Source organism: Gehongia tenuis (assembly GCF_014384795.1).
GTDB lineage: Bacteria > Bacillota > Clostridia > Christensenellales > NSJ-53 > Gehongia > Gehongia tenuis.
In genome coordinates this window covers 227346-285016 of sequence record NZ_JACRSR010000002.1, presented here as the reverse complement: position 1 = coordinate 285016, position 57671 = coordinate 227346, and the positions used below count along the sequence as shown (strand labels likewise).

The 57671-nt window shown below is 54.2% G+C and carries 58 protein-coding genes, 1 tRNA gene, 2 pseudogenes and 2 riboswitches (2 of these 63 cut by a window edge); of the genes and pseudogenes, 26 read left to right on the top strand and 35 right to left on the bottom strand.

The window, feature by feature from the left end:
* Both H8696_RS07490 and H8696_RS07485 read left to right on the top strand, forming a co-directional pair.
* Window positions 1-81: the end of a TrkH family potassium uptake protein gene (locus tag H8696_RS07490; protein WP_249316299.1), read on the top strand. Its footprint begins 1323 nt before the window's first position; only the last 81 of its 1404 coding nucleotides appear in the window; its start codon lies off the left edge, out of view; the stop codon is at window positions 79-81.
* Window positions 82-100: 19 nt separating this feature from the next.
* Entirely contained in the window at window positions 101-754 is a 654-nt protein-coding gene (locus H8696_RS07485) for a potassium channel family protein (RefSeq protein WP_249316298.1), read from the top strand.
* A gap of 264 nt (window positions 755-1018) precedes the next feature.
* Here the strand turns inward: H8696_RS07485 and H8696_RS07480 are convergent, their stop codons facing one another.
* Window positions 1019-2056 (bottom strand): aldo/keto reductase, encoded by a 1038-nt coding sequence (locus tag H8696_RS07480; protein WP_249316297.1) that lies wholly within the window; start codon window positions 2054-2056, stop codon window positions 1019-1021.
* Between the two features lie 136 nt (window positions 2057-2192).
* Here H8696_RS07480 and dapF point away from each other — a divergent pair, with 136 nt between their 5' ends.
* Both dapF and H8696_RS07470 read left to right on the top strand, forming a co-directional pair.
* Entirely contained in the window at window positions 2193-3059 is an 867-nt protein-coding gene (dapF, locus tag H8696_RS07475) for a diaminopimelate epimerase (protein WP_249316296.1), read from the top strand.
* Window positions 3050-4528: a UDP-N-acetylmuramoyl-L-alanyl-D-glutamate--2,6-diaminopimelate ligase gene (locus H8696_RS07470; protein ID WP_249316295.1), complete on the top strand. Its 1479-nt coding sequence runs from the start codon at window positions 3050-3052 to the stop codon at window positions 4526-4528. Before dapF ends, H8696_RS07470 begins: the two co-directional genes overlap by 10 nt.
* 41 nt (window positions 4529-4569) lie before the next feature.
* Here the strand turns inward: H8696_RS07470 and H8696_RS07465 are convergent, their stop codons facing one another.
* From H8696_RS07465 to H8696_RS07450, 4 genes are read right to left on the bottom strand one after another with little or no spacing between them, the layout of a single operon-like run.
* Window positions 4570-6261, bottom strand: a complete 1692-nt coding sequence (locus H8696_RS07465) for an FAD-dependent oxidoreductase (RefSeq protein WP_249316294.1) — start codon at window positions 6259-6261, stop codon at window positions 4570-4572.
* Window positions 6262-6271: 10 nt separating this feature from the next.
* A complete protein-coding gene (locus H8696_RS07460; RefSeq protein WP_249316293.1) occupies window positions 6272-6721 on the bottom strand; it encodes a C-GCAxxG-C-C family protein in 450 nt (149 codons plus the stop codon).
* A 17-nt stretch (window positions 6722-6738) separates the two neighbouring features.
* Window positions 6739-7566, bottom strand: a complete 828-nt coding sequence (locus tag H8696_RS07455; protein ID WP_249316292.1) for an Mrp/NBP35 family ATP-binding protein — start codon at window positions 7564-7566, stop codon at window positions 6739-6741.
* Window positions 7567-7570: 4 nt separating this feature from the next.
* Entirely contained in the window at window positions 7571-7930 is a 360-nt protein-coding gene (locus tag H8696_RS07450; RefSeq protein ID WP_249316291.1) for a DUF134 domain-containing protein, read from the bottom strand.
* Window positions 7931-8089: 159 nt separating this feature from the next.
* Window positions 8090-8269: riboswitch (cobalamin riboswitch) on the top strand.
* Window positions 8270-8368: 99 nt separating this feature from the next.
* Between H8696_RS07450 and H8696_RS07445 the strand changes: the two genes are divergently transcribed.
* The 5 genes from H8696_RS07445 (at window position 8369) to H8696_RS07425 (ending at window position 14272) form a co-directional block, all read left to right on the top strand.
* On the top strand, window positions 8369-10468 hold the full coding sequence (locus tag H8696_RS07445) for a ribonucleoside triphosphate reductase (RefSeq protein WP_249316290.1): 2100 nt from the start codon (window positions 8369-8371) through the stop codon (window positions 10466-10468).
* Window positions 10465-11154, top strand: a complete 690-nt coding sequence (locus tag H8696_RS07440) for an anaerobic ribonucleoside-triphosphate reductase activating protein (protein ID WP_249316289.1) — start codon at window positions 10465-10467, stop codon at window positions 11152-11154. The genes H8696_RS07445 and H8696_RS07440 overlap by 4 nt, the downstream gene beginning before the upstream one ends.
* Window positions 11151-11681, top strand: coding sequence for a GNAT family N-acetyltransferase (locus H8696_RS07435; protein WP_249316288.1), 531 nt, complete (start codon window positions 11151-11153; stop codon window positions 11679-11681). Before H8696_RS07440 ends, H8696_RS07435 begins: the two co-directional genes overlap by 4 nt.
* A 198-nt stretch (window positions 11682-11879) precedes the next feature.
* A complete protein-coding gene (locus H8696_RS07430; RefSeq protein ID WP_249316287.1) occupies window positions 11880-13010 on the top strand; it encodes an AI-2E family transporter in 1131 nt (376 codons plus the stop codon).
* 20 nt (window positions 13011-13030) lie between these two features.
* On the top strand, window positions 13031-14272 hold the full coding sequence (locus H8696_RS07425) for an HlyC/CorC family transporter (RefSeq protein ID WP_249316286.1): 1242 nt from the start codon (window positions 13031-13033) through the stop codon (window positions 14270-14272).
* A 41-nt stretch (window positions 14273-14313) separates the two neighbouring features.
* On the opposite strand, the gene H8696_RS07420 is transcribed toward H8696_RS07425, so the two are convergent.
* Genes H8696_RS07420 through H8696_RS07410 form a run of 3 tightly spaced genes read right to left on the bottom strand, consistent with a single transcriptional unit; the run spans window position 14314 to window position 16165 of the window.
* Window positions 14314-14934 carry an ABC-2 transporter permease gene (locus H8696_RS07420; protein ID WP_249316285.1) on the bottom strand — a complete coding sequence of 207 codons (621 nt, stop codon included), beginning with the start codon at window positions 14932-14934 and terminating at the stop codon, window positions 14314-14316.
* A complete protein-coding gene (locus H8696_RS07415; RefSeq protein WP_249316284.1) occupies window positions 14931-15788 on the bottom strand; it encodes an ABC transporter ATP-binding protein in 858 nt (285 codons plus the stop codon). Before H8696_RS07415 ends, H8696_RS07420 begins: the two co-directional genes overlap by 4 nt.
* Before the next feature lie 2 nt (window positions 15789-15790).
* Complete coding sequence (locus tag H8696_RS07410) at window positions 15791-16165, bottom strand: GntR family transcriptional regulator (protein WP_249316283.1); 375 nt, start codon at window positions 16163-16165, stop codon at window positions 15791-15793.
* A 159-nt stretch (window positions 16166-16324) separates the two neighbouring features.
* On the opposite strand from H8696_RS07410, the gene H8696_RS11345 reads away from it, so the two are divergent.
* The 10 genes from H8696_RS11345 (at window position 16325) to H8696_RS07365 (ending at window position 28572) form a co-directional block, all read left to right on the top strand.
* The gene (locus H8696_RS11345) at window positions 16325-16612 is read left to right on the top strand and encodes a hypothetical protein (RefSeq protein ID WP_330605395.1); all 288 of its coding nucleotides are present in this window, start codon (window positions 16325-16327) and stop codon (window positions 16610-16612) included.
* Between the two features lie 12 nt (window positions 16613-16624).
* Window positions 16625-17464 (top strand): M20/M25/M40 family metallo-hydrolase, encoded by an 840-nt coding sequence (locus H8696_RS07405; RefSeq protein WP_330605402.1) that lies wholly within the window; start codon window positions 16625-16627, stop codon window positions 17462-17464.
* A gap of 126 nt (window positions 17465-17590) precedes the next feature.
* On the top strand, window positions 17591-20185 hold the full coding sequence (gene adhE, locus H8696_RS07400; protein WP_249316282.1) for a bifunctional acetaldehyde-CoA/alcohol dehydrogenase: 2595 nt from the start codon (window positions 17591-17593) through the stop codon (window positions 20183-20185).
* A 76-nt stretch (window positions 20186-20261) separates the two neighbouring features.
* Complete coding sequence (locus H8696_RS07395) at window positions 20262-20504, top strand: (2Fe-2S) ferredoxin domain-containing protein (protein ID WP_249316281.1); 243 nt, start codon at window positions 20262-20264, stop codon at window positions 20502-20504.
* A 3-nt stretch (window positions 20505-20507) separates the two neighbouring features.
* Window positions 20508-22202 (top strand): [Fe-Fe] hydrogenase large subunit C-terminal domain-containing protein, encoded by a 1695-nt coding sequence (locus H8696_RS07390; protein ID WP_249316280.1) that lies wholly within the window; start codon window positions 20508-20510, stop codon window positions 22200-22202.
* Entirely contained in the window at window positions 22199-23377 is a 1179-nt protein-coding gene (locus H8696_RS07385) for a SpoIIE family protein phosphatase (protein WP_249316279.1), read from the top strand. Before H8696_RS07390 ends, H8696_RS07385 begins: the two co-directional genes overlap by 4 nt.
* A gap of 17 nt (window positions 23378-23394) precedes the next feature.
* Window positions 23395-24846 (top strand): 4Fe-4S dicluster domain-containing protein, encoded by a 1452-nt coding sequence (locus tag H8696_RS07380; protein ID WP_249316278.1) that lies wholly within the window; start codon window positions 23395-23397, stop codon window positions 24844-24846.
* Between the two features lie 110 nt (window positions 24847-24956).
* A riboswitch (THF riboswitch) is annotated at window positions 24957-25057 on the top strand.
* 65 nt (window positions 25058-25122) lie between these two features.
* Complete coding sequence (locus H8696_RS07375) at window positions 25123-25674, top strand: folate family ECF transporter S component (protein WP_249316277.1); 552 nt, start codon at window positions 25123-25125, stop codon at window positions 25672-25674.
* A 30-nt stretch (window positions 25675-25704) separates the two neighbouring features.
* A complete protein-coding gene (locus H8696_RS07370) occupies window positions 25705-27426 on the top strand; it encodes an ABC transporter ATP-binding protein (protein ID WP_249316276.1) in 1722 nt (573 codons plus the stop codon).
* 63 nt (window positions 27427-27489) lie between these two features.
* Window positions 27490-28572, top strand: a complete 1083-nt coding sequence (locus tag H8696_RS07365; RefSeq protein WP_249316275.1) for an NAD(P)H-dependent amine dehydrogenase family protein — start codon at window positions 27490-27492, stop codon at window positions 28570-28572.
* A 35-nt stretch (window positions 28573-28607) separates the two neighbouring features.
* Here the strand turns inward: H8696_RS07365 and H8696_RS07360 are convergent, their stop codons facing one another.
* The 4 genes from H8696_RS07360 to H8696_RS07345 all read right to left on the bottom strand — a co-directional run bounded on the left by H8696_RS07360 (window position 28608) and on the right by H8696_RS07345 (window position 31393).
* Window positions 28608-29588, bottom strand: coding sequence for a Gfo/Idh/MocA family protein (locus tag H8696_RS07360; protein WP_249316274.1), 981 nt, complete (start codon window positions 29586-29588; stop codon window positions 28608-28610).
* Between the two features lie 89 nt (window positions 29589-29677).
* On the bottom strand, window positions 29678-30670 hold the full coding sequence (locus tag H8696_RS07355; protein ID WP_249316273.1) for a LacI family DNA-binding transcriptional regulator: 993 nt from the start codon (window positions 30668-30670) through the stop codon (window positions 29678-29680).
* Window positions 30671-30739: 69 nt separating this feature from the next.
* Window positions 30740-30830, bottom strand: a tRNA-Ser gene (locus H8696_RS07350).
* A gap of 65 nt (window positions 30831-30895) precedes the next feature.
* Window positions 30896-31393 (bottom strand): amidase domain-containing protein, encoded by a 498-nt coding sequence (locus H8696_RS07345; protein WP_249316272.1) that lies wholly within the window; start codon window positions 31391-31393, stop codon window positions 30896-30898.
* Between the two features lie 103 nt (window positions 31394-31496).
* Here H8696_RS07345 and H8696_RS07340 point away from each other — a divergent pair, with 103 nt between their 5' ends.
* On the top strand, window positions 31497-32438 hold the full coding sequence (locus H8696_RS07340) for a zinc dependent phospholipase C family protein (RefSeq protein ID WP_249316271.1): 942 nt from the start codon (window positions 31497-31499) through the stop codon (window positions 32436-32438).
* Between the two features lie 34 nt (window positions 32439-32472).
* Here H8696_RS07340 and H8696_RS07335 read toward each other — a convergent pair.
* The 4 genes and pseudogenes from H8696_RS07335 to H8696_RS07320 all read right to left on the bottom strand — a co-directional run.
* Window positions 32473-32724, bottom strand: a pseudogene (locus tag H8696_RS07335) (GNAT family N-acetyltransferase); the annotation flags it as partial.
* Between the two features lie 64 nt (window positions 32725-32788).
* Window positions 32789-33517, bottom strand: coding sequence for a hypothetical protein (locus tag H8696_RS07330; protein ID WP_249316269.1), 729 nt, complete (start codon window positions 33515-33517; stop codon window positions 32789-32791).
* 118 nt (window positions 33518-33635) lie between these two features.
* The gene (cls, locus tag H8696_RS07325; protein WP_249316268.1) at window positions 33636-35108 is read right to left on the bottom strand and encodes a cardiolipin synthase; all 1473 of its coding nucleotides are present in this window, start codon (window positions 35106-35108) and stop codon (window positions 33636-33638) included.
* 63 nt (window positions 35109-35171) lie between these two features.
* Complete coding sequence (locus tag H8696_RS07320; protein WP_249316267.1) at window positions 35172-35540, bottom strand: hypothetical protein; 369 nt, start codon at window positions 35538-35540, stop codon at window positions 35172-35174.
* A 250-nt stretch (window positions 35541-35790) separates the two neighbouring features.
* Between H8696_RS07320 and H8696_RS07315 the strand changes: the two genes are divergently transcribed.
* Window positions 35791-36282, top strand: a complete 492-nt coding sequence (locus H8696_RS07315) for a hypothetical protein (RefSeq protein WP_249316266.1) — start codon at window positions 35791-35793, stop codon at window positions 36280-36282.
* A 37-nt stretch (window positions 36283-36319) separates the two neighbouring features.
* On the opposite strand, the gene dcd is transcribed toward H8696_RS07315, so the two are convergent.
* The 14 genes from dcd to H8696_RS07245 all read right to left on the bottom strand — a co-directional run bounded on the left by dcd (window position 36320) and on the right by H8696_RS07245 (window position 49183).
* Window positions 36320-36841, bottom strand: a complete 522-nt coding sequence (gene dcd / locus H8696_RS07310) for a dCTP deaminase (protein WP_249316265.1) — start codon at window positions 36839-36841, stop codon at window positions 36320-36322.
* A 17-nt stretch (window positions 36842-36858) separates the two neighbouring features.
* Window positions 36859-38238 carry an alpha/beta fold hydrolase gene (locus tag H8696_RS07305; protein ID WP_249316264.1) on the bottom strand — a complete coding sequence of 460 codons (1380 nt, stop codon included), beginning with the start codon at window positions 38236-38238 and terminating at the stop codon, window positions 36859-36861.
* A gap of 97 nt (window positions 38239-38335) precedes the next feature.
* Window positions 38336-39205, bottom strand: a complete 870-nt coding sequence (locus H8696_RS07300) for a sugar phosphate isomerase/epimerase family protein (protein WP_249316357.1) — start codon at window positions 39203-39205, stop codon at window positions 38336-38338.
* A 39-nt stretch (window positions 39206-39244) separates the two neighbouring features.
* Complete coding sequence (locus tag H8696_RS07295; RefSeq protein ID WP_249316356.1) at window positions 39245-40117, bottom strand: sugar phosphate isomerase/epimerase family protein; 873 nt, start codon at window positions 40115-40117, stop codon at window positions 39245-39247.
* Between the two features lie 39 nt (window positions 40118-40156).
* Entirely contained in the window at window positions 40157-41032 is an 876-nt protein-coding gene (locus H8696_RS07290; protein ID WP_249316263.1) for a sugar phosphate isomerase/epimerase family protein, read from the bottom strand.
* A gap of 100 nt (window positions 41033-41132) precedes the next feature.
* On the bottom strand, window positions 41133-41978 hold the full coding sequence (locus H8696_RS07285; protein WP_249316262.1) for a sugar phosphate isomerase/epimerase family protein: 846 nt from the start codon (window positions 41976-41978) through the stop codon (window positions 41133-41135).
* Between the two features lie 99 nt (window positions 41979-42077).
* On the bottom strand, window positions 42078-42938 hold the full coding sequence (locus H8696_RS07280) for a sugar phosphate isomerase/epimerase family protein (protein ID WP_249316261.1): 861 nt from the start codon (window positions 42936-42938) through the stop codon (window positions 42078-42080).
* A gap of 25 nt (window positions 42939-42963) precedes the next feature.
* Window positions 42964-43818 carry a sugar phosphate isomerase/epimerase family protein gene (locus H8696_RS07275; RefSeq protein WP_249316260.1) on the bottom strand — a complete coding sequence of 285 codons (855 nt, stop codon included), beginning with the start codon at window positions 43816-43818 and terminating at the stop codon, window positions 42964-42966.
* 66 nt (window positions 43819-43884) lie between these two features.
* Entirely contained in the window at window positions 43885-44742 is an 858-nt protein-coding gene (locus tag H8696_RS07270) for a sugar phosphate isomerase/epimerase family protein (RefSeq protein ID WP_249316259.1), read from the bottom strand.
* Between the two features lie 27 nt (window positions 44743-44769).
* Complete coding sequence (locus H8696_RS07265) at window positions 44770-45627, bottom strand: sugar phosphate isomerase/epimerase family protein (RefSeq protein WP_249316258.1); 858 nt, start codon at window positions 45625-45627, stop codon at window positions 44770-44772.
* Window positions 45628-45647: 20 nt separating this feature from the next.
* Window positions 45648-46511 (bottom strand): sugar phosphate isomerase/epimerase family protein, encoded by an 864-nt coding sequence (locus tag H8696_RS07260; protein WP_249316257.1) that lies wholly within the window; start codon window positions 46509-46511, stop codon window positions 45648-45650.
* Window positions 46512-46524: 13 nt separating this feature from the next.
* Entirely contained in the window at window positions 46525-47391 is an 867-nt protein-coding gene (locus H8696_RS07255; RefSeq protein WP_249316256.1) for a sugar phosphate isomerase/epimerase family protein, read from the bottom strand.
* Between the two features lie 39 nt (window positions 47392-47430).
* Window positions 47431-48288, bottom strand: coding sequence for a sugar phosphate isomerase/epimerase family protein (locus H8696_RS07250; RefSeq protein WP_249316255.1), 858 nt, complete (start codon window positions 48286-48288; stop codon window positions 47431-47433).
* A gap of 415 nt (window positions 48289-48703) precedes the next feature.
* On the bottom strand, window positions 48704-49183 hold the full coding sequence (locus H8696_RS07245; RefSeq protein ID WP_249316254.1) for a superoxide dismutase family protein: 480 nt from the start codon (window positions 49181-49183) through the stop codon (window positions 48704-48706).
* A gap of 594 nt (window positions 49184-49777) precedes the next feature.
* Here H8696_RS07245 and H8696_RS07240 point away from each other — a divergent pair.
* Entirely contained in the window at window positions 49778-50803 is a 1026-nt protein-coding gene (locus tag H8696_RS07240) for a LacI family DNA-binding transcriptional regulator (protein WP_249316253.1), read from the top strand.
* A gap of 15 nt (window positions 50804-50818) precedes the next feature.
* Window positions 50819-51193, top strand: a complete 375-nt coding sequence (locus H8696_RS07235; protein WP_249316252.1) for a RidA family protein — start codon at window positions 50819-50821, stop codon at window positions 51191-51193.
* A 48-nt stretch (window positions 51194-51241) separates the two neighbouring features.
* Here the strand turns inward: H8696_RS07235 and H8696_RS07230 are convergent, their stop codons facing one another.
* Window positions 51242-52018, bottom strand: coding sequence for a hypothetical protein (locus H8696_RS07230; protein ID WP_249316251.1), 777 nt, complete (start codon window positions 52016-52018; stop codon window positions 51242-51244).
* A 400-nt stretch (window positions 52019-52418) separates the two neighbouring features.
* On the opposite strand from H8696_RS07230, the gene H8696_RS07225 reads away from it, so the two are divergent.
* From H8696_RS07225 to H8696_RS07215, 3 genes are all read left to right on the top strand, one after another.
* Entirely contained in the window at window positions 52419-53798 is a 1380-nt protein-coding gene (locus tag H8696_RS07225; RefSeq protein WP_249316250.1) for an MATE family efflux transporter, read from the top strand.
* A 46-nt stretch (window positions 53799-53844) separates the two neighbouring features.
* The gene (locus tag H8696_RS07220; RefSeq protein ID WP_249316355.1) at window positions 53845-54309 is read left to right on the top strand and encodes a CarD family transcriptional regulator; all 465 of its coding nucleotides are present in this window, start codon (window positions 53845-53847) and stop codon (window positions 54307-54309) included.
* Between the two features lie 817 nt (window positions 54310-55126).
* A complete protein-coding gene (locus tag H8696_RS07215; protein ID WP_249316249.1) occupies window positions 55127-55363 on the top strand; it encodes a hypothetical protein in 237 nt (78 codons plus the stop codon).
* Window positions 55364-55463: 100 nt separating this feature from the next.
* Here the strand turns inward: H8696_RS07215 and hcp are convergent, their stop codons facing one another.
* The 4 genes and pseudogenes from hcp to H8696_RS07195 all read right to left on the bottom strand — a co-directional run.
* On the bottom strand, window positions 55464-57116 hold the full coding sequence (gene hcp / locus H8696_RS07210) for a hydroxylamine reductase (RefSeq protein WP_050005377.1): 1653 nt from the start codon (window positions 57114-57116) through the stop codon (window positions 55464-55466).
* Between the two features lie 32 nt (window positions 57117-57148).
* Window positions 57149-57310 carry a rubredoxin gene (gene rd / locus H8696_RS07205; protein WP_003508637.1) on the bottom strand — a complete coding sequence of 54 codons (162 nt, stop codon included), beginning with the start codon at window positions 57308-57310 and terminating at the stop codon, window positions 57149-57151.
* An 18-nt stretch (window positions 57311-57328) separates the two neighbouring features.
* Window positions 57329-57469, bottom strand: a pseudogene (locus tag H8696_RS07200) (ferredoxin); the annotation flags it as partial.
* A 24-nt stretch (window positions 57470-57493) separates the two neighbouring features.
* Window positions 57494-57671: the 3' end of a cupin domain-containing protein gene (locus tag H8696_RS07195; protein ID WP_249316354.1), read on the bottom strand. It continues 479 nt past the right edge of the window; the window shows 178 of its 657 coding nt (coding positions 480-657); its start codon lies off the right edge, out of view — the gene reads right to left on this strand; its stop codon occupies window positions 57494-57496.

Below are 57671 nucleotides of genomic sequence, written 5' to 3'. Positions count from 1 at the left end.
GCTTTGTTCTTCGCCATACGGCAAAACACCCGGAAACGCGCCCACATCAAGCGGCCGGAAGACCGCCTGATGGTTGGCTGATTAAAGGAGGAAGCTTTTTATGCGGCAGTTTGCCATCATTGGACTGGGACGGTTTGGGTCCAGCATCGCAAGTACCCTCTATTCGCTGGGCTATGATGTGCTGGCCATCGATAAAAATGAGGAGCGCGTGGAGGACATCTCCGACCGGGTCACCCATGCCGTGCAGGCCGATGCTACCGACGAGGCGGCGATCCGCACGCTGGGTCTTAGAAATTTTGATGTGGCAGTGGTCACCATCGGCAACGATATCCAGGCCAGCATCATGGTGACCATGCTCTGCAAGGAACTGGGCATTCCCAAGGTCTTAGCCAAGGCCCAGGGCGATCTGCATGCCAAGGTGCTGCTCAAAGTGGGAGCGGACCGGGTGGTCTTCCCGGAACGGGACATGGGCGTTCGGGTGGCCCACAACCTGGTTTCCTCCAGCATCGTGGACTTTATCGAACTGTCCGACGACTACAGTTTGGTGGAGCTGTCGGTTTGGCCCGAATGGGTGGACAAGAACCTGCAGGAGCTGGAGATGCGGGTGAAGTACGGCATCAACGTGCTGGCCATCCGGCATGGCAGCAGCATCAATGTATCTCCTCGAAGCGACGATGTGATTCGGGAGGGCGATGTTCTGGTGGCCATCGGGTCCAACCAAAACATCAAACGCCTGGAAGCGCACAATCAATAGGCCGCTGCACAATATCAAAGACCCCCAACGTCCGTAGGACTTTGGGGGTCTTTTTCGTAAAATCTTCTGCTTTTTGTTCAAACGTACTCAATAGCGTTAAGCTACGTTTGTGTCAAGAATGGGCCTCGTTTAGCACGAGGGGGTGTTCTTTGTACGTTTGATCATAGGTTTGACGCTTTCATCAAGCTGTCAATCCGTTTCATCCGGCAGTAAGCTTTTACAATAGAAGTATGTCCGGATGAAGAGGGAAGATGCGAGGAAAAATTAGCCATTTTTTATTTCATCCTGATGCTCCGCCAGAAAGGTCTTATATAGGGCCAGCTGGCGCTTGAGGAGCCCGGGCGTATCCAGGCCGTAGGGACAGCGGGAGGCACAGGCGCCGCACTCGATGCAGGTCTCCACCCTGGCCATCTCCGCTTGAAATTCGGAAGTGATGTAGGGCTGGTAAGGCGAACGGGTCATCAGGAAGTAGATCCTGGCCGCTTGAGGGATGAGAATGTTCTGGGGACAGGGCAGACAGTAACCGCAGGAACGGCAGAAATCCCCGGAAAGCTCCTCTCGCTCCTTTTCCATGACGGCCTCCATGGCCGCGTCGATGATGGGCGGGTTTTGATCCAGCTCCAAAAACTGCTCCAACTCCCACATGTGCTGGATGCCGTAGATGGGCACCACGTTGTCAAACTGGCGCAAGAAAGCAAAGGTGGCGGGCACGTTGGCCACAAGTCCGCCGCTTAGCGCCTTCATGGCGATGAATCCCACGTCGCGGCTTTTGCATAAATTGACCAGTTCAATTTCCGGCTGCTGACTGAGATAGGAAAAGGGGAACTGAACGGTCTCATACAGGCCGCTCTCCGCCGCCTCGCGGGCAACATGGATACGGTGGTTGGTGATTCCGAAATGGCGGATCATGCCCTTTCTTTTGGCTTCCACCAAAGCCGCATACAGGCCCTTTTCGTCGTTTGGATCGGGCAGCCCGGCGGGGTTGTGAAGCTGATAGAGATCGATATAATCGGTCCGCAGGTTTTTGAGGCTGGTCTCGAGATGGGCCCACAGCGTCTTGGCATCGGCGGCCTGGGTCTTGGTGGCGATCACCACTTTATGGCGCCGGCCTTCAAAAGCCAGACCCAATTTTTCCTCACTGTCGGTGTAGGCGCGGGCCGTATCAAAAAAATTGATGCCGGCGTCAAAAGCGCGGCTGACAATATCCACAGCCGTTTTCACATCGTCCCTTTGAATGGGCAGCGCGCCAAAGGCGGTGCGGGTGACCATCAAATCCGTTTTTCCTAAACGAGTTTTCTGCATACTGAATATCCTCCCTTTTGGAATAATAAAATTATAGCACATTCCAGGTCCTTACAAAAGGCCATTGACAAACGATTCTCAAGGGATTACCCTATGATCGGAGGAAGTATCTAATATTGGAAGGAATGATGGACCCATGAGATTCACCAAGATGACATCCCTTGGCAATGACTTTGTATTTGTGGATGGGATTCACCAGAATATTCACGATCCCAACCGCTTGGCTAAATTCGTATCCAACCGAAACTATGGCGTAGGCGCCGACGGCTTGGTGCTCATCTGTCCCTCGCAGAATGCCGACTTCAGAATGCGCATCTTCAATCCCGATGGCACCGAGGCCCAGATCTGCGGCAATGCCATTCGCAGTGTGGGCAAGTTTGTCTATCATTACGGCATTACCCGCAAGACCCGAATGCGTATCGAAACCATCGCCGGCGTCAAGGTGGTGACGCTGGATGTGAAGTCGGGGAAGGTGGTCAACATCACCGCCAACTTTGGATCGCCCATTCTTGAGGCGGCGAAGGCTCCGGTGATCACCGATCTTGAACAGTTCATTGATCAGCCGGTGGAGGTGCTGGACCGCACCTTCCATGTGACGGCTATGTCCCTTGGCAACCCGCATATGGTGGCCTTTGTGGAGGACGTGGACCATTTTGATCTTGAAAAATACGGACCCGCCATGGAGCACCATCCCCTCTATCCCGAGCGGGCGAACTGTGAGTTTGCTGAGATCCTGGCTCCGGACCGCATTCGTTTCCGGGTTTGGGAACGAAGCGTGGGCGAGACCCTTGCCTGCGGTACCGGCTCCTGCGCGTCGGTGGTGGCCGGCGTGCTTACCGGCCGCTGCAACCGGAGTGTAGATGTGGAACAAAAGGGCGGCGTGATCCATATTGAGTGGGATGAATGCACAGGGGATCTATTCATGACCGGACCTTCCACGGTGGTCTTTGACGGCGAATTTGTGGAAGGCAATCCCTATGAGGAAAATGCGCCATGGGATTGACACTGAAGGAGCTTTTGGCGGGCCAGCCCTTCGAGATCTTGCAGGGCAGTCCCGATATTGAAATTGGGGATATTGTGTGCGACTCCCGGAAGGTGGTTCCGGGCTGTCTGTTCTGCTGCCTGGTGGGTCGAACGCTGGACGGCCATGACTATGGACCTGCCGCTGCCAAGGCGGGGGCTGCCGCCCTTTTGGTGGAGCAGCCGGTGGAGGCGCCGGCGGATACCACGGTGGTGAAGGTAAAGGATGGGCGGGCGGCTATGGCCTGCGCCGCCGCAGCGTTCTACGGCCATCCCTCCCGGGAACTGCATATGATCGGTATCACGGGCACCAAGGGAAAGACCACCTGCAGCTACATGACAAAAAATATTCTGGAGGCCGCGGGATACAAGGTTGGCCTCATCGGTACCATTCAAACCATGATTGGGGATGAGGTGGTTCCCTCCCGCAACACCACGCCCGAGTCCCATGAGCTGCAGCAGCTTCTCCGGCGTATGAAGGATGAAGGCTGCACCCACGTGGTGATGGAGGTTTCCTCCCAGGGCCTGATGATGCACCGGGTGGACGGCACCGAGTTTGAACTTGGTGTGTTCACCAATATCTCGGAGGACCATATCAGCCCCACTGAACACAGAACCTTTGCCGAATATATGGGCTGGAAGTCCGTGCTTTTCCGGATGTGCCAGCATGGACTGGTCAATGCTGACGATCCCAAATGGGAAGAGGTGCTTCAAGGACACACCTGCGATATCGCCACCTTTGGCATCGAGCATTCCGCGGATATCATGGCGGAAAATGTGCATCTCCGGCGGGAGGGACGGCATCTTGGCGTTGACTTTACCCTGTGCCGCGGGGATAATCGCTGGACCATGACGGTGGGTCTGCCGGGCAAGTTCAACGTGGAGAACGCGCTGGCCGCGGCGGGCATCGCTCTTTACTTTGGCATTGGGGAGGGCGCGATCCGAAAGGGCCTTCGGGATGTCCACGTGCGGGGGCGGGTGGAGCCGGTGCCCACGCCTTCGGATTATACCATTTTGATTGATTATGCCCATAACTACATGAGCATGGAGTCGCTGCTTAGCACGCTACGGGAGTACAACCCGGGACGGCTTATCTGTCTGTTTGGCGGCGGCGGAAACCGCGCCCGCGCCCGGCGCTTTGATATGGGTGAGATTTCCGGCAGATATGCCGATCTCACCATCCTGACCGAAGACAATCCCCGCTTTGAGGAGCTTGAGGATATCATGGAGGACCTCAAAGTGGGCCTTGAACGCTCCCAGGGGCGATATGTGATCATTCCCGACCGGAAGGATGCCATCGCCTATCTGATCGATCACGCCCAGCCTGGGGATATCGCCGTATTGATCGGTAAGGGGCACGAGACCTATCAGGACATCAAGGGCGTGAAATATCCCTTTGATGAACGGGAGGTCGTTCGGGAAGCCCTGAAGGAACGGGGCTGGCAGGAGTAAGAATAAAAAAAGGACGCAGTTGCGTCCTTTTTTTATGGAGCTTAAGACCTGGCATATCCCAGGCAGTCGATGGGCAGATCAGGAACCGTGGCGCCCCGCACCCCCTCGTACAACTGATAACCGCCGGCCAGATTGTACACATCGGTAAAGCCATGCTGAACGAGGATCCGTTCGGCCAGGTAGCCACGAAGTCCCACCTTGCAGTAGACCACCGTGGGCCGGTCCTTGGGCAGTTCCTCAAGGGTCTCCCGAAGATTATCCAGCGGGAACAGCTTTGCGCCCTCGATGTGGCCCGCCTCGTATTCGGCGGGAGTGCGCACATCCAGAAGCAGAGCATTTTCGGGCAGGCAGCCAATATCATGCCAATGGATCTGCCGGCTGAGGCCGTCCAGCACGTTTACCGCCACGAAACCAGCCACGTTGACGGGATCCTTGGCGGAACCATAGGGCGGTGCATAGCACAGTTCAAGCTGAGAGAGCTGATCCACCGTCGCACCCAGCTGAAGGGCCGCGGCGATGACGTCAATGCGCTTATCAATGCCTTCCGGACCCACGGCCTGGGCACCCAGCACCCTGCGGCTTACCGGCGAAAAGAGCAGCTTCAAAGTCATCTGGCGGGCGCCGGGGTAGTAGCCCGCATGGTCCAAGGGCTGAACGTAGACCTTCTCATAAGGCACATTTTCCCGAAGCAGCGCCTTTTCACTCATACCGGTGGCGGCAGCGGTCAGACCGAACACCTTTACTACGGAGGACCCTGCCACACCGGGGAAAGCGTGCGGCAGACCGGCAATGGCGCCGGCGGCCAGCCGGCCCTGGCGGTTGGCCGGTCCGGCCAGCGCCAGCAGGGTTTCCTTGCCATCCAGCAGGTTCCAGGTTTGTACGGCGTCGCCCACAGCATAGATGTGGGGATCGGAGGTGCGCTGATGGCTGTCGGTCCAAATACTGTCTTTGAAGCCGAGCCGGAGTCCCGCCGCCTTGGCCAGCTCCGTCTCCGGCCGTACCCCGATACAAAGGGCCACCAGATCCGCTTCAATGGGAGCGTGATCCCCAGCGGTTACGGCCAGTCCCGAAGCGGTCTTCTCAATGGATTGGAGCGAGGAGCCCAAAATTAGACGGACACCATTTTTTTCAAGCTCGGTCTCAATCAAACGGGCCATATCGCTGTCCAAGGGTGGCAGCACCTGATCAGCGCCCTCCTCCAGGGTGACCTCCACACCCCTTGCCTGCAGATTCTCCGCCAGTTCCACGCCAATGAAGCCGGCACCCACCACCACGGCTCGTTTTACGCCGCCTGCATCCACCTTGGCCTTGATGGCCGCCGCATCGGGAATGGTGCGAAGGGTGTACACGCCTTTGAGGTCCGCACCGGGCAGAGGCGGCACGAAAGGACGGGCTCCGGGTGAGAGGATCAGTCTGTCGTAGCTCTCCTCATAGGTGCGGCCGTTTTTGCGGTCATGAACGGACACCGTCCGGCGATCCCGGTGGATGGCCGTAACCTCGCTGTTTGTCCGGATGTCCAGGCGGAAACGGCGGGACATGCCCTTGACCGTCTGCACCAGAAGATCGTCCTCGTCGGGAATCACATTTCCTACATGGTAGGGAAGCCCGCAGTTGGCATAGGAGATGTGTTCGCCCCGTTCAAAGACGACGATTTCTGCATCCTCCATAAGTCTGCGCGCTCTGGCCGCAGCACTGGCCCCTCCGGCTACGCCGCCTACAATCACAATTTTCATGGATGCCTCCTTAAATTTTGTCCTCGAGAGCCTTTTCCAAAATCTTTGCCGCACCTTCCACAAATTTGGCACAGGGCCGCTTTTTGTAATAAGCATCCGTGCGCTCGGAAGGCTGGGCCTTCGCCTCACAGTCCGCCTTTTCCAGAAGCTCTCTGCAGATGGTGGTATCGAACTGATCCTCAAAGGCGTAATTCAAGCGGGCGATTTTGGCGTAAAAGGCCTTCTTGGCCGCACTGTCGGTGGGGTCGTAGTTGCCCCAAAGAAGGCTTGCCGCCATGAACATGCCGGTGACGGCGCCGCATTTCTCACGGAGCCCGCCCATACCGCCGCCCATGGCCGCGGAGATGCGCAGAGCGTCCGCCTCACTGATGCCCTGATCCACTGCAAAGGCGGTGAAAACCGATTGGGCGCAGTTCATACCCGAATAAAAATTATTTACGGCTCTTTCCGATGGGGTCATGACCTCACTCCTCCTCATTATGCGGGCAGTTTGCCCTCAATATCCGCCATGGCGGCATCCAGATCGTGGCTGTTCATCTTTTCGAATTCACCGGCATCGCAAAGCTCCGCCAGAGCGGGATCGATGGGGATCTGACCAAGCAGGGGAAGCCCCAGCTCCGAGGCGATCTTGGCGGTCTGACTCTTGCCGTACAGCTCAATTTTCTTGCCGCAGTCGGGACAGACCACATAACTCATGTTTTCCACGATGCCCAATACGGGGATCTCCATAAGCTTCGCCATGTTGTAGGCCTTTTTGACGATCATGGACACCAGATCCTGGGGAGAGGTGACAATGATAATGCCGTCCACCGGAATGGACTGGAATACCGTCAGCGGTACGTCACCGGTTCCCGGCGGCATATCGATGAACATATAGTCGATATCCCCCCACAGCACGTCGGTCCAGAACTGCTTGACCGCGCCGGCGATGACCGGACCGCGCCACACCACCGGACTTTCCTCCTGGTCCAGGAGAAGATTGACGGACATAAGCTCAATATCATTGGCCGTGCGTCCCGGATTGATGCCGAGATCGGAGCCGGTGGCCTGACCGTGAACCCCAAAAATCTTGGGGATGGAAGGCCCGGTGATGTCGGCGTCCAAAATACCTACATTGTAGCCCTTGCGCCGGGACAGCACCGCCAGCATGGACGTGACCAGCGATTTGCCCACGCCGCCCTTGCCGCTCACCACGGCGATGGTATGCTTCACATGGCTGAACGCATTGGTGCTTTCCTTGGGGATTTCCCGCTGATCGCAGTTTTGGCTGCAGCTGCTGCAGTTCCCGTTACAGTTTTCGCTCATAAGTTTACCTCCTTAATTTACACTCTTCGCATCTCCCTGGATGGGGACACTTCCGATGGTCCGCATGGACACAGGTGCATTCGCCGGGCAGATAACAGTTCCCGCCGCCGATTCTGATGGATTTTCCCTCCACCAGAGCTTCGGCAACCTTCCTGCGGGCACTGCCCAGAATTCTCTGGTAGGTGCCGCGGGAAACCTCCATTTGCTCCGACGCCGTCCTTTGATCCAGCGACTCAAGGTCGCTGAGCCTAAGCGCCTCCAGCTCATCCATCCGAAGAACCATCTGGCCCGAAGGCCGGTCCGGCGAAAAATCCTTGCAGGCCGGAAGGGATGCGATTCTTCTTAACTTGGGTTCCCTGGGCATAGCATTTCATTTCTCCGCCATTTTATTTTGTGCATGTGCACAAATCGATTGTAGTCTTTCCCCAGGGGCTTGTCAACGGCTAAAAAATTAAAAATCCATATTGACAAAGATGAAGGGCGATGATACCATATCTATGCAAGGTTCGGGGAACGGACCACAACATATAGTGTTTGCGCCAGCGCCATCCTAGGATGGCTGAAAAGGGAAACGGGTGAAAATCCCGTGCGGTCCCGCCGCTGTGAGAACGGAGCTTTGGCATGGGCGCCACTGAGAAATCGGGAAGGCTTGCCAAGGCGGTGAGGTTCGAGCCAGAAGACCTGCTCGCGCAAGAACAGCACGCGGCTACGGTGTATAGCATGGAGCGGGCGACGTGAGTGCACCCCTCTTTTGGGTGCATTTTGTATGCCAGTCCCGGAAAAAAGGAGGCAAAAGAAAAGGATGTTAAAGACAATTCGCAAAAGAGACGGCTCTGAGGTTCCCTTTCAAAAGGAAAAGATTGCGTGGGCGATCTTCAAAGCGGCCAGCGCCGTGGGGGGCCATGACTGGGACCGGTCGGAACAGCTGGCAAATGAAGCGGTGGATGTGGCCACGCTAAAATACAAGGATGGCATCGCCGATGTGGAGGGCGTTCAGGATATCGTGGAGAAGGTTCTCATCGAGAATGGGCACGCCAAGACGGCGAAGGCCTATATTCTTTACCGGGAAAAGCGCCGCTCCGCACGGGAATCCAATGCTCTTATCGGAGCGACCATCGATATGTTCTCCAACTATCTTGGGGACAAGGACTGGAAGATCAACGAGAACGCCAATACCCAGCGTTCCATCAACGGCATGAACAACTATGTTCGGGAAACCTTCACCAAGCAGTACTGGCTCCACGAGGTTTATCCCGATGAGGTCCGGGAAGCCCATGTGTCCGGCGATATGCATATGCACGATTTGGGCTTCTTTGGTCCCTACTGTGCCGGCTGGGATTTAAGACAGATCCTGACGGATGGGTTCGGCGGCGTGCCTGGCAAGGTGGAATCCAGCCCGGCCAAGCACCTTCGTTCCTTTCTGGGCCAGATTGTCAATTCCACTTTCACCACCCAGGGGGAGACCGCCGGTGCGCAGGCTTGGTCTTCCTTTGATACCTACTGTGCACCCTTCATCCGCTATGACAACATGACCTATGATGCGGTGAAGCAGGCGCTGCAGGAGTTCGTTTTTAACATTAACGTGCCCACCCGTGTGGGTTTTCAGTGCCCCTTCTCCAACCTCACCTTCGATATCGTGGTGCCCAAAACCTTGGCCGATCAGCCGGTAATCGTGGGAGGTCAATACAAGGAGGAGACCTATAAGGAGTTCCAAGCGGAGATGGATCTGTTCAATCAGGCCTTCTGCGACGTGATGCTGGAGGGCGATTCCAAAGGCCGGGTGTTCACCTTCCCCATTCCCACCATCAACGTGACGAACGAATTTGCCTGGAACAGCCCGGTGGTGGACCGCTTTATGGAGATCACCTGCAAGTATGGCATTCCCTATTTCTCCAACTATGTGAATTCCGATCTTTCGCCGGAGGATGCGGTGTCCATGTGTTGCCGCCTCAGACTGGATACCACGGAGCTTCGCAAGCGGGGCGGAGGCCTGTTCGGGTCCAACCCCATGACCGGCTCCATCGGCGTTGTGACCATCAATCTGCCCAGGATCGGCTATCTTTCAAAGAGTGAGTCGGAATTCCGCGCCCGGCTGTGGCGGCTGGTCATGATTGCGAAGAACAGCCTGGAGATCAAGCGCAAGACCATTGAGGAGCAGACGGGCAGAGGAATGTATCCCTATTCCGCCCATTATCTCCGCGACGTGAAGGCGAGAACCGGCCAGTATTGGTACAACCACTTCAACACGATTGGCATCGTGGGCATGAACGAGGCCTGCCAGAACTTCCTGGGCGAGGAAAAGGATCTTACCACCGAGGAGGGTCAGGCCTTTGCCATCCGCACACTGCAGTACATGCGGGATCTTCTCAAGACCATTCAGGAGGAGACGGGCCATTTCTACAACCTTGAGGCCACGCCCGCCGAGGGTACCAGCTACAGCCTGGCCAAGCTGGATCAGGAGCGTTATCCTGACATCATCGCCGCTGGCGACAAGGTGAAGTACTATACCAATTCCAGCCAGCTGCCGGTGGGTTTCACCGACGACATCTTTGAAACGCTGGATCTTCAGGACGAGCTGCAAAGCCTGTACACCGGCGGAACGGTGCTTCATCTGTACATGGGAGAACGCATCGGGGACATCGAAGTGGCCAAAAAGCTTCTGCAGAAGATCTTTACCAATTACAAGCTGCCCTACGTATCCCTCACCCCCACCTTCTCCATCTGCCCCGAGCATGGCTATATCGCCGGCGAGCATTTCAACTGCCCCACCTGCGGCAGGGATGCCGAAGTGTGGAGCCGGGTAGTGGGTTACCTCCGGCCGGTGCAGAATTATCATAAGGGCAAGAAAGAGGAATATGCCCAGCGGATCAAGTATAGGATCAAGGAGGAACAACTGGGGTGAGGATAGCCGGACTGGTCAAGACGTCCACCATCGATTATCCGGGAGAGCTTGCCGCGGTGGTTTTCGTGCCCGGCTGCAATTACGACTGTTTTTATTGCCATAATCGGGGGCTGCTTACGCAGCCTCCGCTTTTGGATGAAGCGGAAGTGATGACCTTTCTGAGGAAACGGGCGGGCATGCTGGACGGCGTGGTGATCAGCGGCGGCGAACCGACCTGTGAGGCGGGACTCTCGGATTTTGTGGATCGTATAAGGGACCTGGGTTACAAGGTGAAACTGGATACCAACGGGTCCCGGCCGGAACTGGTGGGCCGGCTGGCTGCAAAAGGAAAGCTGGACTATGTGGCAGTGGACTACAAGGCGCCCTGGCGGCGGTATCAGGAAATCTGCGGTGTCCATGCCGATCCCGAAAAGGTAAAGGAGACGGCACTGCTTTTGCTGGAGCGCGGAGTGCCTTTTGAGATGCGTACCACGGTGATTCCCCAGTTGACGCTGGCGGACCTGAAGGAGATGGCGGAGGGGCTGCCGCCGCTGCCCCGTTTTGTGCTCAAGCCCTATCGGATTCCCGAGAACTACCGCTCGGAGGACCGCTTTCGTATCGAGGCCCGGCCCCATTCGCCGCTGGAGATCAGGGCCATGGCAGAAGCCGTCTCGCAGCTGCAGCCCAATGTGGAGGCTATGGAATGAGCATGAATTTTTGGATGCGCTCTGAAAGGGTGGGATTTGGACGCTGGAGCGCTGCTGACGAGCCGCTTGCTCAAAGACTCTGGGGGGAAGAGGAGGTCACCCGCTACCTGTGCGCATCGGGACGCTTTACCCAGGAAGAGATCCGTGGCCGTCTGAAGGCGGAGATGGACGGATACCTCCGCTATGGCGTTCAGTACTGGCCAATTTTCAGCCCGGCAGGGGAGTTCCTGGGCTGCTGCGGTTTGAGACCCCGGGATTTTGAACAAAATATCTATGAGCTTGGCTTTCACATCCTTGAGGAGCAGTGGGGCAAGGGGTATGCCACCGAGGCGGCCCGGGCGGTGATCGCCCATGCCTTCATGAATCTGGGTGCGAAGGAGCTCTTTGCCGGACATCATCCCGATAATGAGAGATCCGGGCATGTGCTGAGGAAGCTGGGTTTTAAACCGGTGGGGGATGAATGGTATCCGCCCACGGGACGCATGCATCCCTCCTACCGGCTGTGTGTTGACGGTGAGACGGATTGATGCTATAGTTATAGAATGTATGACCTAGGAAAGGATGTCAATGGTGGACGATTCTCCCCTACCTGATCGATGTAAGATAGCAATTTCATACGAACGCATGAAGCCGGACGTTTCCTGTCCGTTTGTTTCATGTGTTTTTTATTGTCCAATGAAGGGTTTCCGCACCTTTTATCTGTCCAATAGGCAGGGAGGTGCGCGATGAACAAGAAAACCTTTCGCAGCTGTATTCTGCTCATTACCTATTGCATTTTGCTGGTGGCCGCCATCGTCAAGATCGATCTCATCATGGGTTTTGTTCAAAGCCTGTGGACACTTCTGGCGCCCCTTTTTATCGGTGTGCTGCTCGCGTTTGTGCTCAATCGGCCCTTTAACTTCTTTATGCGGTGCTACACGGGGCTCTTTAAACGGAAAAGAAGCAGTGCCCCTTGCAAGGTGCTCTCCATTGCCACGGTGTATCTGATCTTCTTTGGCGTGATGGCGGTGATCGTGGGGTTCCTGATCCCTCAGCTGTCGGAAAGCGTGAGCATTCTCTATCAAAACTTTGGCGATTATGCTCAAAAACTGGATGGGCTTTTGGCCGAGGCGGCGGAGTTCTTCCGACTCAATTTTGTGAACAATGGAAGCGTGGAGGCGGTTCTGGAGAAGATCCCCCAGTATGTCTCCGCCCTGGTCACCGGCCTCTTTCCCCACCTGTTCAATTTTACCTACAGCTTTATCCATGGAATCCTCAACTGGGCGATTGGCCTCATCTTCTCCGTGTATCTGCTTATGGATAAAACGGCTCTCAAGCGGCGCTTGATGCACGTAGTGGAGGCTTACACCTCGGAAAAGGCCTATTTGAGAATCAAACGGGTGGCCCGGGTCACCTGTTCCACCTTCAGCCGTTTCATCTCGGGACAGATGACGGAGGCCGTCATTTTGGGCGTATTGTGCTTCATTGGCATGATGATTTTCGGTTTCGATTACGCCCTTCTCATCAGCGTGATCATTGCGGTGACCAGCCTTATTCCTATCGCCGGCGCCATCATTGGCTGCATCCCCGGCGCTTTCATCCTGCTGATGATCGACCCCATGGAAGCGGTATGGTTTTTGGTATTTATCATCGTGCTGCAGCAGCTGGAGGGCAACCTCATCTATCCAAAGGTGGTGGGCGGCTCCATTGGCCTTCCGCCCCTGTGGACACTGGTGGCAATCATTGTGGGCGGCGGGCTGTTCGGCGTGCTGGGCATGCTCCTGGGCGTGCCCGCGGCATCGGTGGTCTATCAGCTGCTGAGACGGGATGTGCATGAACGATTGGATCTCAAGAAAGGAAGCGTGAGCAAGTCTTAATGGACGGTAGCAGTATAACCATGATTCTGGTATTGGCCTTCCTGATCATGATGTCGGCCTATTTTTCGGCCACGGAAACGGCCTACTCCACAGTGAACAAGATCCGCCTGAAAAATGGGGCGGCGGAGGGCAACAAACGGGCCCGGCTGGTTCTTCATCAGCTGGAGGACTACGACAAGCTGCTGTCCACCATCCTCATTGGCAATAACATTGTGAACATCGCTTCCGCGTCCCTGGCGACCGTGCTGTTCACCAAATATTTCGGGGACCCCGGCGTCACCATCTCCACGGTGGTGATGACGGTTCTGGTGCTCGTCTTCGGCGAAATTTCTCCCAAAAGTTTGGCCAAGGAATCGCCGGAACGGTTTGCCATGTTTTCCGCACCCTTTCTCAAATTCTTCTGCACCATTCTTGCGCCCCTCAATTTTTTGTTCCGGGGCTGGAAGAAGCTTTTGAGCAAGCTTTTTAAAGGGCAGGAGAGCCAGGGCATCACGGAGGATGAGCTCATCACCATTGTGGAGGAAGCGGAAAGCGGGGGCGGCATCGATGCCCATGAGGGCGAGCTGATTCGCTCCGCCATTGAATTCAACGACCTCAAAGCGGAAGATATTTTGACGCCCCGAGTGGATATCGTGGCGGTGGACAAGGCGGATTCCATGGAGGAAATCGCAAAGACCTTTGATGAAAACAACTTTTCGCGTCTGCTTGTTTACGATGACACGGTGGATAACATTGTGGGCGTCATCCATGAAAAGGATTTTTATGCGCTGATGCGGGAAAACAGGACCCAGATCGACTCCGCTGTCAAGGACGTGGTCTACGCCAACCCCACCATGAAGATTTCCACCCTCCTTCGCAATCTCCAACAGTCGAGCACCCACATGGCGGTGGTGGTGGACGAATACGGCGGCACCGAGGGGATTGTGACCATGGAGGATATCATCGAGGAGCTGGTGGGCGAGATCTGGGATGAGCATGACGAGGTGATCGAGTTCTTCCGGGAAGGGGAGCAAGGCAGTCTTTACATCTCCTGCAACGCCGATGTGGAGGAGATGTGCGAGCGACTCAATCTTCCGTTCACCGATGAGATGGAGGCATGCAGCTCGGTGAGCGGATGGGTCGTTCAGGAGCTGGGCAAAATTCCGGAGGTGGGTGATAGCTTCATCTATCAGAACCTTAAAATTATCGTGGTGAAAACCGATTTCCGACGGGTCGTGGAGATCCGGGCGGAGTTCATGGCGGCGGAACAAGCGGTGGTTTAAAACAAAAAAAGAAAAGGATCGCAGGCGCGATCCTTTTTTGATCAGATCTCTTTTTTTCGGTAAATGGCCTTGGATACGAAGAAGGAAAGTACGTAGAGTGCCGCCGCAGCCAGCGGAGCCCAGGACAGCAGGGTGAAGAATTCTTTATCGCTTGGCATGGGCATCCCCGCGTTCTTGAGGAGCATGAAGATAAGAAAGGGGCCGAACAGCACGGCGATACCCATGTAGCGGCCTTTTTCCGCTCCAAATTTGAACAAGAGGGGAAGCAAAATGGCGATGTAGGCAATTCCCAGCACGAAGGTGGTGTATACCACCACCCATTGTTCGTCACCTGCGATGCCCTGAAGGGAACTGGTGAAAAGAACAAAGAGAAGAGCTACCACGGCGCCGATCAGGAGGCAGAGGAAAGCGAATATGTATTTGCTCAGCACCACATCCCGTCGGGAGACGGGTGCGGACAGCGCGTAGGCGTCCCATTTAGCCATGTCGTCATAGGCGAAGGAAGTGATGGGCAGCATGGCGCTGAAGATCACCAAAAAAGCGGTCAGGAAACTCATATCCTCGTTGACGAAGGCCAGAACGGCGTAGATGGCTGCGGCGCCGAGCATGAGCAGCACGTATTTGCGCAGATTGATAAAATCCTTGAGAATGAGTCCCTTCATTTTGATTCACCCCTTACATAAAACAGCATGATGGCTTCCAATGTGGCATCGTCAATGACCAGGCCCCGGAACCGGCTGCGCATCATCCGCTTATCCTGGACCAGCGCCTCACAGCCAAACTGGCTTACGCGGCTGCCTACGATGAGTGCGGGATCGATTCGATCCAGGTCTCTTGCGGTGCAGCGCACAATGCCGTATTCGTCCAGCAGGCGGTCCTTGGACTCGCTGAAGACGATCTTTCCCTCATGGATGAAAGTGATGTAGTCGGCGATCCGTTCGATATCGCTGGTGATATGGGAGGAGAGCAGGATGGCATGACGTTCGTCCTGGATGAAATCCAGGAAGATGTCCATGATCTCGTTGCGCACCACAGGATCAAGGCCGCTGGTGGCCTCGTCCAGGATCAAAAGCCGGGGATGGTGAGCGAGAGCGGTGGCGATGGAAAGCTTCATTTTCATACCCTTGGAATACTCTTTCAGCACCTTGCCGGCAGGCAGCCTGAATGCCTCAAGATAGCGGACAAACAGTTTGTCGTCCCAGTTTCGGTAGATATTTTTCATAATCCTGGCCACATCCATGGGCCTAAGATTGCCATGAAAATAGCTCTCGTCGAAAACCACGCCCAGCTGTTCCTTGACGCGCTTCTCATCCTTGATATTGTCCAGGCCAAAGAGCTTGATGGAACCGCTCTGCCGCTGGATCAGGTTCAAAATCAGTTTAATGGTGGTGGTCTTGCCCGCACCATTTTCTCCCACGAATCCCATGATGCTGCCCTCGGGCAGGGCGAAGCTTACATCCTTGAGGGTGAAATCCCGATACGTTTTGTTGACTTTGTGAAGCTCAAGAGCGTTCATCGTCAATCCTCCTTGTACAATACGTCCAAAATGCTGAGCAATTCTTCGTAGGGAATGGCGCTGCTTTTGGCAATGGAGATGGCGGCACCAAGATGCTCCTCCACGCGCTTTAGCTGTTCCTCGCGGACAAAGTCCATGTTCCGGCTGGCCACAAAGCAGCCTTTTCCCGGCACCGTTTCAATGAACCCGTCCCGCTCCAAATCCTCGTAGGCTCGTTTCGTGGTGATGACGCTGATCCGAAGCTCCTTGGCCAAAAGGCGCATGGAAGGCAGCATCTCCCCATCGGCCAGCGCACCGCTCAGAATCATGGCCTTAATCTGAGAGGCGATCTGCTCATAGATGGGTTTTGAACTGGCGTTGCTGATGATGATATCCATGGATTACCTCGCATACTGTATATATACTGTATGTACAGTATAGACAGAACATGCAGGCCTGTCAATCATTTTTTCCAAATAGTTTTGGGATGAATCTTGTTTTGTACTTCAAAAGAAGATAAACTTGAAGAGGATACAAATTGGTAGAGGAGGCGGAAGATGAAGTACACTCTTTCGGAAGATGTGGAAAAATATTTGACCGAGGGGCAGGAGGAACTGCTGGGACTGATCAAGGACCTGTGCCGCATACCGGCCCCTTCCCATAAGGAACAGAATCGGGCAGCCTTTTGCAAAAAGTGGCTGGAGGATGCGGGAGCCAAAGGCGTGTATATTGACGAAGCTTTGAACGTGGTGTACCCCATTGACTGCGACAAGGCGAGCATCGTGGTGTTTATGGCTCATACCGATACGGTATTCCCGGATCTTGAACCCATGCCCATGACCTAGAGGGACGGAAAGCTGCATTGCCCCGGCGTGTGCGATGACACAGCCAATCTGGCGGTGCTCATGATGATGGCCAAATATGTGACCCAGCGGGGCCTGAGGCCCAAGCAGGGACTGCTGTTTGTGGCCAACTCCTGTGAGGAGGGCTTGGGCAACCTGAAGGGAAGCCGTCAGATTATGAAGGATTATGGAGAGCGCATTCAGGCGGTGTTTTCCTTTGACGGCGGTTACACGGGCATCTCCAACAACGCGGTGGGGTCCACCCGCTACCGGGTGGAGGTAAAGACCGAGGGCGGCCATTCCTATGGCAGCTTTGGCAACCGCAATGCCATCGCTTATCTCGCCTCCATGATTCAAACTCTCTATAATATGAAGGTTCCCACCAAGGCCAAGACCACCTTTAACGTGGGGATGATCTCGGGAGGTACCTCCGTCAACACCATTGCACAGCAGGCGGAGATGCTTTATGAATATCGTTCCGAGGATCGGGAATGCCTGGCGGTGATGGAGCGGATGTTCGGCGCCGTTGTGGAAGCCTATCGAGCCATGGACATTGAGGTTAATGTGGAAATTTTGGGCCAGCGTCCCTGCAAGGGGGATGTGGATGAGGCCGAGCAGGAGAGATTGACAAAAAAATGTCTGGATATCGTTGCGGAATACGTGGGCAGCGTGCCGGAATGCTCCGCCGGGTCCACCGATTGCAACATTCCGCTGTCCCTGGGCATCCCGGCGGTGTGTGTGGGCGTCTGCCACGGCCAAGGCGCCCATACTCGGGAGGAATGGCTTGAAATCAGTAGTTTGAAGGCCGGATCACGGGTGGGAGCCGCTCTTATTCTGGACTATTTCAACCTGTGAACATTGTGAAAAAACGGGCATTCAAAAAATTGATAAAAAATTATCAATTTGGCCCGTCAAATGTTTGACAAATTTTTAACTATCCCCTATAATCATACTTGAAAAGAGCAAAGGAGGTCACAAGCAATGAAGACGGAAGCGAGCAACGAACAGGCCATTTTGGACGCGGTTGACAAGCTGGTCAAAAACGCTGAAAAAGCGGGCGAGGAAATGATGAATCTCGATCAGCAGCAGGTTGACGAGATCGTCAAGTGCATGGCGATCGCTGGCCTCGATGAACACATGCATCTGGCAAAGATGGCTGTGGAGGAGACCAAGCGCGGCATCTACGAGGACAAGATCACAAAGAACATGTTTGCCACCGAGTACATTTATCACTCCATCAAGTATGACAAGACGGTGGGCGTGATCAATGAGAATGAGGAAGAGGGCTACGAGGAAGTGGCGGAACCGGTCGGTGTGATCGCGGGCGTGACGCCGGTGACCAACCCCACCTCCACCACCATGTACAAGGCGATCATCGCCATGAAGACCCGCAACCCCATCATTTTCGGCTTCCATCCCTCCGCCCAGAAATGCAGTGCGGAAGCGGCTCGAATCGTTCGGGATGCGGCCATCAAGGCTGGCGCGCCCAAGAACTGCATTCAGTGGATCGAACAGCCCTCGCTGACGGCCACCAATGCCCTGATGAATCATCCCGGCGTGAAGCTCATTCTGGCCACCGGCGGCAGCGGCATGGTGAAAGCGGCTTATTCCTGCGGCAAGCCTGCTCTGGGCGTGGGCCCGGGCAACGTGCCTTGCCTCATTGAAAAGAGTGCGAACCTCCTGCGGGCGGTGAACGACCTCATCCTTTCGAAGAGCTTTGATAACGGCATGATCTGCGCCTCGGAGCAGTCGGTGATCGTGGAGAAGGAGATCGCCAAGGAGTTTGAAGCCCTGATGAAGGAAGGCAACTGCTACTTCCTGAATAAAGAGGAGACGGCCAAGCTGGAAGCTTACGCATTCAATAAAGAGAAGGGAAATGCGCTTAATTCGGCTATCGTGGGTCAGGATCCCTATATCATTGCCAAGAACGCCGGAATTGACGTTCCCAAGGAAACCAAGATTCTGCTGGCTCCTCAGACGCAGGTGGGCCTTGAGCATCCCCTCTCCAAAGAAAAGCTCAGCCCGATTCTCGCTTACTATGTGGTTAAGGATATCAAGGAAGGCCTGGATAAGGCCGAACAGCTTATTTCCCTCGGCGGTTTGGGCCACTCCGCTGTGGTGCACAGCAGCAATCCCGAGGTTATTGATGAGTTCTCCCACAGGATGAAGGCGGGCCGAATCATTGTGAATTCGCCTTCCTCCCAGGGTGCCATCGGCGATATCTACAACACCAACATGCCTTCCCTGACGCTGGGCTGCGGCACCTTCGGCGGCAACTCCACCACGTCCAACGTGACCAGCGTGAACCTGATCAACATCAAGCGGGTGGCGAAGAGGAGGCTCAACATGCAGTGGTTCAAGATTCCCGATAAGGTGTACTTCGAGTCCGGCTCCATTCAGTACCTCGAGAAGATGCCCGACATCACCAAGGCCTTCATCGTCACCGACGAATCCATGGTGCGGTTCGGCTATGTGGATAAAATCCTGTACTGGCTGAGAAAGCGTCACGATTATGTTCATGCCAGGATCTTTGCCGATGTGGAGCCCGATCCGTCCTTCGATACCATCCATCGCGGCGTGAAGGAAATGAACGAGTTCCAGCCCGATGTGATCATCGCTCTTGGCGGCGGCAGCGCCATGGACGCCGCAAAGGGTATGTGGATGTTCTACGAGTATCCCGATGTGGATGTGAACGCCCTCACCCTCAAGTTCATGGATATCCGCAAGCGCGCTTACAAGTTCCCGAAACTGGGACGGAAGGCCAAGATGGTGGCTATTCCCACCACCAGCGGCACCGGTTCGGAGGTGACCAGCTTTGCGGTCATCACCGACAAGGAGAAGAACATCAAGTATCCTCTGGCGGATTATGAGCTCACGCCCGATGTGGCGATCATCGACCCCGATCTGGTCATGACGGTTCCCAAGCGCATCACCGCCGATACCGGTTTGGATGTGCTCACCCACGCCATCGAGGCTTACGTCTCGGTTATGGCCTCCGACTACACCGACGGTCTTGCCATGAAAGCCATCGAGCTGGTCTTTGAATACCTGCCCCGCGCTTACCGGAACGGTTCGGATAAGGTGGCCCGGGAGAAGATGCACAATGCGAGCTGCATCGCCGGTATGGCCTTTACCAACGCATTCCTGGGCATCAACCACAGCTTGGCCCATAAAATCGGCGGTGAGTTCCATGTGCCCCATGGCCGTGCCAACGCGGTGCTTCTGCCCCACGTGATCAAGTTCAACAGCGGCACACCCACCAAGCGTGTGGCGTGGCCGAAGTACAAGTACTTTGTGGCAGACAAGAAGTACGCCGAGATTGCCAAGCGCCTTGGCCTCAAGTTCACCACCACCGCGGAAGGTGTGGACGCCCTCATCAATGCGATCATCCAGCTGATGAAGGATGTGGAGGAACCCATGAGCTTCAAGGAATGCGGCGTCGATAAGAGCGCGTTCATGTCCAGGGTGGACATTCTGGCCGACAATGCCTTTGGTGATCAGTGCACCACGGCCAACCCGAGGCTGCCTTTGGTTACCGAGCTCAAGGAGATCCTGATCAAGGCTTACGGCGAATAAAATTTGAAACTTCATGTGTTCGGGTACAGGCGTTTCGCCTGTACCCGAAACCATAAGAAGGGCAGGAGGGTAAGATATGGATATTTTGGTTTGTGTGGGCAGCTCCTGTCATCTGAAGGGCTCCCGCCAGGTTATCAGCGCCTTTACCCAGCTGATCAAGGAACATCAGCTGGAGGATAGGCTAACCCTGAAGGGGTCCTTTTGCATGGGAAAATGCAGCTGCAAGGGCATCTCGGTGAAGGTGGAGGATGATTTCTATTCCCTCATTCCCGAGGATGTGGAGAAATTCTTTGCGGAAACGGTGATGGGGAGGCTTTAGACCATGGGCTTGATTGCTGTCAAGGAGGCCAACTGCAAGAACTGTTATCGATGCTTGCGGGGCTGTATGGTGAAGTCCCTGAAATACAAGGGCAACAAGATGGATGTGATCGAGGACCAGTGCATCCTGTGTGGAAACTGCATCGTGACCTGCGAGCAGAAGGCCAAGATCCTGGTCAACGATGAGGCGCGGATCCGCCGCATGGTGGAGGACCCGGATACCAGAACAGTGGTGAGTCTGGCGCCCAGCTTCATTGCGGCCTATGGCCAGGACAACAGGAACCGGCTGGTGGGCGCCCTTAAAAAACTGGGTTTCAGCTTTGTGGAGGAAACCAGCATCGGGGCCAGTGAGGTTACCCGTGCCTATCGGGACCTCATCGAGGAGGGCAGGATGCGCAATATTCTGAGTAGCTGCTGCCCCACGGTGAATATGCTGATTGCCAAGTATTTCCCCGATCTTTTGGGGGAGCTGGCGCCGGTTATTACGCCGGCGGAGACCCATGCCCGGATGATCAAAAAGCACTATGGCGAGGATACGAAGGTGATTTTTATCGGGCCCTGTCTGTCCAAAATCCATGAGGCGGGCGAAAGCGATTATCTGGACGGTGCGCTCTCCTTTGGGGAGATCAACAACTGGCTTGAAGAGAGGGCTATCCGGGTGGAGGACAGCGAAGTCATGGACTTCGATAAGCATTCCGGCTATTCCCGGATCTATCCCATTGAGAACGGCATCCTCTACGATTTGAAGCAAAAGGACGCGAAGAATACCTATGATTATTTGGCGGTAAGCGGCCTCGAGAACGTGAAGGCCCTGCTGGAAGAGATGCAGGCGGGCAAGATTGAAAAGGCCTTTGTGGAGGTCAACGCCTGTACCGGCGGCTGCGTCAATGGGCCGCTCATGCCCGGCGGCCGGCAGAGTTTCCACCGCGGCCGCATCCAGGTGGATAAATACGCCCGCCATCCCATAGGCGAGGATGCGCCGGTGAAGGTGGGTATGGCGTGCCACCATAAGGAGGAAATGGTGGAGGCCAATATCCCGGGAGAGGCCACCATTCGCGCTATCCTGAGCCAGATTGGCAAGCCCACTCCGGAACAGGAGCTCAACTGTGGCAGCTGTGGCTATCCCACCTGCCGGGATAAGGCCATCGCAGTTTACCAGGGCAAGGCGGAACTGCACATGTGCATGCCCTATATGTTCGATATGTCCCAGACTCTGGCCAACGTGACCCTCAGCGTCACACCCAACTACATTGTGGCCGTGGATGAGGATATGAAGATCAAGGAGTGCAATCTGTCGGCGCAGGCACTGTTCAATGTGACTCGAAACGAGGCGCTGCAAAAATACATCTTTGACTTCATTGATCACAGCGATTTCATTCAGGTGATGGATGAGAAACGCAATTTGTATGATAAAAAGGTGTCCTTTGAGAACCTTGGCATCACGGTGAATGAGACCATCATCTATGTGGATGACCAGAACATTGCCATCGGCATCCTGCAGGATATTACTGCGGAAGAGGAAGCGGAGCAAAAGCAGTATGATCTCAAGATGGAGACGGTGGAGATGGCCCAAAAGGTGATCGACAAGCAGATGGTGGTGGCCCAGGAGATTGCAAGCCTCCTTGGTGAGACCACGGCGGAGACCAAGGTGACGCTCAACAAACTCAAAGATTTGATAGCGGACGGTAATGAGAAGTGAGCGATAGAGTATATGTGGATGCAACATACAAGAGCCTGAACAAGCTGGATGAGGAGCTTTGCGGCGACCGGGTGGAGATCCATCAGGGCAAGGACTACGCCATTGTGGTGCTCTCCGATGGACTCGGCAGCGGAGTTAAAGCCAATATCCTGGCAACACTCACCTCCAAGATTATCTCCACCATGATCCAAAACGGGGCCACCCTGGAGGACACGGTGGATACCATCGTCCATACGCTTCCGGTGTGCAAGGTCCGGGGCGTGGCCTATTCCACCTTCGGGATTCTGCGGATCGGCTACGACCGGCAGGCTTATCTGGTGGAGTTCGACTGCCCGGGCTGCATCATGGTGCGGGGGAACCGTCTCATCCCTATCGAATATACCACCCGCGAGATCGCGGGCAAGGTGATCCGAGAGGCGCGCTTCACGGTGGAGGTGGGGGATGTTTTGGCCCTCATGAGCGACGGCGTGGTGTATGCGGGCATTGGAGAACTGCTGAATCTGGGCTGGGACTGGGACAACGTGGCCAAATATATGGCGGAACATGCGGGCAGCGTTTCCACTTCCGCCCGCATCACCTCCATGCTCAGCAGAGCCTGTGACGACCTCTACGATCATAAACCCGGCGACGATACCACCGTAGCCACGGTGAAGATCATCCCGCAAAAGGTGGTCAGTCTTTTTTCCGGCCCGCCGGTGGACCCGGCTGACGACGCTCGGCTGGTCCAGGATTTCATGGCCCCGGAGGGCATGAAGATCGTCTGCGGCGGCAGCAGTGCCAACCTGGCGGCCCGGGAACTCCACAGGGAGATCACCACCGAACTGGACTATGAAAATCCGGATGTGCCGCCCATCGCCAAAATTAAGGGTATTGATCTGGTGACGGAAGGGGTGCTCACCCTTAGAAAAACGGTGGAGATCATTCGGGCCTATTTGGCCAATCCCACGGAGAAAATCAACATCGATCTCATCGATGAGAACCATGGAGCGGCCATGATGGCGAAAATTCTGATGGAGGACTGCACCCATCTTCATCTTTTTATCGGAAAAGCCATCAACCCGGCCCATCAAAACCCCAACCTGCCGGTGGACCTCAGCATCAAGCTGCACATTCTGGAGGAGCTCTATAAGCTTATGAAGCAGGCCGGCAAGGTGGTTACCCGAAAATTCTATTGAGGAAGGAGGCGGCAGGGATGCAGGAAATTGCGGACATCGTACAGATCAAGAATGAGGTGCTGCGCCTGGTTTGTAAATACGCCTTCGAAGGAAATTTAAATGAGAAGTTGGACGATATCCCTTACGAAATGATCGATGGGATCAAGCCCCAATTCCGCTGCTGTGTGTATCGAGAACGGGAAATCATTCGTCAGCGGGTGCGCATGGCCATGGGCAAGCTGCCTTCGGATACGGTGTACAAGGAACTGGAACCCTCCCAGGTGGTTCATGTGATCCCCTGTGCCTGCGAGGGCTGCCCCATCGCACGGTTTACCGTGACGGACAACTGCCAGTCCTGCCTTGCGCAAAAGTGTATTAAGGCCTGTGCCTTTGGCGCCATCATCAAGACGCCGAAAGGTGCAGTGATCGATAAGACCAAATGCAAGAACTGCGGCAAGTGTTACAGTGCCTGTCCCTACCACGCCATCGTGGACATTGAGCGGCCCTGCAAGGTCATCTGCCCAGTGGATGCCATCAGCATCGACGAGAACGACATCGCGATCATCGATAAGGACAAGTGCATCAACTGCGGAGCCTGCGTGGTGGGCTGTCCCTTCGGCGCCATTTCGGACATCGCTATGGTGACCAATGTCATCGACGAACTTAGGGCAGGTGTAAAAGTGTATGCCATGATTGCGCCCTCCATTGAGGGTCAATTTGGCAAGGACGTGACCCTGCCCATGATTAAATCGGCCATCAAAAAGCTGGGCTTTGCGGGAGTTCATGAGGTGGCGCTTGGAGCGGACGCGGTGGCTTACAGCGAGGCGCAGGAGCTCATCGAGCGGAAAAGCCGCGGCGAGAAGATGACTTCCTCGTGCTGCCCGGCCTTCGTCAATCTTATCGAGCAGCATTTTCCGGAGCTTATGAAGAACGTGTCCACGGTGATTCCGCCCATGGCGGCATCGGCCCGATACCTTCAGGAGAAGGAACCGGATGCGGTCATCGTCTTCATTGGGCCCTGCATTGCGAAAAAGTCCGATACCCTTCGCCACTACATTGACCTTATCCCTTACACCATCACTTTTGAGGAGCTGTATGCCATGTTCCAGGCCAAAGGGATTGATCCGGCCCGGGAAACGGGCGGGGACGAGGAGGAGGCAACCCGTTACGGCCGGGACTTTGCCCGGGCGGGCGGCGTGACCAGCGCTGTGCTGAAGGCGGTGGAGGAACTGGGCGGGCCGTCCGATGTCCAAGTGGTTCAGTGCCAGGGCTGCAAGGATTGTAAGACGCAGCTCCGCCTGCTGAAGGCGGGTCGGATGCCCGAGGATTTCATAGAGGGCATGGGCTGCGAGAAGGGCTGTATCGGCGGCCCTGCGATCATCAAGGAGTTGAATCCGGCGGCCTTTGATCGGCTGGCCACCCATGAGAAACAGGATATCGGCGCCCATAACGAGGAGAAGGGCATCGATAAGATCCATATTCATCGATAATGAGGGAGATTTCCTTTGCTTTTCGGGAGGGGAGCGGGCTTGTGCCCGCTCCTTTTCTATATTTTTGTTGTAAATTGGCCGATTGGCTGTATAATGGTAGATGTCGGATAAGCAGAGTAGATGTCTGCGCGTGAAGTGTCAACCGGACGGGGAGTTGCCGGTCGAACGAAAAGCGTAACCGCTTGCGGTGCAGATGTCGCATCCCGCTGCTGCATCGAAAGAGGTCCTCAAACACCCTCTAGAAATGTGGCAACAAATTTTTAGGAGGTGTTTTTCTTGACGCAAAATCTTTGTTCATCGTTCAAAAGCTCTGCCAAAAACTGCAAAAGCCTTCGGGCCATCACCATTACGGCCATGTTCATTGCGCTCAACCTGGTGCTGGATCGGGTGAGCATTCAGCTCACGCCGGAGCTCCGCATCGGAGTGGGATTTCTGACCTCAGCCATGATCGCCATGATGTTTGGACCGGTGATGGGCATCTCCGCGGGCTTTGTAACCGAGATCCTGTCCTATGTACTTTATCCAAGAGGCGCCTATTTTCCCGGCTTTACGCTGACCGCCATGGTTGGCGGGCTCATCTACGGGCTAGTGCTCTACCGAAAGGAGATTAAGGTCTTTCGGGCCTTTGTGGCCAAAGGGCTGGTCAATCTTCTGTGCAATATCGGGCTTAATACGCTTTGGTTGTCCATGCTGCAAGGGCAGGCGGTTTTCGTACTGCTGCCGGCCAGACTGCTGAAAAACGTCATTCTCTGGCCGCTGGAGAGCCTGCTGCTGTTCCTGGTGGCCCGGGCTGTGATGGCGATCTATCAGCGAATGGCGGAGCGTTAGCAAAAATAGAAAAGAAAAGGGAGTTAAGCTGTGATCCGCAAATTTATCGCTTACTACAGACCCCATATGAAGCTGTTTGTCATGGACATGATCGCCGCGTTTCTTATTGCGGTGTGCGATCTGTTTTATCCCGTGATCACCCGGAACATGATCAACATCTATATTCCGAATCAGAACATACGCCTGCTTCTTCTTTGGGGCGGCATTTTGCTGGGACTGTACTTCGCCAAGATGCTTTTCAATTATTTTGTTCAATACTATGGGCATCTGGTGGGGGTGGGTATGCAGGCCGACATGCGGCGGGATGTATTCCGCCACCTTCAGCGTCTGCCCTTCTCATTCTACGATGAGAACAAGACCGGCACCATCATGTCCCGCATGATCAACGATCTTATGGAGATCGCCGAGCTGGCCCATCACGGGCCGGAGGACCTGTTCGTGTCCTCGGTGATGCTCATTGGCGCCTTCATCTATCTATGCACCATCAATGTGCTTTTGACGGTGATCATCTTCGCCTTTATCCCGGTGCTGGTGTTCTTTGCGGCGCGGATGCGCCTGAGGATGAACGCCGCTTTCCTGGAAAGCCGGGTGAAGATCGCCGACGTCAACGCCACCCTGGAAAACAGCATCTCCGGCATCCGGGTAGCCAAAGCCTTCACCAATGAGGCCTATGAGGTGGAGAAGTTCCAAAAGGGCAACCGGGCCTTTCAGCGGGCGAGAAAGAAATCCTACAAGGCCATGGCCCAGTTTTCCTCCGGCACCACCTTTATTGTGGATCTTTTGAACGTGGTGGTACTGGTGGCCGGCGGCCTTTTCACCTACTACGGCAAGATCAATTTTGGCGATCTGGTGGCCTACATGCTCTTTATCAGCATGTTTCTCTCGCCCATCAAACGGCTTATCGCTTTCGTGGAGCAGTACCAGCAGGGCATGACCGGCTTCAAGCGGTTTGTGGAACTCATGAATACCGAACCGGAGCAGGAGAGCCCCAACGCCCGGGAGCTTACAGGGGTTCAGGGCGCCATCCGCTTTGAAAAAGTAAATTTCAGTTATCCCAATGGCCGCCAGATATTAAAGGATGTGAACTTGGATATCCCTGCGGGGCGGACCGTGGCGCTGGTGGGGCCTTCCGGCGGCGGCAAAACCACCATCTGCCACCTGATTCCCCATTTCTATGAGCCCGATTCGGGACGGATCACCATCGATGGCGTTGACATCCGGGATATCAGTTTCAGCTCCCTCCGGAGCAGTATCGGCATCGTACAGCAGGATGTGTTCCTGTTTACCGGTTCCATTCGGGACAACATCGCTTACGGCCGTCTGGACGCCACCGATGAGGAGATCGTGCAGGCCGCCATTCGGGCCAACATCCATGAATACGTCATGTCTTTGCCCGACGGATACAATACGGATATCGGGGAGCGGGGCACCAAGCTCTCCGGAGGACAGAAACAGAGGGTGGCCATTGCCCGGGTTTTCCTCAAGAATCCGCCTATTTTGATCCTCGACGAAGCAACCTCGGCTTTGGACAACACCACTGAAATCTTGATCCAAAGAGCGCTGGAGGAGTTGAGCGCAGGCCGTACAACCCTGGTGGTGGCCCATCGCTTGTCCACCATCAAGAACGCCGATGAAATCATCGTGGTGGATGAGGAGGGCATTGAGGAGCGGGGGACCCATGAGGAACTTATCGATAAGGGCGGAATCTATAGAATGCTTTATGAATCCCAATTCAAGGGCTGGGAGGAATAAGGGGGCCGTATAGCGAAGGATTCATTGGCGTATCCTATCTTTAAATCATAAGGAGGGATCAACATGAATCAAGCGTTAAGGATTGCCCAGTATGGATGCGGCAAGATGGCCGTATACACCATGCGGTATGTGTATGAGAAGGGGGCCGAGATTGTGGCCGCCTTCGATGTCAATCCGGCGGTGATCGGCAAGGACATCGGGGAGGTCATGGGCTGTGGCAGGAAGGGCGTGAAGATTGAGGACGCCAAGCATGCGGACCGAATTTTGAAGGAAACGAAACCGGACGCCTGCATCATCACCACCATGAGCCTGATGAGCGACGTGGAGGACGCTTTTAAGGTATGCGCGGAAAACGGCGTAAATGCCATCAGTACCTGCGAAGAGGCCTTCTTCCCCTGGAATTCGTCGCCGGGCATCACCAGGGAGCTGGACGAGATCGCCAGAAAAACGGGCTGTACGTTATGCGGCGCCGGTTACCAGGATGTGTTCTGGGGTAACCTCATCACCACGCTGGCGGGTGCGACCCATCGGATCACCAAGATCCGCGGCAAGTCCAGTTACAATGTGGAGGATTATGGGATTGCTCTGGCCAAGGCCCACGGCGCGGGGCTGTCCCTGGAGGATTTTGAAAAGGAGATCGCCTCCGCGGACAACATCAGTGAAAGCGCCCGCCAGCAGCTCATCGAAAAAGGTGAATTTGCACCCTCCTTCATGTGGAACGTGAACGGCTGGCTGTGTTCTCAGTTGGGTCTCACCATCGTTCATCAGATCCAAAAATGTGTGCCCCAAACCTATGACAAGGATCTGAAGTCGGAGACCCTCCAAATGACCGTTCCCGCAGGCTATGCGACCGGCATGTCCGCCATTGTGATCACGGAGACGGAGGAGGGCATTACGCTGGAGACCGAATGCATCGGCAAGGTGTATGCGCCGGAAGAATTTGATCAAAATGACTGGACCATCGAAGGGGAACCCAATACCCAGGTGGTGATCGACCGCCCGGCTACGGTGGAACTCACCTGCGCCACCGTGGTCAACCGCCTGCCCGAACTTATCGATGCGCCCTCGGGCTACACCACAACGGAGAAGATGGGCGTCAATCGTTACAAGGTGAAGCCCCTGCATGAATACGTAAAGACCAAATAATAAAAAGCCGGCTATGCCGGCTTTTTTTGTGTCCTTTATTGAAAACGGATGCCCGCTTGATCCCGCATGCGTTCCAGGGTACGGCTTACCCGAAGAGCAAGCTCCTGGACATAGGCGTATTCCTCGGTCCAGCGATCAGGCTCCAGAATATAGTTGCGGAAATCGGCGGCCTCGCCCTTCATCAGCACCGGTTTCTCGTCCTCACCATAGATGGGCTCCGTGTGCCCGTCGTTGTAAACGATCTTCATATTGGTTAGCTTGGAGATGGAATCGATGACGAGGGTGCCCTCATCCCCAAGAATTTCTGTGCCCAGCCGGCTTTGACCGATCTTGGAGCAGCTGATGTTTACCTGCAGATCGGGATAGATGAATACGCTGTTCAAATAACCATCGGAACCGGTACGGAGCAGCCCCGCTGTGGTGATGATTTCCTCGGGCTGGCCAAAGAGATGAAGAGCCGGATATACGCAGTAAACGCCAAGATCCATAAGGCAGCCGGTGGCCAGCTTGGGGTTGAAGATATTGGGCATTTCACCGGCGAGATAGGCTGGATACTTGGAGGAGCGCTGGGAGAAATCGAACCGTGCCGTGTGCACCGCACCGATCCTGGGTAGGGCTGCCTCCAACAGCTTAAGCTGGGGCATGTGGAGCATCATGATGGCTTCGAGATAGATAAGATTCTTGGAACGGGCGAGGGCCATGAGTTCCTCCGCCTGCTGGGAGTTGGCGGTGAGAGGTTTTTCACAAAGCACATGCTTGCCCGCCTCCAAAAAGAGCCTGCTGTGAGCGTAGTGGAGAGCGTTGGGGCTTGCAATATATACGGCGTCGATCTCCGGCGAGGCGGCCATAGCCTCAAGATCGCTGAAAGCAAGAGCGGCGCCCATGTCCTTGGCAAAGGCCTGGGCCTTCTCCTGGGTTCGGGAATAGACCGCATGAAGCTCAAAATCTTCGATGAGTCGGGTGCCTTCGATGAAGGATTGGGTGATCCAGCCGGTGCCGATGGTGCCGTATCGCATGATGCTCCTCCTTGATGAATGAAATTATTCTTATTATAGCAGTTTTGGCAAACGGGGGAAATAAAAAAGCCGGGAAATCCCGGCATAGATTAACGCAGATTGAGAGGCGTGGAGCTTCGGACGATGAGCTCGGTGTCCAGCACAATCTGCTTGGCGCCGGTTCCAGGATAATCGATCCGCTCCAACAGAAGTTCGCAGGCCTGGAAACCCAGCTCAAAGATGGGCTGGGAAACAGCGGTGATGGGAGGATCGGTCAAAAGGCAGATTTCCGTGTTATCAAAGCCGATAACGGCAACATCCTCCGGCACCCGGAGCCCCGCCTGCCTGGCGGCCTGAATGGTGCCCGCGGCATACATATCGGAGACGGCGAACACGGCATTGGGGTAGTCGGGCTGCTGAAAAAGATGCAGCATGTTGGAGGCCGCAATATTGAAGTTGATGGTGGACAACCGGACCACCCAGGATTCATTGACGGGAAGACCGGCATCGGACATGGCCTGACGGAATCCCGCTTCCCGCTGCTGGGAATAATTGAACTGGGGGGAGCTGTTGAGAAGCGCCACCTTCTTGCGGTTGCAGGAGATGAGATATTCGGTGGCGCGCTTGGCAGCACTGAAGTTATCGGTGCACACTGAGGAGACCGAAGGGTATTTGCTTACGCCGGAGCAGACCACCACGGGATAGCGGTTCAGCACTTCATCGATGATGGTGGATTGAGTGCTGGAGGTCAAGACGATGATGCCGGTAACAAAATCGTGTTTGAGCAGCCTTTGATAATCGTTTTGGGTGTCCTGCAGGATGAGAACCTGGTAACCGGCCGCCTGCGCGGACTTTTGGATGCCTTCGAAGGCGGATGCGTTAAAGGGATTCTGAAAGTCGGGCATATAGACCAGGATGGTCTTGGCATCCCGATTGGAGCCCTGTCCCGTCTTGGGCTGAAAATTATATTCATCCATAATTTGCAGCACTTTCTGGCGGGTACTTTCCTTCACCGGCCCCTTGTGATTGATGATCCGCGATACGGTGGCGATGGATACATTCGCCTTTTCCGCAATCTGTTGAATCGTTATTTTCTCATCCATGATTTTACCGCCCTGCTCCTCCGTCATAGTAAATATCGCGCTCACCTGGATGAGCGCGATCAATCTTGCTGGCGGAGAGACGGGGATTTGAACCCCGGTACGGGTATTAGCCGTAACACGATTTCCAATCGTGCGCCTTAAGCCACTCAGCCATCTCTCCATAGGTGTCTATTTAATTGTGATCCAAGGAACGCTTGATTATTATACAATTTTTTGGACACCCCGTCAAGCTTTGCGGACACCAAGAATATGTAAAAAACGCACAGCAGCGTAAGGATAGGTGGATAATGGACGATAATCGGTATCGTAGGTGTGGGCGGCCACCAACAGCTCATCCAAATACCGGGCGCTCCGCACGATGACCGGTGAGTGCTGAAAGCCTTCGCCGTCAAAGGAAAGTTGGGCAATATCGCCGGACTCGGCGGCGCCAGGATCCACTTCCTCGGCAAAAGGTCCCGGCCCGGCCGTGTTGCCTGTCAGGAAGCGATGCAGCTCCTCCACGCCGGTCCAGGCGGGGGCGCGCTTATTTAAAGAGACATAGAACCAGCCGTGGTCGTTTGACGCATAGTTCATGATGCCGCATCCGGCGTACAGCGTTTGGGAAGCATAATTGGTGCAGTCACCCCCAAGGTCGTCGAAGTTATAGTACCGGGGATTGCGGGCAAAAGCCCAGCGGTGAGCATAGGCGACGGCACTTTGACGGTCATAGGGTACGATTGTCATGATTCTCCCTCCTTCGACCTATTCTATGCGGCGGGAGAGGAAAGGTTCGCCTTGCGGGAATGTACGGGATGGGGTATGCTGTTGACGAAGGAGGAATACGAAAATGCCTTATGTCTATGCCCACTACGATATGGGTCAAAGGACGTTAAAACGGCTGGGGGCCGACCTCCAGGAGAAGATCGGACGCCATCCCCAGGCCTTTATTTTGGGCTGCATGGGGCCCGACCCCTTTTTCTTCTATCACCTGCCCAGCCTGTTGCCTCACAAGACTTACGGCGGTTTTGGCAGTCGTCTGCACGATCAAAAGGTGGGGGATACCATGCGGGCGCTGGTTCATGGCGTGATGCAGGAGGGCAGCGGCGTATGGTTCTCCTATGCGGCCGGCTTTTTGTGCCACTATGGATTGGATTGTGCCGCCCACCCCTACATCTTCTATGAGGCGGGCAGCGGCATGAATCACACCTATTTTGAGTGCAATCTGGACGCCCAGCTGATGGAGCACAATGGCGTCAAGGCGGCCGATCTGCCTCAGTACCGGATCATCTCCATCGGGCAGGAGGAAGGGGAGGCCCTGGGCCGTCTCTACAGGGAATATGTGGGCCCGGCGCATGGTGTGGAAATGAAAGTGCAGGACTATCCAAGAGCCGTTCAAGATTTTTCAAGGGTGCTCCGCATCTTCTACAACCCTACGGGCCGCAAGGAAAGGATCTTTGAGAGCATCCAAAAGACACTGCACATACCCCGGTACCTGACCTTTAACGTGTTTCCCTTAAAGGCCGGATTTGACGCCATGAACCTTCAGGGAGAGGCCTGGAGCCTGCCCTGGAGCGATGAAATTCATCATGAAACCTTCCTTGATATGATGCAGGCCGGCGTGAAGGACGCGGCGGAGATGATCGAAAGCCTTGGCTCCGCGGTCAGCACTGGAAATGCGGAGCCGGCGTTGAAGCGGATCGGGGAACGGAACTTCAGCACGGGACAGCCTTGGCAGCTGAAGCTGCCCTTTATCTACCGCCGGGAGCCCCCGAGGTTTCCAAAACGATAATCAAAAAAGATGCCGGCCATGGCCAGCATCTTTTTTATGTATGTTTTTGTGATAAAAGCAGGGTCAAGCGGTCGTTGACCACCGTTTCCCGGCCGGTGTTTCGATAGCCCATCTTCTCGTAGATATGACGGTTGACGGCCTCCGCCTTGGGAACTTTGAGCCGGATATCCGGGCGTTCCTTTTCCAAGCGTTCCAAAAGCATTTGAGCGAGGCCGCGGCCTTGAAAATCGGGGTCCATGTAAACGGCGGACATACACATTTCTGAAATGTCAGGCCGGAGAGTGGTTGCGTAAAGGTTTGCAGAGCAAGCTGTTCAGCCGCATCGGCAAGGGTCATCCGCTCGACGGCAATCATTTTGAGCGTTTAACCTTTTTGGGCGACTTCAGTTCTTCCGGCTGGAAATGGCCGGCGTAGCACAGGGTCAACCAGCTGATGATGAAGGGCAATGCCACGCCCATGATCACAATATCAAAGCCAGTGCTAAGGCCCCAGTAGGTCCAAAAGACCGGTCCCTGCTCCACCTGGCGGGTGAGAAACAAGGTGAGAGCACTGTTGAGTACGGGCATGAAAGCCGCCCACACGGTGAGGGGCAGCAGCAGCGCCGCCTGACGCCAGTACTGCTTCTTCGCGATGGCGAAGCTTTTGACAATGGAATTGCTTCGCTTGCCCCGATGGATACGGGAGGGGAAGGCCATGCTGAGAGGGCTGACAATCAGGGCGGGCACAATGAACATGGTCAATAGGATGACCAGATACACGGAAAGATTCGAGGAGAAGAACTGCTCCACCACGTTGGTGTTGGAGAAGCCCAGAGCATAGGCCAGCACATAGAACACTGCAAACCCGATGACGGCACAGCACATGATGCCAAGAACCAGCAGCACGGAAGGGATGGCGTTGGCACCAAGGCCGTCCACGAACCAGCCCTTGCGGTCTTCCTCCCGGATGTGGCGCCACAAAAGCTCGGTCATGCCTGCAATGCCGGCGGCATAGCCGATGGTTCTTAAAAACTGGACCAAACCCACGATCTCCTCCCGGGTGCCCAGGAAATAGAACAGCAGGCAAAATCCCGCGAACAACAGGGATACCCCCAAGAAAGGAAGGAATATGATGGGGTTGCTCCGGCAAAAATGCCAGGTTTTCTTCCAGGTGCTCATTTCTTCATTCTCCATTCGTACATATTCTTCAATACTTCGCTCAAAGGATGGGCGAGAACAAAAGCAATACCGATTCCAATGCTGTGGTAAACCAGCCACGATTATTATACCATTCCCGGGTGACCAATGTGGAGTGTTTCATATCGTTAAAAAAGATTTCTTCATTCCGGCGGGCCAATTCATGATCATAGAAGAAGGAATTGACTTCAAAATGGAGAGCAAAGGAACGGATATCCAGGTTGGTGGTGCCGATGGTGGACCACAGTCCATCCACCACGATGCTCTTGGAATGAATGAACCCATGATAGAGGTACACCTTGACCCCCATTTTGAGCAGCTTGTCCACATAGGCCATGTTGCCATGATAGGCATAGGCTTTGTCCCAAACGCCGGGTAACATAATCCGGACATCCACTCCCGAACCAATGGCCATCTCGACGGCCTCCAGGAAGGGATCGTCGGGAATAAAATAGGGGGATTGGAGATATATATGGTCCTTGGCAAGGCTTAAGAGCTTGATCATGGAAAGCTCAATATCGTTGGACTCGTCATCAGGACCGGATTCCACCACCTGAACGCCGATGGTCCCGGCGGAAATGGGGCCGGGGAAGAATTTATCCAGCTGCCTGGCGGAAAGCTTCTCCTTGGAGGCATATTGCCAATCGGACAGGAAGATGCCCTGATAGGTCTCCACGCACGATCCCTCAAGACGGATATGGGTGTCCCGCCATGGGTGCACCCGGGGGTGAAGCCCCTTGTACTCATCCCCCACATTCATGCCGCCAGTGTAGCAGGTTTGTCCGTCGATGACCACAATCTTGCGATGATTTCGATAATTGAGGCGGAGGGTTACAAACTTGAGGCCAAAGGCTGCGGGAAAGAACAGGCAGACTTTGCCGCCCGCCTTCTTCAGCCGATTGAAGATCCGCTTTCGGATAAAGGCATTGCCCACGGCATCGTACATGAGACGGACTTCCACGCCCTCCCGGGCCTTCTGGCACAGAATATCCAGGATTCGCTCGCCCGTCTCATCCCCGCGGAAGATGAAGTAGCACATGTTGATGGTGTGCTTTGCCGCCAAAAGATCCCGCTCCAGTGCCTCGAATTTGTCCACGCCGTGGGTGAAGATCTCCACCTTATTGTTCTGGGTGTACAGGCTTCGATTGTGCAGCAGGTTGAAGTGAACAAGCTCATTGTTTTGGTAGAGAGCGGGCTCGTGGTAACGGATGTGGCCGCTTTTCAGGGCCTCGATCTGCTTTTTCACCCCTTGTGTGTAGACGACGCTCTTGATCTTCTTCTCTTCAAGCTGCTTTCGGGTGATCGGCCCCAGGCCTGCGCCCAGAAAGATATAGAGAAGAAAGCCAATCCAAGGCAAAAAGGTCATGACCACGGTCCAAGTGATGGTGTGACCCGGGCTTGAACGTTCATAAAAGATCATAACCAGGATGAATACCAGATTGCTGAGCAAAATGATATTGATAATCCAGTTCCAATTCCACCAACTAAACTCCATGGTAACTCACATACTCCCTGAATAAAAAAGCCGCAGTCGGTGCTGTGCGCTTTTTAAATGGTTCTATTTCTTTTTTGTATCGACCGGGACTTCAGTTCCCCGATCATCCAGGTCATATCCTGTGTTGGGTTCGGCACAGGCATACCAAATTCCTTCCACATCCCGCTGATAACTTATCGATTGCGTCGTTTTAACCGGCGAGGCCACCAGTCTTGCACAAAGGGGCAAAACCTCTTGAATCCGCTTAAAGGTGGGCAAAAGATTCAGCGCCAAGTCCACCTCGTCTGAAGATATTCCCTCATTGATCTTAAAATCATCCTTCAAGATTTCAACGATCGTGATGAGCTGATCATCGCTCAAGGGACCCAATTGCGGTTCCAGCCAGTCTCTCAAAGTATGCAAATTCAAAGTATTAGGACTGCTTTTTTTCAAATGATCACCACCGCGAACTTATTTGTCTCATTTTCGAATTCTCCAGGTTGTGCCGCTGCGTTCGACAGCAACCGTCCGAATACGTCTCCTCTCTACTCAACATAATACATTATAACCTATTTCGTAGCGAAACACAAAACATTGGCGCAAATTGAATACGAGGGCGTAAAGCGGCGGCCAACAAAGAAAGTTGGTTATTTATTAGATATGTGGTAAACTATCTTTAAATACATGGTTTTGAGGTGAAAATATGGCCATTTTAAATGATCAATCCATGAGCAAGCTCATTCGTCAGGCCTTTGACCGAGATCTCAGCGAGGTCAGTGCAGCTTACTGTGCCTATATGGGCACCGAATGGACCTTCGATAAGTCGCTGCCCGTCATTCCTCAAGGCGTGCAAAAGGGAACATTGGCGCCCATCATGGTGTATATACCCGATCATGAACCTCAGGGTATCTATCTTCTGTTGGTAAATGGTCGGCTGGAAATCAAAGAGGAACCTCTGTTTATTGCTTTTGAGGATCTCAAGGGTCGAAAGATCACGGGATTTTTCTTTGGTAGAACAGTGGCGTTCTACAACCATAATGATGAGCACCTGCGTTTCAAGCTGGATCACAGTCTGCCTGAATACAAGGGCCAGAAGGAGGCCCAGAAAGCTATCCTGAGGGCGGTTGAGAATGCGCTGCCGGAGGTAATTATCAAGCGGCGGCCCAAGGATAAGGGAAGAAAGGGCCGGAGGTAGATATGAAAAAGGACGGATATTCCGTCCTTTTTTTATGCTATTTTTCAAAATCCTTATAAAGCAGGCTGGGCTGGATGCCGGTGTTGTTTTGATATTTCCCGCTTTGATAGGGCTCGTATTCCCCTTCCAGAGTGTGATAATAGATTTGGCATATCTCCACGCCCGCATAGATGCGGATGGGCTGTACGGAATGGATTTCCAGCGTCCAGTAACCGCTAAACCCCACGTCGCCGAATCCGGCAGTGGCGTGGATAAACAGACCGAGCCGGCCTACGGAGGAGCGGCCCTCGAGCATGGGCACCAAATTGTTGGTCTTCGTGTATTCCAGCGTCCGCCCTAGATAGAGACGGTTGGGTTCCAAAATCAGTCCCTCTTCAGGGATGTTGAGGGTTTGAGTGGGCATGGGCGTTTTCATGTCCAAAACATCGGTATCATAGACCAGAAGCTGGTTGTGCAGCCGAAGATTGTAGCTGTTGGGATTGAGACGGGATTCGTCAAAGGGATCAATAACGATATCGCCGCCCATTCTTCGGAAAATTTCTTTGCCGGAAAGCATCATGGAATTGGGCTCCTTTCCTAGTGGGTATTAATGAAGTAGGCGATATCCTGAATGACGGTTTCGTCCATCTGGGAAGGCACGCTGTATTCCGCCACCGTTTTGCTGCCATTGGAGGGCATAAACAGATGATTGAGGCCGGGATAGCGCTTGGTTTCAAGGTAGGCATTGGTCTTCGCCAGATCCTCAAAAACAGTGAAATCATTCTCGGGAGAAACCTGGAAATCTTCCTCACCCTGCAGCAAAAGCACCGGCTTTTGGATATCCTTCAGGATTGCAGCGGGGAGATAGGTATCCATGTTTTTAAAATAGTAAGCACACATACCAAACAGGGTTTCTTTCTTGGCCTCCGCATCGCTCATGGCGGCCAGCTCACGCCCCTTTTCCAGTTCGGCCTGGAGCAGTTCCCGCTGTTCTCGAGTTTCCTCTTCGGAGAGGCCGTCCAGGAGCGCTAGGTTTTGCTCGTAACTGACTTCCCACATGGGCCGTGCCGGGGCAGCCAGCATGATGATGCCAGCAAAGCTGCCCTCTTCATTGATGCTCGGTGCAAGCATGGCACCCATACTGTGGCCCAGAATATAGACTCGCTCGGGATCGATGGCACCGTTTTCGCGGAGCAGCCTGGCTGCGGCAAGGGCGTCGTCCATGGTCTCCTGCTGCACGGTGAATTCCGATAGATCACTCTGCTCCAAGACATCACCATAGGTGTAGGTACGCTTATCATAGCGGAGCACGGCCATTCCCTGCTGGGCTAACCCCCAAGCCAAGTCCCGAAAGGGCTTGTTGGCGCCCACGGTTTCGTCCCGGTCGCAGGGCCCGGAGCCATGAACGAGGATCACGGCGGGTAGCGGGGACATGGCGTCCTTGGGCAGGGTGAGGGTGCCCTCAAGGGGATAGTCGGGATCGGCGGAGAGGGTCACGCCTTGCTCCTGCAGGGTGTCTGGCAGGACCGCATCGATGGGCGTGGCTTCAGGGGTCTGAGAGACGCTGATGTAAATCATGGTCAGTGCGTTATTCTCGGTGAAACCCAGCTGCAGCAAAAGGGTTCCAGCCCCACATTCGATAGGTGTCTCACTGAACCAGCCCTTTGCGGTTTCTGTGACCGTCGTCTCGCCAAAGGCCTTGAAGCCACCCATGGAATCCAGGGAGTCTTGCCAGCCTTCAGCCAGGTCGGCGTCAGTGAGCTGGTCCGTGAGACTTTCATCCAGCCGCTGGGTTACGGCAGCATAGTCTCCCCGGGAGAGCTCATCGCAGATGGTTTGGGTGAGGGAGAGCAGTTCCGCTTCCCGCTGGGAGGCGCTCTCCGGCGTGGCCGGAGCCTGGGATGGGTCGGGGGACCCGCAGCCGCCCAACAGGGTGGCCATAAGGCATAGACAAAGCAGCGCTGCGAACTTTTTCAATCCAATCACCTCCGGCACAGTGTATCATAGTTTGAGGGGAGCGTAAAGAAAAGGACCCGTCCAAGACGGGTCCTCCACCGTTAAGATTTTATAAAATTTACGCCCACTCAATGCCGTTGAACTTGTGGAATGCGTCCATGCTGCGTTTGATGGACTCCAGCTCAGGCAGCTGGGTGAAGTCCTGCTCCAGCACGATGTACTCCTGATGGGGCGCATCGGAAGCGGCATTAATGATGTCCTGAATGGGCAGAATGCCGGTGCCGATCTCGGTGAAGCACAGAGGGTCCTTGGTATCCCGGAAGATCTCGCGGGTGACCTCCTTGCCATGATCCACGATACCATCATACATGTTGATGGGCTGGGGAGCATTCTCCGGGAAGTCCTTCTGATGAATAAGTACCAGGCGATCCTTGTACTTCTTGATGTAATCGATGGGGTTCACACCGCCGCGGAAGAACCAGTAGGTATCCAGTTCACAGAACACCAGGCTGGGATCGGTGTTTTCCATGACCATCTCATAGATGGTGGGGCCGCCCTCTTCAAAGCGCTGGCACTCCATGTAGTGGTTGTGGTAGTAGTAGCGCATACCGCGCTCCTTGCACATCTCGCCAACCTTGTTGAAAAGATCACAGCGGCGCTTCAAATAATCCATATCCTTGTAGGGATAGAATTCGGTGTCGCAGCCGATCTGCTTGTTGCCCAGCTCCTGGTGATAATCCAGCACTGCGGGCAGGCGCTCCAGCTTCAGGGGGTTGATGTGGGAACCAACGATGGACATGCCAAGATCGGCCAGGCTCTTGCGCAGCTTGTCAGCAGGTACGCCAAAACCCACGCCGTCATCGTTGTCCGCGTCATGGTTGGCAGCCTCAAGATATTTGAAACCGATGTCTGCCACCTTTGCCAGGGTGCCGTAGGGATCCTCCGCCAGCGCGTTGCGCACGGAATACAGCTGAATGCCAACTTTCATTGCCAAGGGTATCGCATCCTTTCTATGTATAAAATATTTTTAAGCCCACTCGATGCCTTTGAACTTGTGGAATGCGTCCATACTGCGGTTGATGGACTCGATCTCGGTCAGCTGGGTGGAATCCTGCTCCAGAATGATGTACTGGCAGTTCGGAGCTTCGCCGGCCGCATCGATGAAATCCTGGATGGGCAGAATGCCGGTGCCGATTTCGGTGAAGCAGCGAGGATTTTTGGTTGCACCAAAGACGACCCGATCCAGATTGGATGTGGGATTGAGAACGCCGTCGTACATGTTGATGGGCTGGGGCGCCTGGGAGGGGAAATCCTTCTGGTGCAGGAGAAGCAGACGGTCCTTGTACTTTTTGATATACTCCACCGCACTCTGGCCGCCGCGGGTCACCCAGTAGGTGTCCAGTTCCAGAAACACCAGCTCGGGATCGGTGTTCTCCATGATGATGTCCTCGATGCACTTGTTCTCGGGACCAAATTTCTGGAACTCCATGTAATGGTTATGATAGTAGGATTTCATGCCGTGCTTTTTCAACACGGCGCCGATTTTGTTGTAATCGTCGCAGCGGCGCATCACATAGTCCATATCCTGGTAAGGATACCATTCGATGTTGGCGCAGTTGGCCTGCTTCACGCCAAGCTCGGCCAGGTAGTCCAGCGTGGCATCGATGCCATCCTCGCTGATGGGGCTGAAATGCGCGCCGATCACCTGCATATCGAGATCATCCAGAATCTTCTTCATCTCCTGGACGGGGATGGGGAAACCGATGCCGGGATGTTCGGTGATGTCATGGTTGGCGGTCTCCAGATATTTGAAACCGGCAGCGGCCACTTTCTTCAGAGTGTCCATGGGATCCTTCTTTAAGGATTCACGAACGGAATAGAGCTGAATGCCAACTTTCATTGCCAAGGGTATCGCATCCTTTCTATGTATAAAATATTTTTAAGCCCACTCGATGCCTTTGAACTTGTGGAATGCGTCCATACTGCGGTTGATGGACTCGATCTCGGTCAGCTGGGTGGAATCCTGCTCCAGAATGATGTATTCCAGGTTCGGGCAGTCCTGAGCGGTATCGATGATGTCCTGGATGGGGAGAATGCCGGTGCCAATTTCGGTAAAACACAGAGGATTCTTCACGGCGCCGAACACCGTCATATCGATGTTGGCGTTGGTGTTCAGGATGCCGTCGTACACATCGATAGGCTGGGGAGCCTCGGAGGGGAAATCCTTTTGATGGAGCAGCACCAGGCGATCCTTGTATTTTTGAATGTACTCGATGGGATTCTGGCCGCCGCGGAAGACCCAATAGGTGTCCAGCTCCAGGAAGACTTTGCCAGGATCGGTGTTCTCCATGATGATGTCCTCGACGCACTTGTTCTCGGGACCGAACTTCTGGAACTCCATGTAGTGGTTGTGGTAATAAAAACGCATACCACGCTCCTGGCACAGTTCACCCACCTTATTGAACAGCTCGCAACGGCGCATCACATAGTCCATATCCTGATAGGGAAAGAACTCAATATCGCAGCCAATTTGCTTGTTGCCCAGCTCCTGATGGTAATCCAGCACCGCGGGGATGCGGGCCGGATCCAGAGGATTGATATGGGAGCCCACGATGGACATACCAAGATCGGCAAGGCTCTTTTTAAGAGCGTCGGCAGGCACGCCAAAACCCACACCGTCATCGTTGGCGGCGTCATGATTAGCAGCCTCGAGATATTTGAAGCCTGCTTCGGCGACCTTGGCCAAAGTGCCATAGGGGTCGGCCTTTAAGGATTCGCGAACGGAATAGAGTTGTATACCAACTTTGAGTGCCAAGGGTATCGCTTCCTTTCCAATCTATATTCTTAAGATAAATATTCGGGGGCCAAAAGCAAACTCCTTTCGCCTCCCGCACACAATTTTATAAGAGGACAGCCTAAGCCCATTCGATGCCGCTGAACTTTTTGAAGGATTCCATGCTGGTCTTGATGGACTCAATTTCGCTGGACATCTTGGTGTGGTCCTGTTCGAGGAAGATGTACTCCACACCCACTTTGTTGCCGGCGTTGATGTAATCCTGAATGGGCAGAATGCCGGTGCCGATCTCGGTGAATACATCGTTGCTCAGGGGGGCGTCAAACTTTTCCAAAGAGGACAGGTCGGCGTCGGGCGCCACCAGTCCATCAAAAACGTTGATGGGCTCCCGCACATCCTTGGAGAAATCCTTTTGATGCAGAAGAATTAGACGGCGGCCCAGTTTTTCCATGAGCGCCACGGGATCAACGCCGCCGCGGGCGGCCCAGAAAGAATCCACTTCAAAATAAAGCTGCGTATTATCATAGATATAATCCAGCACCGTTTGTCCTTCAAACTTCTGGAATTCTTGATAGTGGTTGTGATAGTAGAGCTGGAAGCCCCGGGCCTTGCACTGCTCATCGGCGAGGTTGAAGCCGTCGCACTGACGCTTCACGTCGTCCAGGTCCTTGAAAAAGGGCATAGGAATGCCGATGCGCTTGCAGCCGATCGCCTCGAAGTAGTCCAGAATGGGCTGAAGATTGTCCAGGGGATCCATGTGAGCGCCCACAACCTTAGCCCCACTGTCATCCAGGATTTTGTTCATCTCTCTGGGCGATACGCCAAAGCCGGTGCCGGGATCCTTGTCAGCATTGTAGTTGGCGGTCTCAAGATATTTGTAACCGCAATCCACAACCTGCCTCAAGGTGGCAATGGGGTCCTTGGCCATGGCGTTCCGCACGGAATAGAGCTGAATACCAACTTTCATACACGTAATCCTCCTTGTCTATTTCTATGGGGTTCATGAAAGCTATTCGTGATACGATTTCTAAATCCTGCTAACCTGTCTGTTTTGATACAAAATGATTTATTCCCATTCAATGCCGCTGAACTTATGGAAGGCTTCCATGCTGATACGAATGGACTCCAGCTCATCAATGGCACAAAGATCCTGCTCGAGGAGGATATAGGGGATGCCCGCCTTGTTACCGGCATCGATGTAGTCCTGGATGGGTAGAACGCCATTGCCCACTTCAGCGAAATGATGCACCTTGCGGACTTCGGAGTGAAGTTTTCCGGTCAAAACGCTGTTGGGGTCTATAAACTCAAACATGTTGAGGGGCTCACCTGCATCCTTGGAGAAATCCTTTTGATGGAGCATGATCAGGCGGTCCTTATACTGATCGATGAGCTTCACGGGATCCATGCCGCCCCGGGCAGCCCAGTAGTTATCCAGTTCGAAAGCGACCAATTCGGGATCAGTGCTGTCCAGAATGATATCCATCACGTACTTGCCGTCAAACTTCTGAAATTCATGCCAATGGCTGTGATAGTAGAACTGCATGTCATAGGCCTTGGCCAGCCGGCCCGCCTCATTGTACACGGCGCACCATTTGTCCAGCTCGTCACGATTGGCGAAGAAGCTGCCCGTCCAGCCGATGTTGGGGCACTCCAGCTCCTTGAAGTAGTCGAGAGCCTCCTTGTAGTTGTCGCCATAGATGGGATTGATATGGCAGCCTACGAGCTTGACGCCGTAATCGTTCAGAAGCTTTTTGACCTCCTTGGCAGGCAGTGCGCCAAGGCCGAACTTCATTTCCGGCAGATAGGGGACCTGGGCGGGTTCCCAGTACTTGTAGCCAAGATCGGCCACCTTCTTCAAAATGCCCAGGGGGTTGGGGTCGTTGTTGATGGTGTTCTTAACGGAATACAGCTGAATACCAACTTTCATTGCAGTTCCTCCTTTTATTATGTCGTTACGCCCATTCGATGCCGCTGAACTTGCGGAAGGCGTTCATGCTAATTTGGATGGAATCGATCTCGTCCAGGAAGGTGAAATCCTGCTCGAGCAGAATATAAGGTACGCCCACCGCATTGCCGGCGTCAATGATGGATTGAATATCCATGGTTCCCGTGCCCACTTCCGCGAAGCTGGTGTCCTTTCGAGCATTCTGGTAAACGTTCCTATCAATGCGCTTTTGGGGATCCACCGCTTTTTCGAACAAATTGATGGGTTCGCCGGCGGTCTTCGAGAAGTCCTTTTGATGGAGCAGGATGAGGCGGTCCTTGTATTTGTGGATGAGCTCCACCGGATCCATGCCACCCCGGGCCGCCCAAAAGGCGTCCAGCTCAAAGCTCACCAGCTCGGGATCGGTGTTGGCGAGCAGGATATCCATGACGTATTCGCCGTCAAACTTTTGAAACTCATGGAAGTGGTTGTGATAGTAGAAGTGCATACCCCGGGCCTTCGCAAATTCGCCCACTTCGTTGTACTTCTCGCACTTTTGCAGCAGATCATCCCTGTCATCGAAGAAATGGGCGGAAAGACCCACTCGGTCGTTGCCCAGCTCCTTATGATAATCGAACATGGCCTCCAGGGTATCCAGATTGGTCCTGGAAGCGATATGGGCGCCCACAATCTTTACGCCGTTGTCATCGATGAACTTTCTAGCTTCCTTCACAGGAATGCCAAGGCCGAAATCATCGTTTAAACCGGACAAAAGACAGGTCTCCCAATACTTGTAGCCCATGTCGGCCACCTTTTGCAGCGTGCCACGGGGATCGCGGGTCAGGCTCTCCCGCACGGAGTAGGTCTGAATGCCAACTTTCATGGTCAATGCCTCCTTAGGGTTGACGTAAGAACATCCCCGGCGAGGCCGGGGATGTCATGGGTATCCTTAAGCCCACTCGATGCCGCGGAACTTATGGAAAGCGTCCATGCTGATCTGGATGGACTCCAGCTCATCGATGGCAGTCATATCCTGCTCGAGGAGGATATAGGGTACACCGATTTTGTTGCCGGCATCGATGTAGTCCTGAATGGGGAGAACCCCATTGCCCACTTCCGCAAAGTGTTCCACGGAACGGGCGTCCTGATGAACCTGGCCCGTGAGGTTTCCATTCGGGTCAACCTTGCCCGCGAACAGATTCAGGGGCTCGCCGGCGGTCTTCGAGAAGTCCTTTTGATGGAGCATGATGATGCGGTCCTTATAACGGTCGATCATCTCCACCGGGTCCACGCCGCCCCGAGCGGCCCAGTAGTTATCCAGCTCAAAAGCCACCAGATTGGGATCGGTGTTGTTGAGGATGATATCCATCACATACTCGCCGTCGAACTTCTGGAATTCATGCCAATGGCTGTGATAATAGAACTGCATGCCCATCTCCCGGCCCATCTCGCCGGCCTTGTTGTAGATGTCGCACATGCGCATCACTTCATCGCGGTCGGGGAAAAAGTGGCCGGTGGTGCCCACCTTGGTGTTGCCGATCTCCTTATGGTAGTCATAGGCGGCCTTGAGCTTATCAAAGTCGATGTCCACGCCGAGATGGGCGCCCACGATCTGAACGCCGTTATCGGAAAGGAACTTTTTGGCTTCCTTCACAGGCAGGCCAAGACCGCTGGGATCGTCGGCCATGGTGCGGACCATGGCGGTCTCCCAGTACTTGTAGCCGATATCGGCCACCTTCTTCAGGGTGCCCATGGGATCCTTGCCCAGAGCATATTTCACGGAATACAGCTGAATGCCAACTTTCATAAAAAATCCTCCTATTGTGTTTGGCCCTTAGGACCACTCGATTCCCTTGTACTTGCGGAAGGCGTCCATGCTGATCTGCACGGATTCCATCTCATCCTTCTCGGTGAAGTCCTGCTCAAGCAGGATGTAGGGTACACCCACCTGGTTGCCGGCGTCGATGATGGCCTGAATGTCCATGATGCCCGTGCCCACTTCAGCGAAGCAGTCGGACTGGCCGCGGTGAATGGTGCCGTATACTTCGCGGGTGAAGGGTTTGTTGATATCGACAAAACCGGAGGAGTACACGCCCACCCGGCCCTCATAGGCCTTCGAAACATCCTTTTGATGGAGCAGCACCAGACGATCCTTGTAGCGGTCGATCATCTCCACCGGATCCACGTCGCCGCGGGCGGCCCAGAAGGTATCCAGCTCAAACTTCACCGTCTCGGGGTTGGTGTTGTTGAGCAGGATGTCCATCACGTACTCGCCGTCGAAATACTGGAACTCGTGGCAGTGATTGTGATAGTAGAAGACGATGCCGCGGCTGCGGCCCATCTCGCCGAACTTGTTGTACATCTCGCAGACCTTCAAAAGATCTTCTTTGTTGTCATAGAAACGGCCGGTGGTGCCGATCTGAGGAATGCCCAGCTCCGCATAGTAATCGAAAACTTCCTCCATGGGATCGTTCTCGGGATTGGTGGAAAGGTGCATGCCCACGACCTTCATATCGTTGTCTTCGAGGAACTTTTTGGCATCCTTGGCCTTGGGGAAGCCGGGCAGAGGATAGCCGTGGGTGGGCTCGGTTTCAAGATATTTGTAGCCCATCTTCGCCAGAGCCTGCAAAGTCTTGACCGGATCCTCGGTCAGGTGATTGCGAACGGAAAACAGCTGAATACCAACCTTCATTTTATAAAACCTCCTTTAAATTAAGCCCATTCAATTCCGCTGTACCTGCGGAAAGCGTCCATGCTCATCTGTACGGATTCCATCTCATCCCGCTGGGTCCAGTCCTGCTCAAGCAGGATGTAAGGCACGCCCACCTGGTTGCCGGCGTCGATGATGGGCTGGATATCCATGATGCCGGTGCCCACCTCGGCGAAGCTCTCCTTTTGCATCACTTCCCGGTAGAGGGAGAGGGGGATGGTTTTTTCGGGGTCGACACAGGTTGCGAAAAGGTTCACCTTGTCGGCATAGGCCTTGGCAATATCCTTTTGATGCAGGAACTTGAGCCGGCTCTTATACTTCCCGATGAGAGCGACGGGATCCATGCCGCCCCGCTGGGCCCAGTAGGTATCCAGCTCAAACCCCACCAGCTCGGGATCCGTATTGGCTAAAAGAATATCCATGACATACTCGCCGTCAAACTTTTGAAATTCATGGAAGTGGCTGTGATAATAGAACATCACGCCGTAGGTTTTGGCTTCCTCGCCCAATTTATTGTAAAGTTCGCATTTGCGGAGAAGATCGTCCTTGTCATCGAAAAATCCGCCGGTGATGCCCACCATCTTGTTGCCGATGGCGGCATGATAGGCGTAAACCTCGCCCATTTTGGTGAGATCCTGCGCCGTGGATACGTGGGCGCCGATCACTTTGACATCATTGTCCGCAAGAAATTTTTGCGCGTCCTCCACGCCAAGACCCAGGCCATAGCTGTTGGCCATGGTGGTCATCGCGGCAAACTGGGCGGTTTCCCAGTACTTGTAACCCATCTTGGCCAGAGCTTTCAGGGTGCCCATGGCGTCCTTGGCCAGGCTTTGCCGCACGGAATAGAGCTGAATGCCAACTTTCATGGTTTGTTCCTCCTTAATCCCACTCGATACCCTTGTACTTCTTAAAGGCGTTCATGCTCATCTGCACGGATTCAAGGTTGGAGTAGTGGCTCCAATCCTGCTCGAGCAAGATGTAGGGCACGCCCAGTTCATTGCCCACATCGATGTAGTCCTGAATGGGCAGAACACCGGTGCCCACCTCTGCAAAGCTGTCGATCCTGCGAGTGACGTCGTAGAGGCTGCCGTCCACGAGACCGTTGGGGTCCACGGCCTTCTCAAACAGATTGAGAGGCTCGTTGGCGTTCTTGCCGAAATCCTTCTGGTGCATCAGGATGAGGCGGTCCCGGGTCTGATAGGCCACCTTCACCGGATCGGCGCCGCCCCGGGCGCACCAGAAATTGTCCAGCTCAAATTTTACCAGCTCGGGATCGGTGAGCTCCAGGATCCAGTCCATGGCAAATTTGCCCTCAAACTTCTGCCACTCCTGATAATGGTTGTGGTAGTAGAAGACCATGCCGCGGCTCTTGGCGATCTCGCCGATCTTGTTGTAGAGCTCGCACTTTTGCTTCAGATCGTCCAGGCCGCTGAAATGGTGGCCGGTGAAGCCCACGTTCTGGTTGCCCAGCTCCTCAAAGTAATCAAGAGCTGCGGGGTAGGTCTCCACGGTTAAGGGATCCACGTGGGTGCCCACAATTTTGACCCCATGATCATCGATGAATTTCTTGGCGTCCTTGGCAGTCATGTTGAGGCCGTAGCGATTGATCATGTCCTTGTCTTTGCCAAAGAAATAGGGTGCGGGCTCCCAATACTTGTAGCCCATCTCGGCGATCTTTTCCAGGGTGCCGATGGCGTCCTCGGCGATAGCATCCCGAACGGAAAACAGCTGAATACCTACTTTCACGGTGTAATCCTCCTCAATATATATTGAATCTAGAGGGGCCTAGGCCCACTCAATGCCGTCGTATTTATGGAAAGCATCCATACTGACCTTGATGGAATCCATCTCGTCCATAGCGGTGAAATCCTGCTCCAGCAGAATATAGGGCACGCCGATCCTGTTGCCGGCGTTGATGATGGCCTGGATGTCCATGATGCCCGTACCCACTTCGGAGAAGCTGGTGGGGCGGCGGGCGAAATGATACACGTCATTGTTCATCTTCACATTGGGATCGAGGCGTTCCTCGAACAGATTGATGGGCTCTCCGGCATCCTCAGGGAAATCCTTTTGATGAAGATTGACCAGGCGATCCTTGTATCGGTCAATCATTTCCACCGGGTCCACACCGCCGCGGGCGGCCCAGTAGGTATCCAGCTGCAGGCCTACCAGCTCGGGATCGGTGAGCTCCGCGATCCAGTCCATGACGTATTTGCCGTCGTATTTCTGAAATTCGTGGAAGTGATTGTGATAGTAGAAGCGCATGCCCTGCTTTTTGGCCATTTCACCGGCCTTGTTGTAGAGCTCGCACTTTTCCTTCAGGTCGTCCATATCGTCGAAAAAGCTGGCGGACAGTCCCACCTTGTCATTGCCGATCTCGGCATGATAATCCAAAAATCCTTGATAGGCGTCCAGATCCAGCGGCCATACATGGGCGCCAATGATCTTGACGTCGTTGTCGGCCAGAAATTTTTTGGCGTCCGCCACTTCAAGGCCGAGACCATAGTTATTGGCCATGGCCAGCGCGGGAACCTGAGCGGTCTCCCAATAGCGGTATCCCATCTTCGCCACCTTTTCCAGGGTGCCGAAAGGATCCTTGGCCAGCGTATTTTTCACGGAATAGAGCTGAATGCCAACTTTCATGTGTGATTCCCCCTCATCGCGTCATCAAAAATCATAAACTTCAATTATTTGAGCATATTTATACGAAATCTATAGCTGCGCCCCGATGGCCGGCCATCCATAATTTCCATTACTTTCATAATATGGACAAGTTGGCCGATCTAGAAGATAAAAGTTTGAAACACATACACAGCCAAGTTCATCCTAGCATACTCGAAAGTTGGGTACAAGGTCACCAAGGCGAAAAAAGGACGAAAAAGCTGAATTTTTAACTGAATTCTATAGAAAACGTTATCTATATTGAGAAGCTTGATTTTTAAGGGGTTTGGGAACCTGCCAAGGATGACAGGAAAGGGGTCGTACATGTAAATGTTCACAATCCTAGAAAAAAAGGAAAAATAAAAAAGCGGCGCAACTGCGCCGCTTGCAAGAAACTTTACTTGATAGTGATGGTGGCGGAAGGCTGGGCGGCCTCCACCACGCCGCAGGCGATCCGAGTGTCGTCATCGAAAGGATGGAAATCATCGTCATCGTCGGTGCTATAAAGGACAACGGTCTGACCGATGACGTCCTGGGGAGTGAAACGGTCCGTGACGAAACACATCTGGGCCTGACCGCCGCTGCAAAGCGCAATGGGGAAGCTCCCCGTATGGGAGGGCTGCGCGGGAACCGTATTGTAACCTCTGTTCGTCCTGAAGGACGCATCCAGATTATCGCATGAAGTGTTACTATAAATATGAAGAGCGCGAAAATCGTCATCGTCACAGGGGACATTCCGCAAATCAGCACAAACCACCGTTCCCTGCTGACTTTCATGGAAGGTGACCGTTCCCTGCACCTCGGGATGGCCGGCAATACCCTCAATTTTGGCGACGGCGCTCATGGCACCTTCGGCTTGGATTGGAAATACGTTCATAAGAACAAAACGCCCCTTTCAAATCATTCTAAATCAATCTATGCGGCATGGAAACAAAGGGTGCTGAGCAGGTCTGTGCCGCTGAATGCGCCATTATTCCAGTTTTTATAGAAAGAATGCCGTTTTCTCATGAAAATTTACGCAAAATCTATTGACTTTCCCAAGAAAGCATGATAACGTTTAACTTATTAGAGACTCCTGACAATCCCCAGCGAGCCTCACAATGATAGACGACAAAAAACCGTCAATAATTTAAAAAACGTTTCCTTGATCGCGATGTTTGGAAAATGGAAATGTATTTTTAGGGATGAATGAATTGGCATAATGCCGACCTTGTATGATCAACAGGGAAAGTAGTTCCTCCATATATTTTGCCCCTGTTTCAGGGGCACTTTTTTTGACTGAATCTTGTTTTAGAACGAACAGGGTCTGGTCAAAATGGTGATGGGGCCAGAGGCGGCAACCCTATAAGTGGCATGAAATATGTCGAATGGCTTCACCGATTGAGGAAATTCAGTTGCCGTTTGTCATAATTCTTGTTATATTAATAACGTTATCACAGCTTTTCAGGACCACAGAAAAGGAGGGCTTCCGATGCCAAATGCGACCATTAAAGATGTAGCAAAACGGGCGGGCGTGTCCATTGCCACGGTATCCAGGGTGGTCAACCAGAACTACAAGGTTGGTCCTGAAGTGCAAAAGCGGGTACGCAAAGCCATCGAAGAGTTGAATTACGTGCCCAACCGGGTGGCGAAAAGCCTGAAGGGTGTGCGCACTTCCATCATCGGCATGCTGGTGAGCAACCTTGGCAACGCGCATTATACCAGCGTAGCCAAAGCGGTGGAGGAAGTCGTCAATAAAGAGGATTATAACATCATTATATGCAGCACCAACGAGGATCCGGAGCGGGAACTTCGTCTTTTGCGCATGTTCGAAGGCCGTCAGGTGGAGGGCATTATCTTGAACACCACCGGCAGCAACAATGAATATATAGCTCGGCTCAGCCACAAGATTCCTATTGTGCTTCTGGAGCGCAAGATCAATGATCCCGGCTTTGTGGGCGATCTGGTGAACACCAATTCTCAGGAAGGCATCAAGATGCTGACCAAGCGGCTGATTGACAGCGGCCACCGGCGGATCGGCCTTGTGTGCGGGCCTAAGGCGGCCAGCACCAGCTGGGAAAGGAGCGCCAGCTTCTTTGAATGTCTGCGGGATTCCGGGATTCCGGTGCCCGATGATCCGGATAAATACCCATATCTTTATAAGGGCAAGTTCTTTGTGGAGGATGGCTACAAGGGCGCCAAGTTCATTATGGAGCGGGAGGATCCGCCCACGGCCATCGTCTTTCTCAACAATACGATGACGCTGGGCGCACTGCGCTATTTCCGCCAGACGGGCATCAAGGTGCCGGGGGATGTCTCCATCGTATGCTATGGCAAGATCGATCAGGATATCCTCTATGTCCAGCCGGAAAACGCCGGCGTGCAGGCCTATACGCTGGGCCAGCAGGCGGGCCGGTTTTTGCTGGAGCGCATCAAGGATCCCAACCTGGACAGCCGGGAAATCGTGATCAGTTATCAATACTACGAAGGCAACAGCATTCGCGAGATTCATCAATAAGGGAAGGTGTTTATTATGAAAAAAGTAATTCAGACCAACAATGCGCCCGCGGCTATTGGACCTTATTCTCAGGGCATCGTGGTGGGAGATCTGGTTTTCGTATCGGGACAAACGCCCATTAATCCTGTCGACGGCAGCATACCGGAGGATGTTGAGGCCCAGGTCCATCAGTGCTTCAAAAATTTAAAGGCGATCCTGGAGGCGGCCGGCTCCTCTTTGGATAAGGCGGTTAAGTGCACCGTATTCATGAAAAATATGGACGATTTCGTCAAGGTGAACGGAATATATCAGCAGTATTTCAACGGTGACTTTCCTACCCGCAGTGCGGTGGAAGTGGCCCGTCTGCCGAAGGATGTTCTGGTGGAGATCGAGGCCATCGCTACGCTTTAAAAGATTAAAAAAGAAAAACGGGTCCGTTCGGACCCGTTTTTTTGGGTTTTAGGCGATCCAGCGGGGCTGGGGACGGGGCGGCCGCGGAGGCGGGCATTTGCACTCACATTTGCAGCTGCATCCACAGTGGCAGCCTTTGCACTGGAAGGCGGTGCCCACGGAAGCGTTCCCGCTGCGGCCCTCACAGACCTGATAGGGAGTTTTAACGGTGACGGTTTTCACCTGATGGATGACCAAAGTGCCGTCCAGGATCACGGTGAAGCAGTTGCCGCAAACGGCCTTGAGGGAGATGGACAGGGACTGAATGGTGGGAACCAGATGGCTCGAACCCATGAAGGAATCGATGGATTCGTCCAGTTCAAGAGGCAGGGCGGACAGCGTCACGAAGCCGCTTCCATTCACATAGTTGCCCTGGCAGTCCTGGGCCAGAAGGGCCACCGGAATCACCAGATCAAAGGTGTATTTGTAGGGGTATTCGTCGTTGCAATCGCAGGGATCCGGTTCCTCGCCCATGGCGATGTTGTCAATGAAGGGCGCGCCCGTGGGAAAGATGCGGGCGTTTTGTATGGAGGAGAGGACGCCTGAGGTGCAGGTGAAGTTGATGGTGGTCTCATAGTCATCCAGGCTCAGCACCTGTTCGCCCAGAGTCTTCTCTTCGAGGGTGCACTGGTATTCAAAGGAATCGGTGTAAAGGGGCTGGGCGTCTGTGTAATTGATTTTGGGAAGGTTGCAGCAGCTGGTGTTGCAGCCGCAGTTGCAGTTGCAGGAACATTTCTTTTCGCAGGGGATGCAGTGGTTATGAACCTTATTGGAACAGCAGATCATTTTGGGGACCTCCTTAATTATGAATTGGGCTATGCTACATGATATGCCGGTGGATGCAGGGGGGTGTATCCGCAAGGATAACTTTTTAGGGCGGCCCCGAAGATAGCCCTCCGGGAGTCTTGACAGCCATCTTTCAGCGCTATATAATCGGACCGTTCCCAGGAAAGGAAAGGGAAAAAATGAACAGTTCCAAAATTTGCATCTTAATCAGCTCCGTACATAGGGTGATGAAACATTGTGCGGAGCGGGATATTTTCATCGACTGAACCGGAGGCCTCCGTGAGGAGGTCCGCTGGGTTATGATCGATGGACCGCGGACGATGTTTCGTCTCGCGGTCTTTTGTTTTAGGCGAAGGACCGGGTCCTTCGCTATTTTTATATTGATTTGGAGGCTGACGATATGAAGTTGACGGAAGGAAGGGTGTCAAGAACCCTATGGCGCTACGCCCTTCCCATTTTAGGGGCCAACATTTTGCAGACCCTTTACAGCATCGCGGATATGGTTGTGGTGGGGCGTATGGTGGGCAGTGCGGGACTTGCGGCGGTGAGCAACGCGGCCATGCTGAGTTTCATCATCGGTTCCATCTGCAGCGGCATCACCGCCGGGGGCTCGGTGCTGGTGGCCCAGTATAAAGGCGCCGAGGACGGCCGGGGACAAGCGGAAACCATCGGTACGCTGTTCATCCTGTCCGCCGCCGCGGCAGCGGCGGTAACCCTGCTGGCGCTGATCGGATATCCCCAGATTTTTAAATGGATGAGCGTACCGGAGGAAGCAATGGGATATGCGCAGGACTATATGCAGATGATTGCCCTTGGGACGGTGTTCGTCTTTGGATACAATGCGGTTTGTTCAGTGATGCGGGGGCTGGGGGACTCCAAGAGCCCGCTCCTTTTTGTAGCCATTGCCACGGCGGTGAACATCCTTTTGGATATCCTTCTGGTGGGACCGCTGGACATGGGCACCCGGGGCGCGGGACTTGCGACGGTGGCCGCCCAGGCCGTATCCTTTGCTGCCGCCGTACCCTACATGAAAAGACGGGATTTTCCCTTCGATTTTCGGCGGCGCAGCTTTAAAATCCGCTGGGATAAGGGGAAAACGATTCTCAGGATCGGACTGCCCACGGCGGTGCAGATGTCGGCGGTCAATCTGTCCTACCTTATCGTCACCGCCATGCTGAATGTCTATGGCGTGACGGTGGCGGCAGCGGCGGGAGCGGGGCTTAAAATCAACACCTACGCCGCGCTGCCCTGCTGGGCCGTGGGGCAGGCGGTGACCACCATGGTGGGCCAAAGCATGGGCGCCGGCAATGGAGCGCGGGCAAGACGAACGGTGTGGACAGGCGTTTGGCTCAGCGAAGCCGTATCCTTGATCATGGTGGCTGCGGTGCAGATCTTTGCCCGGGAGATCCTATCGCTGTTTGGCCTCGATTCCGCGGGAATCGAGGAGGGCGTACGATATCTTCGCATCTGCTGCTCGGTGAATTTCGCGGCCTACGCGGCCATGTACATCTTTGATGCCTTTGCCACCGGCGTGGGGGCATCGCTTTTTGCCATGGCCAACGCCCTGCTTCAGGCGGTGGTTATTCGCTTAAGCCTCAGCTGGCTTCTGGGAACGGTACTTTCCTTCGGGCATCTGGGCATCTATTACAGCGAGGCGCTGTCCCCCATTGTGCCTTGCATTGCGGGCCTCATTTTCCTGAGGACAGGCTGCTGGAACAGAACCCTCATCCCGAGCGGCGGGAACCCCGAATTTGACAAGGGGCCCTTGGGAGAGATATAATTTAACTATCGAAATTGTTTTGAAGGGGGTGGAGCGCTTGTTGCCCGTGGGCAGTAAAATTGCATATCCGATGTACGGCGCCGGCATCGTCGAGGGCGTGGAAGAGAAGGAGATCCTGGGCGAACGCCGGTTGTATTATATACTCAGGTTCAGCATCGATGATTTACAGGTGATGGTACCCGTTACCAATGAACAAAAGGTTGGACTTCGCTGCATTTGCGGCGAGGAAGAACTGGAAGAGGTCCTGCGGCTTCTGCAGGAACCCTGGGAACCCGTCAGTGATAATTGGACCCACCGCTATCGGGAAAATTTTGAACGAATGAAAAGCGGAGTGCTGCTGGATGTGGCACGGGTGTACAAGGAGCTCTGCGGACTGGATCATAAGAAGAGCCTATCCACGGGGGACCGAAAGATGATGGGCACGGCACAGCGCATTTTGGTCAGTGAAATTGCGCTGGTCAAGAATATTCCCTTGGAGGACGCTGAAAAAGTTTTAAGCGATGCCGTTTAGGTCAGTTTACAAGGAACTACACGCAGACCACGAAACGGGGGCTGCTGACAACAAATAAAGGCTGAGTATCAAGCACCGGGAAAGTGCGGGATATTCAGCCTGTTTTGTTGTCAGGGGTTTCCAAAGGGGCTTGCCCCTTGGCACACGACTTTGCTCGCAAAGTGTAGTGTGTTATACGCTCTGTCGGCGTTGCCGTGAAAATGCCGTTGCCGCCGGAGAGGGCAAGGGCATTTGAAGCGGCAGGAAAGCAGGGCTGTGATTGCGTGGCGTGGAGCCGCAAACGCAGGACTGGTTTTATCAGCAGACAGGGCGTATATGAAAGCCCCCGTTCCTCGTCCCACGCCGGACTTCGGGACAAAATGTCCCGAACTTGTGGACACACTCACGAAAAAACAGACGGATTTTTCTCTCAAAATTGAAATGGGCGGGAAGCCGTTTTAGGGCTTTCCCGCCTTGATTACCCTTTAGCAAAGCCGGGCGGGACTGTCAACGGCGGCGCATGAAATGCGCCGTTCATCTTGACCGTTGACTGGCTCGACTGGCTTTGCTATTTCCCCGATAAACTTGAAGTTGTACTTATGCACAGGCAATCAAGCATCCCGTTTAATCAAAGCGGCATCGGAGTCCGGGCAATCACAATGACTGCCAAAACAGCGCCCGCAAACGCTGCTGCGCCGATAACTGCCGCCGTTTTTTTGCTGAGGTTCTTCTTTACTGCCTTACAGATTAGCATGGTGCAAACCACGCAAACAGCCGCAACCGCAAGCGCAATAACCAGCGTCTCCCATAACCATGAAAGTTCGTATAATATCCCGATGTGCAGGCGTTCAAACGGACGTATGACGCCGCTACAGCCCTTGTGGAGCAGTACAACCGCGATCTGGCCGCATGGGAGAGGCAAGTCCACGGAGGGCAGCAGCCCCAGCAGACCCCGCCTGAAAAGGAGAGCATCCGAAAGAAGCTCCGGGATATGGAGGCGGAGGCCAAACGCCGGAACGACGCACGGCGGCAGCAGACACGACCCCGCAGCCATGATTATGACAGAGGACGCTAAGACAGAAGAATACACCGCAGGAGGCTCCTGCGGTTCATACATAGAAACGCCCTGCAAGTTTGAGGCTTGCAGGGCGTCGATATAAACTGAGGGTATGTTTTTATGCTGTCTCTCCGACAAGAAGCTTTAGGTCTTCGTCCACAGTGCCGATACCGGCGATGCCGAAGTTCTCGACCAGAACTTTCGCCACATTGGGAGAGAGGAAGCCCGGAAGCGTCGGGCCGAGATGAATGTTCTTCACGCCGAGGTAAAGAAGAGCGAGAAGCACGATGACCGCCTTTTGCTCATACCACGCAATGTTGAAGGCAATCGGCAGATCGTTGATATCGTCCAGCCCGAAGACTTCCTTCAATTTCAAGGCAATCAGAGCCAGCGAATAAGAGTCATTGCACTGCCCGGCATCAAGTACGCGAGGGATACCACCGATATCGCCCAGAGCAAGCTTGTTGTACTTGTACTTGGCACAGCCTGCGGTCAGAATTACCACATCATTCGGCAGCTTTTTGGCAAACTCGGTATAGTAGTCGCGGCTCTTCATCCTGCCGTCACAACCGCCCATGACAACGAACTTTCGAATCGCTCCGGACTTCACTGCATCGACCACCTTGTCCGCCAGCGCGAATACCTGCTCGTGCGCAAAACCGCCGATGATGCTTCCGGTTTCGATCTCCTGCGGCGGAGCGCAGGTCTTGGCCTGCGCGATGATGTCGGAGAAATCCTTGACAGCGCCGTATTCTCCTTCAATATGGCGGCATCCCGGATAACCTGCGGCACCGGTTGTCCACAGCCTCTCCTTGTAGGAATCCGCAGGCGGCACGATGCAGTTTGTGGTCATGAGGATCGGGCCATTGAAGGTGGCAAACTCCTCCTTCTGCTTCCACCATGCGTTGCCATAGTTGCCTACGAAGTTGTCATACTTCTTGAAGGCCGGATAATAGTGCGCAGGAAGCATCTCGGAATGGGTATAAACATCCACGCCTGTACCTTTGGTCTGCTCCAGAAGCTGCTCCAGATCTTTCAGGTCATGTCCCGAAACCAGAATGCCGGGGTTGTTCCTCACGCCGATATTCACTTCGGTGATTTCCGGATTTCCATAAGCGCCCGTATTCGCCCCGTCAAGAAGCGCCATGCCGTCCACTCCGTATTTTCCCGTCTCCAGTGTGAGAGCCACGAGGTCATCCAAGCCGAGGCTGTCGTCCAGAAGCTTGGCAAGTGCGCTCTGGATAAATGCGTCCACCTCTTCATTATCTTGCATCAGGGCATTGGCGTGCTTGGAATAAGCAGCAAGACCTTTCAGTCCATATGTAATCATTTCGCGCAGGGAACGTACATCCTCGTTCTCCGTCGCAAGAACGCCCACCTCATCCGAATCTGCCTTCGAGTCAAACTCGTTCTCATTTCCGTTCCAGACAGCCGCTTCCGGAAGACCTGTCGGGTCGACAAGTTTCGCACGCAGCTCCTCTTTGACTGCAAGCGTTTCCTTGATGCGTGCGATGATGGCATCACGGTCGAAGTTGGCGTTTGTGATCGTCGCGAAAAGATTGACTGTCACAAGATGATTGACATCTTTGCCAACCTCTTTTCCTTCCTCGCGCAGCATTGTGGTGACACAGGAGAGCCCTTTGGTCACATAGACCAGAAGATCCAGCATTCCGGATAGCTCCGGTCTCTTTCCACATACACCGACCTTTGTGCATCCGGTGCCCCTCGCTGTCTCCTGACACTGATAACAAAACATCTCACATTTCTCCATTGTTTTTTCTCCTTCCCTTTTTGGCAATTCATTTAGTCGACTTTTACAAACATATCTTTTCCCACACCACAGATCGGGCACACCCAATCATCGGGAATGTCTTCAAATGCTGTTCCCGGAGCTATTCCACCTTCCGGATCGCCGATCGCCGGATCGTAGATATATCCGCAGGGCTCACATAGGTACTTGTCCATTTCGTTTTCTCCTTTCATTTAATCAAGAATTCTTCCGTCGCGGGAAATCGTCACAATCTGCCACAGGATGAACTTGCCGCTTGCTTGAAGCGCATTTTTTGCCCCCATTTCGAGGCCTCCGCAGCAGGGCACCTCCATGCGCACGATGGTTACACCCTTGTCAGATCTTCGCTTTCTTCGTTTTTATGATTCTAGGGTCAACAGCAGTGCCATCTTAAACCGCTTGGCTGCCTTGACGCTGTGAATTCCTGCTTTGGCAAAACGGAAATTCTCACCGGCTTTGATGGGATGTTCTTTTCCTTCGTAGCCAATCACGCCCTCGCCATCCAACACGAAGATGAGCGCTTCGCCCGGAGCGGCG

Coding starts and splice junctions, on each gene's coding strand:
- H8696_RS07485 (WP_249316298.1), top strand. CDS start 101: ATGCGGCAGTTTGCCATCATTGGACTGGGACGGTTTGGGTCCAGCATC.
- H8696_RS07480 (WP_249316297.1), bottom strand. CDS start 2,056: ATGCAGAAAACTCGTTTAGGAAAAACGGATTTGATGGTCACCCGCACC.
- dapF (WP_249316296.1), top strand. CDS start 2,193: ATGAGATTCACCAAGATGACATCCCTTGGCAATGACTTTGTATTTGTG.
- H8696_RS07470 (WP_249316295.1), top strand. CDS start 3,050: ATGGGATTGACACTGAAGGAGCTTTTGGCGGGCCAGCCCTTCGAGATC.
- H8696_RS07465 (WP_249316294.1), bottom strand. CDS start 6,261: ATGAAAATTGTGATTGTAGGCGGCGTAGCCGGAGGGGCCAGTGCTGCG.
- H8696_RS07460 (WP_249316293.1), bottom strand. CDS start 6,721: ATGACCCCATCGGAAAGAGCCGTAAATAATTTTTATTCGGGTATGAAC.
- H8696_RS07455 (WP_249316292.1), bottom strand. CDS start 7,566: ATGAGCGAAAACTGTAACGGGAACTGCAGCAGCTGCAGCCAAAACTGC.
- H8696_RS07450 (WP_249316291.1), bottom strand. CDS start 7,930: ATGCCCAGGGAACCCAAGTTAAGAAGAATCGCATCCCTTCCGGCCTGC.
- H8696_RS07445 (WP_249316290.1), top strand. CDS start 8,369: ATGTTAAAGACAATTCGCAAAAGAGACGGCTCTGAGGTTCCCTTTCAA.
- H8696_RS07435 (WP_249316288.1), top strand. CDS start 11,151: ATGAGCATGAATTTTTGGATGCGCTCTGAAAGGGTGGGATTTGGACGC.
- H8696_RS07430 (WP_249316287.1), top strand. CDS start 11,880: ATGAACAAGAAAACCTTTCGCAGCTGTATTCTGCTCATTACCTATTGC.
- H8696_RS07425 (WP_249316286.1), top strand. CDS start 13,031: ATGATTCTGGTATTGGCCTTCCTGATCATGATGTCGGCCTATTTTTCG.
- H8696_RS07420 (WP_249316285.1), bottom strand. CDS start 14,934: ATGAAGGGACTCATTCTCAAGGATTTTATCAATCTGCGCAAATACGTG.
- H8696_RS07415 (WP_249316284.1), bottom strand. CDS start 15,788: ATGAACGCTCTTGAGCTTCACAAAGTCAACAAAACGTATCGGGATTTC.
- H8696_RS07410 (WP_249316283.1), bottom strand. CDS start 16,165: ATGGATATCATCATCAGCAACGCCAGTTCAAAACCCATCTATGAGCAG.
- H8696_RS11345 (WP_330605395.1), top strand. CDS start 16,325: ATGAAGTACACTCTTTCGGAAGATGTGGAAAAATATTTGACCGAGGGG.
- adhE (WP_249316282.1), top strand. CDS start 17,591: ATGAAGACGGAAGCGAGCAACGAACAGGCCATTTTGGACGCGGTTGAC.
- H8696_RS07395 (WP_249316281.1), top strand. CDS start 20,262: ATGGATATTTTGGTTTGTGTGGGCAGCTCCTGTCATCTGAAGGGCTCC.
- H8696_RS07390 (WP_249316280.1), top strand. CDS start 20,508: ATGGGCTTGATTGCTGTCAAGGAGGCCAACTGCAAGAACTGTTATCGA.
- H8696_RS07380 (WP_249316278.1), top strand. CDS start 23,395: ATGCAGGAAATTGCGGACATCGTACAGATCAAGAATGAGGTGCTGCGC.
- H8696_RS07365 (WP_249316275.1), top strand. CDS start 27,490: ATGAATCAAGCGTTAAGGATTGCCCAGTATGGATGCGGCAAGATGGCC.
- H8696_RS07360 (WP_249316274.1), bottom strand. CDS start 29,588: ATGCGATACGGCACCATCGGCACCGGCTGGATCACCCAATCCTTCATC.
- H8696_RS07355 (WP_249316273.1), bottom strand. CDS start 30,670: ATGGATGAGAAAATAACGATTCAACAGATTGCGGAAAAGGCGAATGTA.
- H8696_RS07345 (WP_249316272.1), bottom strand. CDS start 31,393: ATGACAATCGTACCCTATGACCGTCAAAGTGCCGTCGCCTATGCTCAC.
- H8696_RS07340 (WP_249316271.1), top strand. CDS start 31,497: ATGCCTTATGTCTATGCCCACTACGATATGGGTCAAAGGACGTTAAAA.
- cls (WP_249316268.1), bottom strand. CDS start 35,108: ATGGAGTTTAGTTGGTGGAATTGGAACTGGATTATCAATATCATTTTG.
- H8696_RS07315 (WP_249316266.1), top strand. CDS start 35,791: ATGGCCATTTTAAATGATCAATCCATGAGCAAGCTCATTCGTCAGGCC.
- dcd (WP_249316265.1), bottom strand. CDS start 36,841: ATGATGCTTTCCGGCAAAGAAATTTTCCGAAGAATGGGCGGCGATATC.
- H8696_RS07300 (WP_249316357.1), bottom strand. CDS start 39,205: ATGAAAGTTGGCATTCAGCTGTATTCCGTGCGCAACGCGCTGGCGGAG.
- H8696_RS07295 (WP_249316356.1), bottom strand. CDS start 40,117: ATGAAAGTTGGCATTCAGCTCTATTCCGTTCGTGAATCCTTAAAGAAG.
- H8696_RS07285 (WP_249316262.1), bottom strand. CDS start 41,978: ATGAAAGTTGGTATTCAGCTCTATTCCGTGCGGAACGCCATGGCCAAG.
- H8696_RS07280 (WP_249316261.1), bottom strand. CDS start 42,938: ATGAAAGTTGGTATTCAGCTGTATTCCGTTAAGAACACCATCAACAAC.
- H8696_RS07275 (WP_249316260.1), bottom strand. CDS start 43,818: ATGAAAGTTGGCATTCAGACCTACTCCGTGCGGGAGAGCCTGACCCGC.
- H8696_RS07270 (WP_249316259.1), bottom strand. CDS start 44,742: ATGAAAGTTGGCATTCAGCTGTATTCCGTGAAATATGCTCTGGGCAAG.
- H8696_RS07265 (WP_249316258.1), bottom strand. CDS start 45,627: ATGAAGGTTGGTATTCAGCTGTTTTCCGTTCGCAATCACCTGACCGAG.
- H8696_RS07260 (WP_249316257.1), bottom strand. CDS start 46,511: ATGAAAGTTGGCATTCAGCTCTATTCCGTGCGGCAAAGCCTGGCCAAG.
- H8696_RS07250 (WP_249316255.1), bottom strand. CDS start 48,288: ATGAAAGTTGGCATTCAGCTCTATTCCGTGAAAAATACGCTGGCCAAG.
- H8696_RS07245 (WP_249316254.1), bottom strand. CDS start 49,183: ATGAACGTATTTCCAATCCAAGCCGAAGGTGCCATGAGCGCCGTCGCC.
- H8696_RS07240 (WP_249316253.1), top strand. CDS start 49,778: ATGCCAAATGCGACCATTAAAGATGTAGCAAAACGGGCGGGCGTGTCC.
- H8696_RS07235 (WP_249316252.1), top strand. CDS start 50,819: ATGAAAAAAGTAATTCAGACCAACAATGCGCCCGCGGCTATTGGACCT.
- H8696_RS07230 (WP_249316251.1), bottom strand. CDS start 52,018: ATGATCTGCTGTTCCAATAAGGTTCATAACCACTGCATCCCCTGCGAA.
- H8696_RS07225 (WP_249316250.1), top strand. CDS start 52,419: ATGAAGTTGACGGAAGGAAGGGTGTCAAGAACCCTATGGCGCTACGCC.
- hcp (WP_050005377.1), bottom strand. CDS start 57,116: ATGGAGAAATGTGAGATGTTTTGTTATCAGTGTCAGGAGACAGCGAGG.
- rd (WP_003508637.1), bottom strand. CDS start 57,310: ATGGACAAGTACCTATGTGAGCCCTGCGGATATATCTACGATCCGGCG.